The following is a 57,671-nucleotide window of genomic DNA, read 5'->3' as shown; positions in this document are numbered from 1 at the left end:
GGTGCTCTCGGTGATGATCGCCGATCTCAATGGCATTCTGGCCGGGCTGGCGGAATTGGCGCGGCGGCATCGCAGTACGCCGATCGCCGGTCGCACGCTGGCCATGCAGGCGGTGCCGACCACCTTCGGTGCGAAGGTGGCGGTGTGGATGCAGGGCATTCTCGACGCGCGCGAGCGCCTGTGCCAGGTGCGTACCGGGCTGCCGGTGCAATTGGGCGGTGCGGCAGGCACTTTGGCGTCTTATATCGAATGCGCGCGCTGCGGTGAATCGGATCTGTCGGCCGCCACCAGCGGCGAGATCATGGAGCGGTTGAGCGCGGAGTTCGCGGCGGAACTCTCGCTCGCGGTGAGCGCCACCCCGTGGCATACCGTGCGCACCCCGATCGCGGATCTGGCGTCCGCGCTGGCGCTGACCTCCGGGGTGCTCGGCAAGATGGCGGTGGATGTGATCTCCCAGTCCCGCACCGAGATCGCGGAGGTGTTCGAGCCCGCGGCGGAGGGGCGCGGTGAGTCGTCGGCCATGCCACAGAAGCGAAATCCGGTGTTGAGCACCATGATTCGAGCGGCAGCACTACAGGTTCCGGCGCTGGCCTCGACGTTGTTCGGTGCGCTGCTGGCCGAGGATGAGCGCCCGGCCGGTTCCTGGCACGCGGAATGGCAGCCGTTGCGCGAATGCCTGCTGCTGGCGGGCGGCGCGGCGCATACCGCGGTGGAACTGGCCGAGGGGCTGACCGCCGACGCGGATCGGATGACCGCGAATCTGACGCTCACCGAGGGCCAGATCGTCTCCGAGCGGCTCTCGATTCGGCTGGGGCCGCTGCTCGGCAAGCCGGTGGCGAAGAAGACGCTGCAATCGGCGTCGTACGAATCGCAGTCCAGTGCTCGTCCGCTGGCGGAGGTGCTGGCCGAATCCCCGGATATCGCATTGCATTTGAGCGGACCCGAACTCGATGATCTGCTGCGCCCGGAGAACTATCTCGGCGCGGCCCCCGATCTGGTGGATCGGGTGCTGCGCCGACTGTGAGTGCGGACTACCAGTTCTTACGCGGGCGATTGGACGCGGCGCGGCGCTCGGCGTCCTTGATCTTGACGCGTTCGGCTTCGGCCTGCACCGCGACGTAGTTCTTGCGCTCGGCGATGAGCCATTCCGGCGGGTCGGCGACCAGGGCCGCGATCTGCGCGCTGGTCATGGCGTCCTCGACGCCCGCGCGGCCGAGGCCGGAGTTGGAGATGCCGAGTTTGCGGGCCGTCACATCGCGCGGGAACGGGCCGTCCCGGTGCAGGTCCTGCAGCCACTGCGGCGGGTTGGCGCGCAGCTCGTCCAGCTGGGCGCGGGTGAGCGGTGAGTTCCGGAACTCCTCGGGGGTTGCGGGGAGGTAGATGCCGAGTTTGTCGGCCGCGGTCAGCGGCTTCATGGTCTGGGGTTTCTTGTCCGGGCTCACCGGTTCAGGGTATCGGGCGGGGTGCGGGCAACCGGCCGCGCGGTGCGGTTATCCGTATGGCGGTGCAATAACCTGGGTGGAATGAGCCGGTTCGAGTCCATCGATGTCACGCGTCTGCGCTGGTTCGCCGGGGTTGCGCAGGAGTTGCACTTCGCCCGCGCCGCGCAGGCTCTGGGGATTTCCCGGCAGCGGCTGAGTCATACGGTCATCGATCTGGAGGACGAGCTCGGGACGAAGCTGTTCGTGCCGGGGGCATCGCCGACCCAGCTCACGGCCGACGGTGAGGAACTGTTGGCCGCCGCGCTGGAGATTCTCGCGAACGTCGTGGAGCAGGCTCCGGCAACCCCCGATGACGGTGCCGAGCGCCTGCGGGTCGGGTTCGTGCCCGGGGTGACGGTCACCAAATGGGAGCGCATCTGGCGCGAGCGATACCCGGAGATCGCGCTGGAAATGCTGGCCGTGCCCATGCGCGAACAGGAGGCGGCGCTGCGCGAGGGCCGGGTGGATATGGCGTTCGTGCGCCTGCCGATCGATCGCGAGGGGATGAGCGCGATTCCGCTGTATCGCGAGATCGCGGTCGTGGTGGTGCCCAAGGATCATCCGATCTCGGTGTTCGAGCAGGTGAGCACGCTCGAGCTGGCCGATGAGCGGATGCAGGACGCCGCGGATCTGGACGAGGCGGCCATGACCCTGGAGTTGGTGGCGGCGGTCAGCGGTGCGGCGATCGTGCCGCATTCCATCGCGCGCCTGCACGCCCGCAAGGATCTGGTCTATCGGACCGTCACCGATGTGCCGCCGACCGAGATCGCGCTGGCCTGGCCCGCCGAGCGCACCACCGATCTGGTGGAGGAGTTCGTGGGTGTGGTGCGCGGACGTTCGGAGCGCAGCACGCGTTCGCCGTCGGGGCAGGACCGCAAGCAGCAGCCGAAGGCGCAACCGCGCGCGGCGAAGAAGCCGCCCGCGGGCAAGAAGCCGGCCGCTGCGAAACGTGCTGGGGGAGCACAGAAGTCGGGCAAGCGGCGCGGTCGCTGACTGTCCGGGCACTTCGGCTCGCCTCCCGTGGGAGGCGAGCCGTTCTCGTTCTAGGGGGGACCTCGGAGAAATTTCAGGGTTGATTCAGGGTTGCGCTATACGTATACGTCTACTTATAGTGATTTCAGACGCCGAAGCGGCCGTCTGCCGAGCTCGCTCGGCGACCGAAGTTATTGCGGCACAGTGCATCTCATTCCGCGGCAGCGGCTTGTAGATTCATGCCTATATGCGCATTGTCGCACCTTAAATCTGGAGTACGTCATGGACATCGATATGCAGAAGCCCGCGGACGAATCGCAGAGCGCGCTCGTCACCCAGAACTTCCCGGAGGGCATGAGCCGCATCGAACTTCGCGTCGGCCCCGGCGGCGGTCGCACGCAGAGTTTCGTCGGTCGCCTGCTGGCCGAATCGCAGCAGGTCACCAAGGTCGGCACCGAGGTGGTGAAGGTCTACCAGAGCCGTAAGGGCAAGTTCGTGGTGCACCGCCACTACGTCGAGTGGGCGGACTTCCAGCAGGCCACCAAGCAGGCGTATCGCAATGCCAAGGACGATTTCATCGTCGCCCGGAAGAACTCGGATCAGTCCGACTTCACCCCACTCACCAACTGGGCCAAGGAATTTAAGAACTGGCGCGAAATGCTCGGCCTGGGTGAGGATGGCTATGGCGACTTCACCCTGGACATCGTGGAGTCGCTCGAGGAGCTGCGTGATCGCATTCCCGCCAAGGCGTTTCGTATCGCCTCGGATGTAGTGGCGAACCCCGCCTCGCAAGACCTCGATATCTGAATAGCGCGGCCGAACCCCGAAAGGACTTCTCCCGCATGTTCTCCCGACTGGGACGCTTCGTCGTCAAACAGCCGTGGCTGGTGATCGGCGCTTGGCTGATCGCCATTGTCGCCATCGCCGCGACGGCTCCGAAACTCACGGCCACCACCGAACAGGCCGACTTCCTGCCCTCGCATTACGAATCCATCCAGGCGATGGACGTGCAGCAGAAGGCTTTTCCCAATAGTGCCGCCCCGTCCGCGCTCATCGTCTTCGAGCGCGCCGACGGCCAACCCCTGACCGCGACCGATACCGCCACCGTGCAGGCGGCGGCGGCCAAGCTCACCGAGCAGAAGATCAAGGATGTCACCGCGATCGCGGCGATGCCCGCCTCGGAGAACAAGCTGGTCGATGTGGTCGCGGTGCAGATGACCAAGGTCACCAGCCCGAACGACAAGCGGCAGACCGATGCGGTGAAGGAGATCCGAACCGCGTTGCAGGACACGGTTTCCGGGTCCGATCTCAAGGCCGGTGTCACCGGTCAGGCAGCGCAGACCCTGGATCAGCAGGATTCGGGTAACAAGGCGCTGGCCATTATCGGCATCGCCACCATCGTGTTGATTCTGGTGCTGCTGCTGGTGATTTTCCGCAGTCCGGTGATCGCGCTGTTGCCGATCATCGTGATCGGCGCGATCTCGGTGGCCGTCAACGGCCTGATCGCCATGGTGAGCAAGGCCTTCGATCTCAAGGTCGACAATTCTGTGCAGTCACTGCTGGTGGTGGTGTTGTTCGGCGTCGGCACCGACTACATCCTGTTCCTGATGTTCCGCTATCGGGAACGCCTGCGTGCGGGTGAGGATCCCAAGACCGCCATGGTCAGCGCGGTCACCCGGGTCGGTGAGGCGATCAGTTCGGCCGCGGCCGCGGTGATCATCGCCTTCGGCGCGCTGATGCTGTCGACGCTTGGCATGTTCCGTTCGCTCGGCCCGGCGCTGGCGATCGCGGTCGCGGTTGCCCTGCTCGCGGGTTTGACCCTGGTTCCGGCGATCGTTTCGCTGTTGGGCACCAAGGTGTTCTGGCCTTCCAAGGCGTGGAAGCACGAACCGGATGCCGCGCGGTTCGCCGCGGTCGGTTCGTCGCTGGGTAGGCGGCCGGGTCTGTACGCGCTGGTCTCGGGTGGCGTTCTGGTCGCGCTGGGCGTGGTCGCGCTCGGGTTCAATCCGACCTTCGATCTGAGTTCCAGTTCGACCTCGGACACGTCCGAATCCTCGGTCTACAGCAAGGAATTGCTCAAGGGCATGCCCGCGGGCACCACACAGCCGTCGCAGGTGTACCTGAGTACCGAGGGTGCGGCACTGACCACCGATCAGTTGCGTGATTACCGTGCGGCGCTGACCGGTGTCTCGGGTGTGGGCCAGGTGTCCGAGCCGAAGCTGTCGGAGAACAAGGCGATCGCCGAGTATCAGGTGACGCTCAATGACGCTCCGGAATCCGATGCCGCGTTGCAGACGGTGCAGGGTCCGCTGCGCGATATCGCGCATTCGGCGGCTCCGGACGGCACCAAGGCGGTGGTCGGCGGTATGACCTCGATCTTCGTCGACTTCAAGGCCGCGATGAATCGTGACTACTCGGTGGTGTTCCCGGTGGCCGCGGTGCTGATCATGCTGGTGCTGGGTCTGCTGCTGCGGAGTCTGGTGGCGCCCTGGTATCTGATCGCGTCGGTGTTCCTCGGGTTCGCCGCCACGCTCGGCGCCGCGGTGCTGGTTTTCCAGCACTTCCAAGGCAATTCGGGTCTGATCTTCACCTTGCCACTGATCATGTATCTGTTCGTGGTGGCGCTGGGGACCGACTACAACATCCTGATGGTGGCTCGATTGCGGGAGGAGGCCCGCGAGGGTCACGATCCGCACCGGGCCGCGGCGGAGGCGGTCAAGCACACCGGTCCGACGATCGCCGCCGCCGGTCTGATCCTGGCGGGCACCTTCGCCTCGATGATGCTGGCGGGCAATACCGCGCTGTCGCAGATGGGTTTCGCGATCTCGGTGGGTATCGGTATCGCGGCGTTCGTGATGGCGATGTTCTTCACCCCGTCGGTGACCGCGCTGATCGGCAAGCTGGCCTGGTGGCCGGGTCACGGTGGTGACGCCGATCCGCAGGCCGAGTTCGACAACCGCCAGTGGGCGGAGCCGGTACCGGATTCCGCCAAGCGCTAGCCGCGAATCGGGTTCCAGCACAGCCGGGCTCGTCTCCTTCGGGAGGCGGGCCCGGCTCGCTGTACTGCACCTATGTCTATCTGACAGAAACACGTTTCAGTTTTTTCCGGAAAGTGCCAACGCCCGAACTGGACAACCGATATGGTTCGCCGGACCGCACTCGATGCGGCCTGCACCCGAGGAGTTTCCCCATGTCCAAGACCGTGAACAAGCGCATCGCCCAGCGGGCCGGGTTCGGCGTCACCGCACTGGCCGCGGTGGCCTGTTCCGCGGCCCTGACCGCCCCCTACGCCTCGGCCGTCCCCACCGGCCTCTCGGTGAACGCCCGCAATGTCTACGCCGCCTGCACCTACGAGGTCACCGCGACCTACGACCACTGGATCCAGGTCTGGTTCTACGACAACGGCCTGGTCATCGGCGGCAGCCCGATCAGCCCCAGCAATGGCAAGGCCACCATCCAGTGGACCCCCAAGGGCGCCGGCACCCACACCCTGTCCACCCTCCAGGGCTCGGTCTGGGAACTGAAGGTCAACGTCCTGCAGCCCACCCTCACCGGCAGCGCCACCTGCGGCGCCGGCCCCCTGGGCTTCCTGGGCTCCTGATCCCGGTTCGGTGCCGGCCCAACCGCACCGAACCGTCCCGGGTCGGCCGATCGCCTATCCTCTGTTCCCTAGATCGGCCGACCCACCCCTTCATCGAAATGATGAGGGGGTGTTGTCTTTTCAGCGCAGAGTCGTATGCCAGACCAGGGCGGCGGCGAGAGCGCCCGCGCCGTTGACGGACCAGTGCAGGGCGATGGGGGCCAGCAGGCTGCCGCTGCGGCGGCGGAGCCAGGTGAAGACGGCTCCGGCGGCGGCGGTGGCCAGGACGGCGAGGGCTATGCCGATGATCTGGCCGGGGATGCCGTTGCCGAGGAAGCTGGACAGGCCCTTGTTGCCGTTGGTGAGGCCGAGCGATGAGGCCACGTGCCAGAGGCCGAAAAGCATTGAGCCGGCCGCGAATACGCCGCGTGCGCCGTAGGCGCGGTCCAGGGTGCCGTGCAGGACGCCGCGGAAGGCGAGTTCTTCGGGGATGGCGGTTTGCAGCGGGATGACGATCATCGAGGCGATGAGTGCGCCGGAGATGGTGGCGTAGCGGTCCGCCAGGAAGAACGGGCGAGTGATGGGGAGCAGGGCTCCGATGGCCACCGCGAGCAGGACCACGCCGACGGCGGCGACCGCCCAGAGGGTGCCGCTGCGCCATTGGCGCGGGGAGAGGCCGAGTTCGTGCCAGCCCAGGCCGCGGCGGCGGACCATGGCGAGCAGCACAATCGCGGCAATCGGGACCGTGATAATGCTGGCCAGCGCGTTGGTGAAGTGGGCTATCAGGTTCGTGCAGATCAGAACGGCTACGACGACTGCCACGTCTATGTAGGCGTGCAGGCGGTGGCGGAGGGGTGCGGGTGCCGGGGGAAGCACGGCGATCGCACCGTTATCGTTCTGAGACATCCCGGCCAGTGTACGTACGGATTCTTAGAAAGCACCTGAAAAGTAGTTAAAGCTGATCACCGGCAGGCGCGGTCCCGTTGGCCCAGCCTTCGGGGTCCTGCCAAGCCTGCAGCGTGCGGGCGGTTTCGAAGCGGCGCGGCTGCCGGGAAATAGGGTCCGTGAATTCGAGCGCACCGGCGAGTAATTGCAGTGGGCGGGTGAAGTCTTCGACCGGTTTGTCGGTGAGGTCGGGATAGAAGTCATCGCCCAGGATCGGAATGCCGAGCGAGTTCATGTGCAGCCGCAGCTGATGGGTGCGCCCGGTCTTGGGCCGCAGCCGATACCGGCCCAGTCCGTCGCGCTGTTCGAGCAGTTCGATATGGGTTTCGGCATTGGGTTCGCCGGGTTCCTCGAACGCCCGCAGTACCTGGCGTTCCTTGATGATCCGGCTGATGATGGTGCGCGGTAGTTCGAGTTCGGGATCGAAGCGCGCGATGGCCTCGTATTCCTTGTGCACTGTCCGCTTGTGGAACATGGTCTGATACGCCCCGCGCACAGCCGGATTCACGATGAAGAGGATCAGTCCGGCGGTGACCCGATCGAGCCGGTGCGCGGGCACCAGATCGGGCAGGTCGAGTTCGAGCCGCAGCCGCACCAGCGCGGTCTGCAGAATGTGCTGTCCCCGGGGAATGGTCGACAGGAAGTGTGGTTTGTCGATGACGAGGATGTTCTCGTCGCGATGCACGATGCCGATCTGGAACGGCACCTCGATCTCATCGGGCAGATCGCGGTGGAACCACACCGCCCCGCCGGGCACGTACGCGGCGTCGGGCGCGATGGGTCCGTCCAGATCGACGATCCCGCCTTCGCGCAGCAGCGCGTCGATGCGCGCCGGATCGACGCGGGGGAGTCGTTCGACCAGGTGATCGCGAATGGTCGCCCATTCCCCGTCCTCGGGCAGCCGCAGCCGCGCCGGGTCCAACCCGTGCCGCTTGGGTAGCGGCGGCTGCTGCCTGCGTCTCACCGGGTGAACCCTATCTGCCGCGCGGTCGCGGCCCGGAGTCGCAGGTCAGCGTGTGTGGACGGGGTCACCTCCGGTTCAGAAGCCGCGCAACCGGTCCGGGGTGATGCGCACGACCGCGGTGTACTTGTCGTAGAAGGCCTCGGCGGTCATTCCGATATCGACCAGACCCGCGGCGTATTTCTTTGTGTACGAGGCGAGTTCGTCCGCTCCGGGCCGCCGGTCGTCGATGCGCGCGGTACCGGTGAGAATGACGACGTCCCCGCCGTCGGAGGTGCTGTTGAGGTGCAGTGCCACGCGCCCGTTGTGTTCGATATTGCGGATCTTGGCCTGCCCCGGCTCGCTGAAGAGCAGGATTTCGCTGCCGTCCCATTGGAACCAGACGGGATTGGGCTGCGGGGTGCCGGTGCGGCCGACGGTGGTCAGCCAGATGATCGTGTCGTGGCGCAGGCGGTCGGCTACGTGGGTGCCGTGGTCGGTGCTGGTGTCTACGACGGAGGTTGTCATGTTGGCGACAACGCGGGCCCGCGCCGGTCGATTCCGGGAGCACCTGTAATTCACTCAGCGAAGTTAGCCTACCCTATCTTTCTGATGGTTCTTGTGTGAGGATCGGGCCAACCGAACAAGGGTGAGGGGCAACTGATGACGGTGGAGGTCGCGCCGGACAAGGCGGCGCGGGCACTGGAGAAAGCCGAGGCCAAGGCGCGCAAGCAGCGGGAAGCGCAGGCACGCAAGGAGATTCTGGCCCCGGTCGCGGGCACGCTCTCACTGGCGAGCCTGATCGTGGCGGTCGCCTCGGTCTGCGCGGTGGTCCCGTTCCTGCTGATCGTCGAGGCCTGCCGCGAATTGCTGCGCACGCAGGTCGACACCGATCGGGTGTGGCGACTGCTGCTCATCGCGGTGCTGGTGCTGGTGGCGCGCGCGGTATTGCAGGCGGTGGCGCTGACCTGGTCGCATCTGGTGGACGCCGGATATCAGTTGAGCCTGCGCCGCCTGTTGGCGGACAAGCTGACCCGGGTGCCGCTGGGCTGGTTCGGTGATCGCACCTCGGCCGAGGTGAAGAAGTACCTCCAGGACGATGTGGAGGCGCTGCACTATCTGGTCGCGCACGCCCGCCTGGACTTCATCGGCTCGGTGACCATTCCGCTGGTGACGCTGATCTACCTTGCCACCGTGGACATTCGGCTCACCCTGGTGTTGCTGCTGCCGCTGGTGCTCTACGCGCTGTGCATGAAGAAGATGCTCGATGAGCCCGGCCGCGAGCGCATGCTGGTCTACAACGCCGCCGAACAGCGCACCCGGGAGGCGACCGTCGAATTCGTGGACGGTATCCAGGTGGTGCGCGCGTTCGGTCGAACGGGCAAGGCGCACGGCGTTTTCCAGGACGCGGTCGATCATCAGACCGACAGCCTGCGCAAGTTGAAGATGCCGATCGTCTCGGTGCAGTCGCTCTCGGACGCGGTGGTCTCACCGGTGTTCGTCATGCTGCTGGTGGTGCTGGCGGGCCTGACCGGGGTGGGCGCGGGCTGGGTGGAGCCGCTGGATGTACTGCCGTTCTTGATGATCGGGCTCGGCCTGGGCAGTTCGCTCATGGGTCTGGGCTATGGCGCGCAGGCGCTGCGCACCGCGAGTGACGCGGCCCTGCGCCTGCACGAATTGATGCAGACCCCCGAATTGGTTTCCGGTGCGGCAGCTTCCGCCGAACCGGCCGAGGCCCCCGCCGGGCTGGTGCGTTTCGAGGGCGTGAGTTTCGGTTACCGCGACGATCATCAGGTGCTGCGGGGTATCGATCTCGAGCTCGCGCCGGGCACGCTGACCGCGCTGGTCGGCCCGAGCGGTTCGGGCAAGTCGACGCTGGCCAAACTGCTGCCGCGGTTCTACGACGTGCGGGAGGGCCGAATCAGCATCGGCGGCCGCGATATTCGCGAGTTCAGCACCGAGGAGCTGTATCGCACCGTCGGTTTCGTCTTCCAGGATGTGCGCCTGATTCGCGGCAGTATCCGCGACAATCTGTTGCTGGCCCGCCCCGACGCCGATGACGCGGCGCTGGAGCGCGCGGCCCGCGCCGCGCAGATCCACGATCGGATCAGCACGCTGCCGCGCGGCTACGACTCCGAGATCGGCGTCGATGCCACCCTGTCCGGCGGTGAGGCGCAACGCCTTTCGATTGCCCGCGCGCTGCTGGCGGACACCCCGGTGCTGGTGCTGGACGAGGCCACCGCCTTCGCCGATCCGGAATCGGAGGCGGCGGTGCAGGACGCGCTGGCCGCGCTGGTGGCGGGCCGCACCGTACTGGTGATCGCGCATCGCCTGCACACCATCACCGGTGTGGATCGAATCCTGGTGCTGGAGAACGGCGTACTGGTCGAGCAGGGCGATCACGAGAGCCTGCGCGCGGCGAACGGCCTCTATCAGCGGCTGTGGGAGATCAATGAGGCGGCGCTGGACGTGGTGCTGGAGGGAACACGATGATTCGCAATGTTTTCGCATTGGTGCCGCGCGAGTTCGCCTCGCTGACACCGAGATTGCTGGCCGCTATCACCGCGCAGGCGCTGTGCCAGGCGCTCGCGTACGTGCTGCTGGTGCCGGTGCTCGAGGCGCTGTTCGACGGGGATACCGCTAGCGCCTGGCGCTGGACCATCGGTCTGGCCATCGCGGTCGCCGGTGTGATCGGCTTCGGTTTCGTGCAGGCGGTGCTGGGCCTGCGCATCGGCGTCGGTATGCAGCAGGGTTTGCAGACCAGGCTCGGCGATCACCTGAATTCGCTGCCGCTGGGCTGGTTCGAGACCCAGCACGCCGGTTCGCTGTCCCGCCTGGTGGTGGAGAACGTGCGCGAGGTGCAGGGCCTGATCGCGTATCTGCTGGCGAAAATGCTGACCGGCGTGATCGTTCCGCTGGGTGTGGCGATCGGCATGCTGTTCGTGGACTGGCGTGTCTCGCTGGCCATGCTGCTGGCCGCGCCGGTGCTGTATCTGGTGAATCTGTGGGCGAATCGCTCGTACACCGCCTCGGATGAGCAGTTGCACGAGGCGTCCTCGGAGGCGAACGCGCGGGTGCTGGAATTCGCGCAGGCGCAGCCGGTGCTGCGTTCCTTCGGTGCGGTGGGTGCGGGTAACAAGGCGTTGAACGCGGCGCTGGCCCGCCAGCGCAAGGCCGCTTCGGGACTGCTGTTCGCGAGTGTGCCGGGTCTGATCGTGTTCGCGCTGTGCGTGCAGGCGGTGTTCCTGGTGCTGGTGTATCTGGTGGTGGGCCAGGTGACCGGCGGCAGCATTTCCGCGGCGGCCGCCATCGCGCTGATCGCGGTGAGCGCCCGTTTCATCGAACCGCTGAATCAGGCCGCGCAGCTGGGCACCGCCCTGCGTTCGGCTGCCTCGGCGGCCGAGCGGGTGAGTACGCTGCTGGCCGAACCCGCACTGCCGCAGGCGGATTCCGATCCGGAGCCGGGTGCGCCGAGCATCGTGTTCGACAATGTGAGTTTCGGTTACCGCACCGGCGCGCAGGTGCTCTCGGAGGTGTCGTTCACCGTCGAGCCGGGTACCACGACCGCGATCGTCGGCCCCAGCGGCGCGGGCAAGTCCACGGTGCTGCGCCTGGCCGCGCGTTTCCACGATGTGGATTCGGGCCGGGTCCTGTTGAGCGGCAATGACGTTCGCGAGCAGCCGGCGCTGCTGAGCCGCATCTCGCTGGTGTTCCAGAACGTGTATCTGTTCAATCGTTCGGTGCTGGAGAACATTCGGGCCGGACGCCCGGACGCCACCGATGATCAGGTGCGCGCGGCCGCGCGTGCGGCACGGGTGGACGAGATCGCCGAACGCCTGCCCGCGGGCTGGGACAGTCCGGTCGGCGAGGGCGGCGCATCCCTGTCCGGCGGTGAGCGCCAGCGTGTTTCGATCGCGCGCGCCCTGCTGAAGGATGCCCCCGTGGTGCTGCTGGACGAGGCCACCAGCGCCCTGGATCCGCAGAGCGAGGCCGTGGTGGTGCGCGGTGTGCACGAACTCACCAGGGACCGCACGGTCATCGTGGTGGCGCATCGCCTGGCCACCATCGCGCACGCGGATCAGATCCTGTTCATGGAGGCGGGCCGCATTGTCGAGCGCGGTACGCACGCGCAATTGCTGACCCTGGACGGCCGCTACGCCGCCTTCTGGAATGAGCGCACCCGGGCGACCGGCTGGCGTCTGGAAGCGGTTCCGGTCTAGCACCTCTCGCGGCTGCCGGGCCGGGAGACGGGAAAACCCCGGGCATTCCAGCGAATGCCCGGGGTTTTCTCTTGTCGTGTAACCGATTACAGGTTGCAGGACTGTCCGGCGTAGTACGCCACGGAGCACTCCGACTCGCGGGTCAGCTTCCAGGTGCCATCGATTTCGCGCCAGGCCATCTCGATGTTCGGGAAGGTGCCGTAGCCGTCGACGGTGACCTGCAGGTTGGCGGTGACGGTGTCACCGTTCTGGCCGACCGGACCGGCCACGGTCCAGCGCAGGCTCGGGACGGTGTTGATGACGCTGCCGACCTGATCGAGCAGCGGCAGACCGGCGGCGCCGGCCTCGAGCTCGTTGGCGCGGGCATTGCGGTCCGCGCCCGGGTTCAGGGCCAGTCGCAGCTTGGAGTTCAGATCGCCCAGGCCCGGCTGCGCGGTGCGAACCGGGGAGACGATGGGGGCGGCCTGGGCCGGTGCGACAGTCGCCACGTTGAACCCGGCGACGACGGCGGCGGCCGCGAAAACCGCTGCTCCCAGCTTCTTTCGGGTGGTGCTGATCATGTATTCATCCAATCGTTCACTTCGGTGAGCCGCGGGCGGTGCCCAGACGGTACCCAAGCAATATAAGGTAAGCCTATGCAAACATGGGAGGGGACCCGGTTGCTGTGACGCGATCGCCCGTCGTTCGCGAGAGAAAGTGAGTGTGAACCCGGTGAAGACTCTGCTGGTTGTAGGCGCGGGGCCCAAAGCCCTTGCGGTGGCCACGAAATCGCATGTACTGCGCAAACTCGGTCTGCCCGCCCCGCGTGTCGTGGTGGTGGAGCCGCACGCGGTCGGCGGAAACTGGCTGCCCAGCGGTGGCTGGACCGATGGCCGGCACCGGCTCGGCACCAGCCCCGAGAAGGATGTGGGCTTCCCGTACCACACCACCTGGGCGCGCGGTCGCAATCGCGAGATCAACGAGGCCATGCATGATTTCAGCTGGACCGCGTTCCTGGTGGATCAGGGCGGCTACGCCGAATGGATCGATCGCGGGCGGCCCAGTCCGCAGCATCACGTGTGGGCCAAGTACCTGCAGTGGATCGGGCATCGCATCGATCTCGAATTGGTGTCCGGGCGCGTGCATTCCATCGCCCCGGCGGCGGACGGCTGGCTGGTATCGGTCACCGACGCCGACGGCGTGGTCACCCAGCTCGATGCCGATGATCTGATGATCACCGGTCCCGGCCGCAGTACGCGCGCGCTGGCCGATCATCCGAAAGTGTTGAGCATCTCGGATTTCTGGGAGCTGGCCGGGCGGCGCGCGCTGCCGGTGTCCTCGCGGGTGGCGGTGATCGGCGGCGGTGAGACCGCGGGTTCGGCGCTGGACGAGCTGGTCTGCCACGAGATGTTGACGGTCTCGGTCATTTCGCCGATGGCCACGCTCTACACCCGCGGTGAGAGCTACTTCGAGAACGCGCTGTACAGCGATCCGGGCAAGTGGGCCGGGCTGAGTCTGGAGCAGCGCCGCGATGTGATTCGCCGCACCGATCGCGGGGTGTTCTCGGTGCGCGTGCAGGAAAGCCTGTTGGGCGACAACCGGGTTCATCACCTGCAGGGACGGGTGACGCGGGTGCGGGACAGTGGTGAGGGTGTGACGCTGACGCTGCGCAATGCCCCGCGGCCCGATGAGCAGCATGTCTTCGATCTGGTGGTGGACGCGACCGGTGGGCAGCCGCTGTGGTTCCTGGACCTGTTCGACGCCGATGCCAGGGATCTGCTGGAGCTGGCGGTGGGCGGTCCGCTTACCCAGCCCCGGATTGAGGCGGCGATGGGTTACGACCTGGCCGTGGCGAACCTCGGGGCCAAGCTCTACCTGCCGAATATGGCCGCGCTGACGCAGGGTCCGGGCTTCCCGAATCTCAGCTGCCTCGGCGAACTTTCGGATCGCGTGCTGCGTCCGGCGGTCGATGGCCAGGAAGTTGCCGGTCGAGCCGCGGCCGCGAGGGTCACACCCGCACGGGTCGGCCAGTAGGCTAGGCTAGCCTTACTTAAGAGGAGATGAGGTTCGGTTCAATGCGTATCGTGTCGTTCGGCTTCCAGACGTGGGGCCGCAAAACCCTTGCGGCCCTGATCGATTCGGAACACGAGGTGGTGCTCTCGGTTACCCACCCGGCCAGCGAGTCGTCCTACAAGGCGATCTGGAACGATTCGGTCGAGGAGCTGGCCCGCGAACACGGCATCCCGGTGCACCTCACCGAGCGCGCCGACGCGGAGACCATCGATCTGGTCAAGCGCGCCGAACCCGATGTGATCGTGGTGAACAGCTGGTACACCTGGATGCCGCCGGAGCTGTACAAGCTGCCGCCCTACGGCACGCTGAACCTGCATGATTCGCTGCTGCCCAAGTTCACCGGCTTCTCGCCGGTGCTGTGGGCGCTGATCAGCGGCAGTGAGGAATTCGGGCTCACCGTGCACCGCATGGACGAGCAGCTGGACACCGGCGACATCCTGGTCCAGCACCGCCTCGCGATTCCCGAGGGCGCGACCGGCACCGAGTTGGTGCTCGCCGGAATGGAATTGATCCCGGGCGCGGTGCACGAGGCACTCGCCGCGCTCACCAGCGGCAATGCCGACTGGAAGCCGCAGAACAAGGCCGAGCGCACCTATTTCCACAAGCGTTCGGACCGCGACAGCCGCATCGACTTCTCCTGGGACGCGGTCGATCTGGAGCGTTTCGTGCGCGCGCTGTCCGAGCCGTACCCGCGCGCGTTCTCGCACTACCGCGGTGAGCGCGTGGAGATCCTGGCCGCGCACATCTCCGAGGCCCGCTACGGCGGCACCCAGGGCCGGGTCATCGTGCAGGAGGGTGGCGGCGCGGTGGTGTGCGGCCCGAATCCGCAGCGCGGCGGCAATCACGCCGTGGTGATCACCAAGGTGCGCACCGCCGACGGCGTCGAGCGCGAGGGCAGTGAATTCTTCGCGCGCGGTGGCTATCTCACCGATTCGCCCGAATGAGGTCCGGTGTCATGTCGACCGTCGCCGACGGGACCGCGGCGGATATCCGCCGCCCCCTGTCCCCGGGCCAGCGGCGCGCCTGGTTCCTGCAACAGCGCGAACCGGGGAATGCCGACCTCAATGTCGGCATCACCTACCGCCTGACCGGAGACCTGGATCCCGCGCTGCTGCGCGCGGCCGTCGGTGAAGTGCTGGCACGACACGACATCCTGCGCACGGTCTACGGCGTCGGCCCCGACGGCGAGCCCTTCCAGGCCGCCCTGGCCGATGCCGAACTTGCCTGGCAGGAAGACGACCTCTCCGGCCTCTCGCCGCTGAGCCGCACCCGCCGCGCCGAAGTCCTCATCCGCCGCGTCCTGGCCGAACCCTTCACCCCGGCCGAGTCCGCTCCCATCCGCTTCGCCCTGATCCGCACCGGCGCAGCGGAATTCGCCTTCGTCCTGGTCGCCCACGCCCTCTGCTGGGACGACGAATCCTGGACCATCTTCTCCCGCGACCTATCCGCCGCCTACAACGGCGCACTCCCCGCAGGCCCCGCACTGCAATACACAGACCTGGCCGTCGCTGAACCCACGTCATCGCGGCACGCCCCCTCGTCATCCCGGCGCGCTTTTGGCCGGGATCCACACGCCTCAGTACAACCGTCTCCCGCGACGGATCCCGGCCAAAAGCATGCCGGGATGACGAGGGAGGGTTCCGCCCCGGCCGTTTCGGAAGAGGGCGCTGTATCTGCTGTGCATGGGGAGAACACTGCGTCGGCTCTGTCGGGAGCGAGCGCCGTCCCCGCCGGGATCGACTTCTGGCGCGCGGAATTGACTCCGCTGCCTGAGCCTTTGGATCTGCCCGCCCGGACCGCATCGGTGGCGCAGCAGGCTGCCGCCGCTGTGCGTGTTGTGCGTGAGGTGCCCGGCGAATTGCTCTCGGGTGTGGATGAATTCGCGCGGGAGCTGGGCACGTCGGCGGAGCCGGTGTTGCTCGCCGCGTTCGAGTTGCTGGTGCATCGGTACACCGCCGCGCCCGATTTCCTGGTGTCGGTACCGGTCACCACGCGTGCCGGGGAATCGCTGCCGGAGTCGCCGGGTGCGCCCATTGGATACTTCGGCAACACCCTGCTGTTGCGCGCCGCGATCGACGATCGGCGTACGTTCGCGGAATTCGCTGCCGCCGTGCGGGATTCCTGGGATCGAGCCCATGAGCATCGCGCGATCGGGATCGATCAGGTGGTGGCGGCGGTCAATCCGGAGCGCAGCGCCGATCGGGATGGACTCGATCAGCTGGTCCGGCTGGGATTCGGCGTACGCCGGGTATCGGCCGGTCCCGCGTTGACGGATGTCACCTCGGCGCGCCTGGACATCGGCAGCCCGTCCCCGCGAGTTCCGCTGCGGCTCACCGTGGTTCGTGACGAGTTGGGTGCGTACCTGGAAGCCGAGTATCCGGCGGACCGGTTCTCGGGCGATCTGATCGAACAGCTGCTGTCGCACTACGTCCGGCTGCTGGCCGAGGGCACCGTCGCGCCGGAGCGTCGAATCGGTGAGCTCGTGCTGCTCGGTGCCGCCGAACAGGTTCGGCTGCTGGAGCTTTCGCGCGGTGAGCGGGTCTCGAACCCGTCGACCACCATGGTGGCGCTGTTCGAGGAAAGCGTGCTTGCCGAACCGCGTGCGGTGGCGCTGGTCGCCCCCGGCTACACGCTGGGTGAGCGCGCGGTGCCCGATGTCGAGCTCACCTATGGCGAGCTGAACAAACGCGCCAATCGCCTGGCGCACTGGCTGATCGGTCAGGGCCTGGGCTCCGAGGACCTGGTGGCACTGCGCCTGTCGAACTCGGTGGAGTTCGTGGTCGCGGTGCTGGCGGTGCTCAAGTCCGGCGCGGCCTATCTGCCCATCGATCCGGCGTACCCGGATGAGCGCATCGACTATCTGATCGACGACGCCCGCCCGCGCCTGGTGCTGGGCCGGGTCGAGCTGGAGGCCGCCGAATCGGTGGCTTCCGATGCGCCAGCACATGATCCGAGTGACGCGGATCGCCTGCGGCCGCTGCTGCCGGGCAATCTGGCCTATGTCATCTACACCTCGGGTTCCACCGGCCGCCCCAAGGGCGTCCCGGTCCCGCACGCCGCGATCGCCGATCACCTCATCGGCTTCCGGGCGCAGTGGGGGATGACCGCGAACGATCGCCTGCTGCAATCGTCGTCGGTGAGCTTCGACGCCTCACTGCTCGATGTGTTCGTCACCCTGACCCTCGGTGCGCGGCTGATCATTCCGCGCCCCGGCGGGTTCTCCGATCTGGCGTACATCGCCGATCTGGTGACCGGCCACGGGGTGACGGTGCTGCACATGGTGCCGTCGCTGCTGCGCACCTTCCTATCCCTGCCGCAGGTGAGCGATTGGCGCACACTGCGTTTCGTGCCCGTGGGCGGTGAAGCGCTACCCGGTGAGATCGCCGACCGGCTCACCAAATCGCTCGACGCCGAACTGCGCAATCACTACGGCCCGACCGAGGCCGTGGTCAGTGCCACGCATATGCCGGTGGAGGGCCCGCAGGGCAATCGCATCGTGCCGATCGGCCATCCGAACCGCAATGTCGATCTTTACCTGCTCGATGACCACCTGCGCCTGGTGCCCCCGGGCGTGATCGGTGAAATCTATTTGGGTGGACCGCAATTGGCGCGCGGCTACCTGAACCGCACCGCGGCCACGGCGGAGCGCTTCATCGCCGACCCGTACACCCCGGGCGCACGGCTGTACCGCACCGGTGATCTGGCTCGCCGCAATCTCGCGGGCGCGATCGAATTCGCCGGTCGCGCGGACGAACAGGTGAAGGTGCGCGGCTACCGCATCGAACCCGGTGAGGTGCAGGCCGCGCTCACCACGCATCCCGAGATCCGCGATTGCGTGGTCACGGTGGTGGGCAATGCCGTCACCGGCCCCATGCTGGCCGCCTACGTGGTCCCGGAATCGAGTGCGCTGGAACCGGATTCGGTGCGTGCGCACGCGGCGAAAGCGCTGCCGGAGTACATGGTGCCCACCGCGTACGCGCTCATCGACGCCATCCCGCTGACCCAGCACGGCAAACTGGATCGCCGCGCCCTGCCCGAACCGGTCTGTCTGACCACCCGCCCGTACCGGGATCCGGTGACCGCGGCCGAGATTCGGCTGGCCGCGCTGTTCGGTCAGCTGTTCGGCACCGACCGGATCGGCGCGGACGACTCATTCTTCGAACTCGGCGGCCATTCGCTGCTGGCCAATCAGCTGGTGGCGCGGATTCGCGCCGAGTTCGGATTCGAGATCGATGTGCGCGCGGTGTTCGACACCCCGGCGGTACACGGATTGGCCGCGGTGCTGGAGGCGACCGCCCGAGACAAGGAGCAACACGAGTGAACACCCGAGGACTGTGGCGTCGCGCCGGAATAGGCCTGCTGGCACTGGGTTTGGTGGCCGGTGTGGCCGCCTGCGGATCCGATGACGGCGAGTCGGGCGCGGGCTCGGTGACGGTCAAGCACGTGATGGGCGAGACCAAGATCGACGGCACCCCCAAGCGCGTGGTCACCCTCGGCCCGCAGTGGTTCGATGCCGCGCTCGCGCTCGGGGTGACCCCGGTCGGCTATCTGGTGCCCGGGCTGACCGCGACCACCAAGGTGCCGTGGGAGCCCGCGATCCCGGAGTCGGCCAAGCGCATCGAGGCCACCGGCGACTATGTGGAGCAGATCGCCGCGCTGGAGCCGGATCTGATTCTGGCCCCGGCCTTCATGGCCGATCGCACCATGTACGACAAGCTGTCCAAGCTCGCCCCCACCATCGATTCGCTGTCCAGCGCGCAGATCGACTCCTGGCAGGACCAGGTGACCACGCTCGGCAAGGTGCTGCGCAAGGAGACCGAGGCCGCGAAGGTCATCGCCGATGTGGACGGCAAGATCGACGCGGTCGGGGCCAAGCATCCGGGCGTGAAGGGCAAGACCTTCCTGACCTGCATGCTGACCGGTCCTGCGCAGCTGATGGTGCTGGCCGATCCCAAGGACGGCTCCGCCGAACTGTTCACCCGCCTGGGTATGACCATGCCGGAGAACATTGTTCGCGAGGCCCCGTCCGGCGGCCGCCTCGCGCTGTCCCCGGAACGCCTCGGCGATCTGACCTCGGATCTGCTGGTGTGCGGCGCGATGCCCGCGCTGGAGGCCAAGTTCAAGGATCTGCCCGGCTACAACGAGCTGCCCTCGGTCAAGCGCGGCGGTATCGCGTTCGTCGATGTGGTCGCCATCAATGCCATCAATCAGCCGACCGCGCTGTCGGTGCCGTACGTGCTCGAAAAACTGGAGCCCGCGTTCGCGAATATCTCCGGTAGCTAGACCGCCGGTCGCCAGGAAGGACTTCACCCCCATGACGCTCGAAACCCCCGCCGCGCGCACCGATCGCGGCGTCCCGCTGTCCCCGGCCCAGCAGGCGGCCCTGCTGCCGGAGCGGCTGGCCCGCATCACCGCCGCCAATGTGTTCCTGGCACTGGAGATTCCGGCCGCGCTCGCGGACGGCGTCGCGGCGCGCACGGCCGAAGTCCTTGCCGCGCACGAGATCCTGCGCACGGTGTACCCGGATGACCGCCGGGTCCCGTACCAGCGGGTGGAGTCCGCTCCCGCCGGTGCCGCCGACATCATCGAAATCGGCGACGCCGCACTGACTCCCGCCCTGCTGACCGACGCCGGTCACGCCTTCGACCTGGCGACCGAATTCCCCGTCCGCATCCGGGTGTACCGCCTGCCCGAGCGCGCTGTGCTTTCCCTGGCCGCACACCCGGTCGCCGCGGACGATCGCACCCTGGACCTGCTGGCCACCCAGCTCCTGGCGACCGGGGAGATCCCGGCCGCCGCCCAGTACCGCGAATTCACCGCCGATCAGGTGAAAGCCCTGACCGCCAAGGACGATTCGCTCGCCTTCTGGACCGAACGCCTCGCCGACCTCCCCGAGCAGCTCCTGCTGACCGGCAAGCGCCCGGCCCTGCCCCGCAGCGCTCGTGCCGTGGTGGAGATTCCGGCAGCCACGGTCGCGGCGTTCGGTGGTGAGCCGGGCGCGGCATCGCTTGCCGTGTTGACCGCGCTCATCGGTGCGGCGCTGCGTGAACTCGGGGCGAGCACCGGCATTCCGGTCGGCATCGCGTCGGCGGCGCGGTCGGATGCCAGCGCGGACGTGCTCGGCAATTTCGCCAACTATCTCGTGCTGCCGGTGGATTCGCCGCGCGGCGATGCGCCGCGCGAACTGGTGGACGCGGCCTCGCGGCTGCTGGCCGAGGCGTACGCGCATGCCGGGACTCGAATCGAGCGGTTGACGCATCAGCTGCGCGGCCCGGGTGCGGCGGCACAGGGCGGACTGTTCCAGGTGTTGGCCGGAGTGCGCGCGGGTGTGTTCGAGGTTGCCGCCGGTGACGGCGTCGCTCGTGAGATCGCTCGCGCGGTGGCCCGTCCGCACGGTGTGGATTTGATCGTGGACGTGATCGAGACCGCGTCCGGCTGGACCGTGACCGTCGACCTGGCCGAGGAGCTGTCCCGCCGCCATTCGGCCGGTGAGTTCGCTCGTCTGCTGGCGCGTACCGCCGAATCCTGGTCGGCCGCACCCGATACCGCGACGGATGCGGGGGAGGTGCGGCCGAACGCCTGGTTCGTGGCCGAGGACGATTCCCTCGAGCTGGACCCGCTGGCCATCTCCGGCCTGGGCGGCCCGCCGCAGACCGATGCCGAGCGCGCCATCGCGGACGCGCTGCGCGAGATCCTCGAACTCGATGACGAGGACGAGGTCGGTCGCGAGGACAATTTCTTCGCCCTCGGCGGTGACAGTGTGGCCGCGCTGCGCTTCGTCACCGTGCTGGCCGAGCGGGGCCACATTCTCGACGTGCAGAAGGTGTTCGAATTCCCGGCCGTCTACGAGATGGCCGAGAACCTCACCGCCGAAAGCGCTGCGGCGCAACCCGAACCGGTCGCCGAGGTCGCGCCGATGGCCGCCTCCGGTCTCGATGCCGCCGCGCTGAGCGCGCTTGCCGGAAAGCTCGCTGCCCGGTGACCGTGCAGATTCTCGATGTCGTCGCGCTGTCCCCGCTACAGCGCGGCCTGTATTCGGTCAGCGTCGCCTCCGGCGCGGTCGATCCGTACCTGGTCACCTTCGCGGTGCGGATCGAGGGCTTGACCGAACTCTCCGCGCTGCGCACGGCTTTCGATCAATTGCTGGATCGCTACCCGCATCTGGGCGGCGCGGTGCTGACCGACGGGCTGCCGCATCCGGTACTGGTCACCACCGATGCCGGTCGCATCGGCTGGCGCGAGCTGGATCTGCGGTCGGCCGCCGATCCGGAAGCCGCAGCGCAGCAACTGTATTGGGATGAGGGCCGCCGCCGCATCGACCTCGATGCCGGACCACTGTTCCGGGTGGTCGCCGCGCGGGTGGGTGAGCACGACTACGAATTGGTCTGCACCGCACACCACATCATCATCGATGGCTGGTCCATCCCGCTGCTGTTCGCCGACCTGATCGCGCTGCACGGCGGTGCGGGCGCGAGCCTGCCCCCGGCCCCGCCGCTGCGCGAGCACGCCGCCTGGCTGGCGAGCCGCGATACCGCCGCCTCCATCGAGGTGTGGCAGCGCGCCCTGCACGGCCTGGCCCCGATGTCCATGCTCGCGGCCCCTGCTCCGGCCGATATCCCGGTGCTGGGCGAGGCCCGCTTCACCCGCGCGGACACCGACCGGGTCACCGCCTGGGCGCGCGGCAAGGGCCTGACCCTCAACACGGTCCTGCAAATGGCCTGGGCCCGAGTGCTTTCCGGCCTCACCGGCCGCGACGATGTGGTCTTCGGTCAAACCACCTCCGGCCGCGACGCCTCCCTCCCCAATGCCGAACGCCTGGTGGGCGCACTCGTCACCACCATCCCGGTCCGAGTCCGCCTCGACGACCGCGCCCCCGCCGACATCGGTGTGGCACTTCAGCGTGAGGTCGCCCAACTCCGCGCCCACGAATACCTCGGCATCGCCGAAATCACCCGCCACACCGGTGGCAGCCAACTCTTCGACACCCTCCTGGTCTTCGAGAACACCCCGCTGGGCGCGGTGACCGCCGATATGCCCATGGCCCACGGCGCCCGCCTCAAGCCCCGCCGCGTCGATTCCCCCAGCCACTACCCGATCGCGGTGGTCCCGGTGGTCGAGAACGGCGAACTCATCACCCGCGTCGAAATCCGCCCCGACCTGGTCACCCGCTTCCACCCCGACCGCCTCGCCCAGCGCATGCTCGCCGTGGTGGCCCGCCTGGTCGACGCCGATTCCGCCGCCGCCGTGAGCCTGCTCCTCGACGACGAACCCGCCGCCCTCGCCTCCAACCCCGCAGCGCAGCCTTCCCCCAATCTCGGCGCAAACACTTCCCCCGACCTCGCGGCGGATCCTTCCCCCGTCATCCCGGCACGCTTTTGGCCGGGATCCACACCGGAAGTACTCCAACAGGATTCGGAGGATTCCGGCCAAGAGCACGCCGGAATGACGCATGGGGACGCGTTCGAGGCCGTGTCGCCTCATGCGCTGGTTTCCGACGTGCTTCTCGCCGCCGCTGACCGCTCCGCCGATGCGGTTGCCGTGATCGATGCCGACGGCGAGCACTCGTTTGCCGAATTCGGTTCGGCGGTGCGGACTCTCGCGGCCGCGCTGCAGGCGAGCGGTGTGCGCCCCGGTGATTCGGTGGCCGTGGTGCTGCCGCGTGATCGCCGAGTTCTGCACGCGCCCTTCGCCATTGCGCATGCGGGTGGTATCTGTGTGCATGTCGACCCGGGCACTCCGGCCGACCGGCTTGCCTATCTGCTGGAGACCTCCGGCGCTCGCCTCGTGCTCGGTGACGAGGCGCTGGTGGATGTGCTGGTGCAGGTCCGCGCGCAGGATGTGGATTTCGTGCACGGCGTCACGACCGGCACCGGAGAACTGCGTCTTCTCGGTGCGGCGCTGAGCGATTCGCCCGCACCGGCCGAGACCGCGCGCGGCGGGCTGTCCGTCACGAACGCAGCCGTGCCGTTCTATGTCATCTTCACTTCGGGCACGACCGGTCGCCCGAAGGGTGTTGTGGTGCCGCACGGTGCGCTGCTGAGCCACTGGGCCAATCATGAGCGGCGGATCTTCGCGCCCGCAGCCGAACGGCTCGGCAGGCAACTGCGGATCGGGCACGGCTGGTCGACCGGCTTCGATGCCGCGTGGCAGCCGACCGTCGCACTGCTCAGCGGCCACACCGTGGTCATGCTGGGCGAGCAGGCGCGCACGGACGCCGAGCAGATCGCGGCGGCCATCGCCCGGCACGGGATCGATATCTTCGACACTTCGCCGTCGATGTTGCCGCGGCTCATCGCTTTCGGGTTGTTCACCGAGCGGGACGGTGTGGAGCATTGCCCGCTGGCGGTGCTCGCGCTCGGTGGTGAGGCGATCAATCCCGATACCTGGAAGCGGTTGCAGGGCCTACCCGATACCCGGGTCATCAATTTCTACGGTCCGACCGAGGCGACCGTCGAAGCGCTGATGGCCGATGTGCACGACCATATTTCGCCGACCATCGGCCGCACCTTCGACCGGATGACCGCCGAGGTGCTCGATCACCGGCTGCGCCCGGTGCCGCCGGGCGGACTGGGCGAGCTGTATCTGTCCGGCCCCCAGCTGGCGCTGGGCTACCTGGACCGCCCCGCGACCACCTTCGCCGCCTTCGTGGCGGGCCCGAACGGAAAGCGTTATCGCACCGGCGATCTGGTGCGCCGCGCCGATGACGGCACCGTCATCTACGAGGGCCGCGCCGATAAGCAGGTCAAGATCAACGGCTATCGGGTGGAACCCGACGAGGCCGCCGTGGTGCTGCGCGAACTCGCCGGTGTCGAGAACGCGGCCGTGCTGGCGTACACCGATAACGGCCGCACCCGCCTGGGCGCGCTCGTCGTGAGTGCGGTCCCGGTGCCGCAGCTGCGCGCGGGCCTGACACAGCGCCTGCCCCGCTTCCTGGTGCCGACGCGCATCGTCGCGGTCCCCGAGATTCCGTTGAACAGCAACGACAAACTGGATGTGCACGCCGCGACGGCCCTGCTCACCGCGCAGGTGGCCGGGTCCGGCGGCAGCGAGCCCGGCACCGACACCGAGCGCGCGCTGCTCGGCGTCGTCTCGGCGCTGGGCGCGGCGGGCACCGGTCCCGGCATCACCGACAGCCTGGTCGATCTCGGCATCGACAGCATCGGCGTGATCGACCTCGTATCCCGTTTGCGCGGTGCGGGTTTCCGCGTCGCGGCCCGGGATGTGATGGCGGCCGGTGATCTTCGCGAACTGGCGGCCCGGCTGGATGAACTCACCGCGGCGGGGGAGGACCGCGCGGCGGCGGCGGTCACGCCCGCCGGTGCGCTGCTCCCGCTGACCGCGTTGGCGAACGAGATCATCGCCAATGGCGACTACCGCTATCTGGCTCAGTCCCAGGTGATTTCGCTGCCGGACGATGCGACGACGGCCGCGGTCGTCGAACGCCTGTCCGCGCTTGCCACCGCGCACCCCACGCTGCGCTCACGATTGATCACCGCTGCGGACGCACCCGCGCTACTGGTGGAGGAGCTGGCCCCGGCCGAGGTGTGGCTCACCGAGGCCGATGGAACCGGCACGCCCGCAACGTATCTCACCGATACGGTGGCGCGCCTGGATCCGGAGGCGGGCCGCATGCTGGCCGCCACCATCCTGGCCGGTCCGCAACGCCGCCTACTGCTGTCCATTCATCACCTGGCCGTGGACGTGGTGTCCTGGCTGATCCTGGTCGATGATCTGCGCCGCCTCGAACAGGGCGAGCCGCCGTTGAACGAAGAGCCCTACGGCGAAACCGGTTCGGTGACAGTGACTTCCGGCACCGAGATCCTCGGCACCCCGCTGGCGGGTCAACTCACCGATCCGGCGCGCGACCGCGCGGGCAAGGTCACCCAGCGGGTGGTGGAGTTGGGTGCGGACCGCACCGAACGGCTACTGGCGGAGTGCGCCACAGCGGGCGTCCCGCTGGAAGACGCCCTGATCCTGGCCTGCGCCGGCACTTTCCCGGATATCGCAGACGCGGGCGGCCGCATCGCTGTCACCCGCGAATCCCACGGCCGGCCGGACGATGACGATTCCCGCCGCGTCGGCTGGTTCACCGTCGAGGAGACGGTGCTGGTCCCGGTCGCCGCGGCGGACTGGACCCCGGGCGCACCGGTTCCGGATCTGACCGATCGCACCTTCGCCGCCCGCGGCCAGCTGCGCATCAACCACCTGGGCCGCTTCGACGTACTCCAATTCGGTACCGGCCCTTGGTCGCCCGCGCCGCTGGCGGAGTTCACCGGCGAATTCGGCGTGGCCGCGCACCCGGATCTGCCGCTGCGTTTCAGCGTGGACATCACCACCGCCGTGGTGCCCCGCGACGGCCGTCCATCCCTGGTCGCGCAATTCGATGTGAACACCGCAGTGCTCGACGGCCTGGCGGTCGATGCCCGCGCCGAGCGCTGGGCGGATGTGCTGGCGGGCTTCACCGCCGATGAGAGCGCCGATGCATAACTGAACGGTTCCCCGCGGCCGTCGAGGCCTCGGGCGCTACAGATTTCGCAGGAGTTGAGGGGCTCATGCGGAGTCCTGACCTGGGACCCATCGGAATTATCCGATGGGTCCCATCGGCGTATTCGCTTGTCAGAGGCCCGCTATCAGCTATTTAGGTTAGCCAAACCACACCCCTTCACCGCACCTGCGGCCATGGGCTACCATCCCTATGAAGTTAGGCAAGCCTACCTTTGGTGTAGCGCCCGAGGCGGAACATTCGCAGGATGAGGAGTTCGATGCTCGACAAGGCTGGGATTCGCGCAATCGTGGCGGCTGCGCTGGACGTCGCCCCCGAATCGATCGGCGATGACGACGACCTCGTCAGCCTGGGCATGCACTCCATGAAGCTCATGCACCTGTCCGCCAAATGGCGTAAGCAGGGCTATGAGGTGCGCAGCTCCGCGCTCGCCCTGGAACCGACCCTCGGCGCGTGGACGACGCTGCTCGGCGCGAACCAGGTCGCCGCCGAATCCGGCTCGACCGCTGTCGAATCCGCGCCGGCCGCCGCTGCCGCGAATGGTTCCGCCGCTGCCGACGCCCCCGCCCCCGGCAGCGAATTCGCCCTCGCCACCATGCAGCACGCCTATTGGATGGGCCGCCGCCAGGATCAGGCCCTCGGCGGCGTCGCCGCCCACCTGTACGTCGAATTCGACGGCGACGGCCTCGATCCCGAACGCCTGCGCCGCGCCGTGACCCGCCTGGTGCACCGGCACGAACAGCTGCGCGCCCGCTTCACCGACAGCGGCACCCAGCAGACCCTGCCCGAACCGCTGCGTCCGGTCTTCGAAGCCCTCACCCTGAGCGCCGATTCCGAGGCCGATGAGCTGGAACGCCTGCGCCAGGTCAAGAGTCATCAGCGCATGGATGTCGAGGCCGGGCAGGTCATCGATATCGCGCTGTCGCTGCTGTCCGGCGGCGGCCACCGCCTGCACGTGGATGTGGACATGCTCGCCGCCGACGCGCAGAGCTACCGCCGCATCCTGGAGGATCTGGCGACCCTGTACGAAACGGACGCCGACCTCACCGAATCGCTGGACTACACGTTCCGCGCCTACCTGGCCGCGAAAGAGCAGGCCGCCCCGGATAATTCGGCCGATCGCGACTGGTGGGCGAGCCGCCTGGGCGAGCTGCCCGGTATTCCGGCCCTGCCCGTGCTGCCCGAGGCCGAGCGCCGCGACCCGAGCCGCAGTGTGCGCCTGCACCACTGGTTCGATCCCGCCGCCCGGCAGCGCCTGAACAAGAACGCGCACGGCCACGGCGTGACGCCCGCCGTCGCACTGGCCACCGTGTTCTCCGAGGCCATCGCCCGCTGGTCGGCCCGGCAGCGCTTCCTGCTCAATGTGCCGCTGTTCAACCGCGAACCGCTGCACGACGATATCGACCGCGTGGTCGGCGACTTCACCAACTCGGTACTGGTGGACGTGGACGCCACCCGCGCCGAATCCATGGTGGACCGCGCCAAGCGACTACAGCGCGAATTGCACACCTGCGCCGCGCATTCGGAGTACGAAGGCCTGGACGTACTGCGCGATCTGGGCCGCCTGCACGGCTCGCCGGTCACCCCGTCGGTGGTCTTCACCTCCGGCCTGGATCTGGGCGAACTCTTCTCCGACCGCGTGCTGCGCGTCTTCGGCGCACCCGTGTGGATCATCTCCCAGGGCCCGCAGGTCGACCTGGACGCCCAGGTCGTCGAACTCAACGGCGGCCTGCTGGTGAACTGGGACCTGCGCCGCGACGCCCTCCCCGAGGGCGTGGCCGACGCCATGTTCACCGAATTCCGCGCCCTGCTCGACGGATTGGTGGCCGAAGACGCGGACTGGACCGCAGACCTGTCCATCGCCCTGCCGCAGGCCCAGCGCGATATCCGCGACCACGTCAACGCCACCGACCTCGAACTCGGCGGCCCGCGCACCCTGCACGAGGCCTTCTTCGCCCTCGCCGAACGCGATCCCGAGCGCCCCGCCCTGCGCTGGGACGCGGGCATCAGCAGCTACGACGAGCTGGCCGGTCAGGCGCTGGCCGTCGCGCACGCGCTGGCCGCGGCCGGGGTGCGCCCCGGTGACACCGTCGCCGTCATGATTCCCAAGGGGCACAAGCAGATTCCGGCCGTGCTTGGCGTGCTCGCGGCCGGTGCGACGTACCTGCCGATCAGCACCGCGCAGCCGCAGGCGCGGCGCGACCGCATCCTGGCGCGCGGTGGTGCGCGAGTCGTGCTGCTGGACAGCCCGGCCGAACTGCCCGCCGAGGTGAGTCCGCTGCTGCTGGCCGACGCCATCACGGGCCCGCGTGCGGACACCGTGCACGTCGCGGACCCCGATTCGATTGCGTACGTGCTGTTCACGTCCGGTTCGACCGGTGAGCCCAAGGGCGTGGAGGTGAGCCACCGCGCGGCGGCCAACACCATCGACGCCATCATCACCCACTTCGATCTGGGCGCGGACGATCACACCATCGGCCTGTCGGCGCTGGAATTCGACCTGTCGGTGTTCGACATCTTCGCCCCGCTCTCGCTCGGCGGCGCGGTGGTCGCGGTCGAGGCGAGCATCGAACGCGATGCCGAGGCCTGGTCCGCGCTCATCGCGGAAACCGGTGTGACGGTGGTGAATGCCGCGCCCGGCCTGATCACCATGCTGCTCGATACCGCCGCACCCGCGCAGTTGCGCACGGTGCGCGTCGTCATCACCGGCGGTGACCGGGTGAAATCCCAGCAGGGCCACCGCTTCCGGGAGCTGGTGCCGGGCGTGCGCTTCGCGGGCCTGGGCGGCACCACCGAGACCGCCATCCACTCCACCGTCTGCGAGATCACCGATCTCTACCCGGCCGATTGGGCGAACGTGCCGTACGGTACGCCGATGGCGAATGTTCGCTGCCGCGTTGTCAATTCGCGCGGTGAGGACTGTCCCGATCATGTCCCGGGCGAGCTGTGGATCGGCGGTGTCAGCGTGGCCGACGGCTACCGCGGCGATCCGGAGCGCACCGCCGACCGATTCGTCACCGTGGACGGCATCCGCTGGTACCGCACCGGCGATATGGCCCGCTACCTGCCCGACGGCACCCTGGACTTCCTGGGCCGTGCCGATCACCAGGTGAAGATCCGCGGCTTCCGCGTGGAACTCGGCGAGGTCGAATCCGCGCTGGCCGCCCAGCCGGGCATCGGTGAAGCCGTTGCGCTGGTGACGGATTCGGGTCGCCTGGCCGCGATCGCCGCGGTCACCTCGGGCGGCAAGCACGCCGCCCCGGAACACGCCCCCTCGCTCGAGACCGTGACCGCCGGGCTCCGGGACCTGCTGCCCGCGCACATGATTCCGGAAATCCTGGAACTGGTCCCCGCGATCCCGTTGACCGGCAACGGCAAACTGGATCGCGCCGCCATCCGCCGCATGGTGGCCGCCGGTGACGATGCCGTCGCCGACAGCTACCTGGCACCCGAAACCGCGCTCGAGGCGGCCGTCGAATACATCGCCGCCATGGTGCTCGGCATCGAGAAGTTCGGCGTCACCACCGATTTCTTCGATATCGGCGGTAATTCGATTCTCGCCACCACCCTCACCGCGAAACTGCGCGGCCTGCTGGCGGTGGAACGCTTCGGCGTCACCGCGGTGCTCGAGGGCCGCACCGTGCGGGGCATCTGCGCCGCGCTGCTGGCCGCCGAGCCCACCCCGGACCGGCTGGACCAGGTGTCCCGCATTCTGCTCGAGCTCGCCGAGATCCCGAATCCGGAACCGGTCGCCGCGCGCTAATCGGTTACGCGCGCCGGATTCGGTGCGGTGCAGGGATTCTCGAAAGAACAAGGATTGGTTTCACCTGATGAAGTCGCTGGAAGACCTACAGGCAGCAATGGCCGCCCGGCTCGCGAGCGCGGGCCTGGCCGCCGCCCCCGCGGTGCCGGTGCGCCGCGATCCGACGCGCGCTCCGCTGTCCTTCGGGCAGCGCAATGTGTGGGCGCATCAGCAGATCGCGCCCGACAGCGCCGCCTACAACCTCTGTCTGGCACTGACTTTCGACGGTGAGGTGGACGGTCCGGCCCTGCACCGCGCCTTCCTGGCCCTGGTGCGCAGGCACGAGGTGCTGCGCACCACCTATCACAATGACGAGCACGGCGACCCGTACCAGCTCATTCACGACGGCCTGCCGCCCCGGATCACCGAAATCGACCTCACCGCAACCGATCCGGCCGAGGCGGACCGGCGACTGGCCGAACTGACCCGGGCCGCCGCGTACGAGACCTTCGACCTGTCGTCGGAATCCTCACTGCGTGTCACCTTCGCTCGCACCCGCCCCGACCGCCTGGTGGCGCTGCTGGTCATCCAGCACATCGCCTGGGACGGTATGACCCTGCCCGCGCTCTCGCCCGATATCGAGAACTTCTACCGCCAGGCGCGCACCGGCGACATCACGGTGGAACCGCTGCGACTCCAGGTCGCCGACTTCGCCGAATGGGAGCAGGACCGCTACCGCGACGGCGATCACTCCGCCGAAATGGAGTTCTGGGCAAGCCAATTCGACGGCGAGGTGCCCGAACTCCAGCTGCCCTACGACCGCCGCCCGGTCACCGTCACCGAACGCGGTGACCGCTTCGATCGGCTGCTGGGCGCACCGGCCGATGCCAATCTGCGCAGGCTCGCCGCCGATCTGCGCAGCACCCCGTTCTCGGTATTCCTGGCCGCCTACTATCTGGCGCTGCGCCAGACCACCGGACAGCGCGACATCGTGGTCGGCACCACCGTCGCCAATCGCGAGGAATCAGGGCAGGAACTGCTGATCGGCAACCTGTCCAATATGATTCCGCTGCGCTTCACCGGCGCGGGCGCACGCACTTTCGCCGAACTGGTGGATCAGGTGCGCGCCACCACCACCGAGGCCTTCCGGCACAAGCACTTTCCGCAGGAGGGCATCATCCGGGCGGCCAACAGCGCCACCGGGCACATCGGTTCGAAACTGTTCGACACCATGGTGCTGTTCCTGCACCAGAAGATCGACGGTCCGCAGCTGCCGGGCGCGACCACCAGCTGGGAACTGATCGACAACGGCGGCGCGCTGCTGCCGCTGGTGGTCGAGACGTTCATGCATTCGGATCGCACCGACGTCCAGATCACCTACCGCACCGATCTTTTCGACCACGGCACCATCGAGCGCCTGCACGAGTACATCGAACAGGTGCTGGCCGCCGCCACCCCCGGTGCGACCCTGGGCGCGCTGGAGACGCTGTCCGTGTCGGACCGCGCCCGCCTGGACGACTGGTCGCACGGCGACCGCCCCGCCATCACCCCCGAAACCATCGACGCCATGATCCGGACTTCGGCGCAGCAGCATCCGGACCGGGTCGCGGTGATCTTCGAGGACACCGCACTCGACTACGCCGAATTCGATTCCCGCGTCAACGGACTCACCCGCATGCTGCTCGCTCGTGGTGTCCGCAACGGCGACCGCGTCGGCGTCTACGCCGAACGCAGCGAATGGCTCCCGGTCGTCTTCGCCGCCGTCCTGCGCGCGGGCGCGGTCTACGTCCCCGCCGACCCGAGCTACCCCCTGGACCGCATCGAATACATGCTGGGCGATGCGGAGCTGTCCCTGCTGATCAATACGGTAGGCGCTGATTCCCCCCGTCATCCCGGCGTGTATTTGGCCGGGATCCACGGCCTCGAATCATCATCCGCCGGTGGGGATTCCGGCCAAGAGCACGCCGAAATGACGGGCGCGGGGCTGCCGCTCCTGGACTTGGCTGCCCCGGATCTACGCGCCGAGCTGGCCGCCACCGACGGCTCACCGGTCCGTGTAGAGGAACTGGCCCGGCCCATCCACCCGCTGGACGCCGCATACCTGCTGTACACCTCGGGCACCACCGGCCGTCCCAAGGGCGTGGTCATCCATCACCGTGCCATCGCGAACCATGTGCAGTGGATGCGCGACTACCTCGGTTTCGGGCAGGAGCGCATTCTTCAGAAAGCGCCCATCGGCTTCGACGTATCGGTGTTCGAGCTGGTGAATGCGCTCGGCACCGGCTCGGCAACGGTGCTCCCGCATCCGGAATGGTGGCAGGCCGATGTGGAGGCGCTCGCCGGAATCATCGAGCGGCACCGGGTGACTCAGCTGTCCCTGGTGCCCAGCGTGACGCGCGCCTTCCTCGACGCCGGACCGGATCCGAAGCGTCTGGAAACCATGCGTTACGTCTACCTCGGCGGCGAATCCGTGCCGCCCGCCCTGGTGGAAGAGGCCGGCCGGGTCTTCGGCGGCACCGTGCTCGGTCTGTACGGCCCGACCGAGGCCGCCATGGACCTCACCCACGAGGACTTCGCGGACGCGCTGTCCGATACCCGATCGGCCGGCGATGAGATCCGGTCCGCGCTCATCGGGCGGCCCGAATCCAATTCGTCCGTCTACGTGCTGGACGAGCAGCTGCGGCAGGTGCCCCCGGGCGTCACCGGTGAGCTGTACCTGGGCGGCGTCCAGCTGGCCCAGGGCTACCACCGGCGGCCCGGCCTGAGCGCCGCCACCTTCATGGCCTGCCCGTTCGCCAGAGAATCCGGTGCCCGCATGTACCGCACCGGCGATATCGTGCGCTGGAATTCCCGTGGCCGCCTGGAATACCTGGGCCGCGTGGACGATCAGGTCAAGATTCGCGGCCACCGCATCGAACTCGGCGAGATCGGCACCACGCTGCGCCGTATGCCCGGCATCGGCTCGGCCGCCGCCATCGCGCTGCCGCGCGGCAATGATTCGGTGCTGGTCGCCTACTACGTGGCGGAGCCGGATTCGGTGTACGCCACCGATTCCGAAACCGCGGTCGCCGCGACCATTCGCGCCTACCTCTCGGAACGCCTGCCCGAGTACATGATTCCGTCGGCGCTGGTGCGCATGGCCGCGCTCCCGCTCACCGCCAACGGCAAGCTGGACCGGCGCGCCCTGCCCGAACCGGATCTCGGCGGCAGCAGCGGCCACGGTCGCGCGCTCGCCGACGGCCCGGAAACCCTTGTCGCCGAGGCGGTCCGCCAGGTCCTGAACCTCGGCGACGATCTGGCGCTGGCCGCCGATGACGACTTCCTGGCGCTGGGCGGCGATTCCATCACCGCCATCCGCATGGCCTCAGCGCTGAAGAAGCGCGGCCTGGCCATCACCACCAGCGCCCTGTTCGACGCCCGCACCATCGCCGCCATCGCCGCCGCGACCACCCCCATCCTCGACACCGGCGCACCCGCACTCATCGGCGCGGGCGCGGACACCGGCTGGATCCCGCTCAACCCGATCGCCGCCATGCTCGTCGAAAAGGTCGGCGAATACACCGGATACAGCCAGGCCACCGCCGTGGTGACCCCGCCCGGCGCGACCGCCGAACAGCTCACCACCACCGTGGCGGCCCTACTCGACCGCCACCCGCTGCTCCGCGCCCGCCTCGGCGTGGAAACCTCCCCCCGTCATTCCGGCGCGCTTTTGGCCGGAATCCACACGGATGAGGTGGATCCCGGCCAAAAGCATGCCGGGATGACGGAAGGGGCTCTCGCCTATTACGTGCCCGCCGTCGGCGAGGCGTACCCGCCCGTCGAGCTCATCGAGGTCGTAATCGACGGCGACGATTGGGAACTCAGCGCCGGTGAAGTGCTCCAGGCGCATTTGCACGAGGTCGGCGCGGCACTCGATCCGGCCGCCGGTCGAATGGTCGGTGCGGTGTGGGCGCGTACGCCCGACTCCGCCACCGGCCGCCTGCTGCTGGTGATCCACCACCTGGTGGTGGACGGCGTCTCCTGGCGCATCCTGCACGACGATCTGCGCGGGCTGTGGCAGGACGGCGCACTGGAGCCGGAGACCGGCACCTCGGTGCACACCTGGAACAGCAATCTGGCGCACTATGCCCAAAGCGACGCGCTGGCAGCCGAATTGCCGCGCTGGCGGGAGATCGCCGCCGCAGCCGATCCACTGCTCGGCACTCGCCGGGTGGACCCGGCGGTGGACACCGTCGCCACCCTGCACGAGGTCACCGCCGAACTCGACGCCGATGACACTCAGCTGCTGAGCACGCTCGGCGCGCAGGTGTTCGGCTGCGACTTCCTGGACATCCAGGTCGCCGCGCTGGCCGTCGCCGTGCATCGGTTCCGGCGTTCGCACGACAACGACGCCGATACCGTCGCACTCACCATGGAACGGCACGGCCGTGTCGAAAATCTCTTCGCCGGAGCCGATCTCGCGAATGCGGTGGGCTGGTTCACCAGCGCCTACCCGGTCGCGCTGAACGTGCTGCGCGGCGGTGAGGCCGACATCGTGGACGCGGTGAAGGCGGTGAAGGAACAGCTGCTCGCGGTGCCGGACTCCGGCATCGGGTGGGGCCTGCTGCGCTGGCTGAACCCCGCCGCCAAGTCCGAGCTGGAAAGCCATGCGGCCCCGCAGATCAGCTTCAACTACATGGGCCGGTTCACGGTCGCGGACACCGCCGACACCGTTGAACCCTGGGATGCCGCACCGGAATTCGGCTACCTGGGCGGTCACGCCGATCCGGCCATGCCGGTCCCGGCGGTGCTGGACGTCAATACCGTGAGCATCGCCGACGGCGACCGCACCAGCCTGCGCGCCTCCTTCCGCTTCCCGGTCGGGGTGCTCACCGACGCCGATGTGCACGAACTCGCCGACCTGTGGACCGGCGCACTGCACGATCTGTCGAAGACGGTGCGCGACAACCCGGTTCGCCAGCCCACCCCGAGCGATGTGCTGGCGCGCGGCGTCACCCAGCTGGACCTGGATCGCTGGCAGACCCTGTTCGGCGCGTTCGCCGACGTGCATCCGCTCGCGCCCATGCAGGCCGGGCTGTACTTCACCGCGCTCGGCTCCGGCGGCAAGGATTTCTACAATGTGCAGACCATGATCGCCGTGCGCGGCGATCTGGAACTGCCGCGCCTGACCGCCGCGCTGGACACCGTCCTGAACCGCTATCCCAATCTGCGCGTGGCGATTTCGGTCTCGCACGCCGGTCAGCCGTACGCACTGGTCAACGAGCATATGGACTTCCCGGTGCGCGAGGTCGACTTCGCGCCGCTGACCGACTCCGAACAGCGCCTGCGTGATTTCCTGCTCGCCGATCAGGGCGAACAGTTCGACCTCTCGCGCGGCCCGCTCACCCGCGCCACCGTCGTGCACCTGCCCGATGCCGTGCACATGCTGGTACTCACCTCGCATCACCTGCTCACCGACGGCTGGTCCGGTCAGCTGCTGCCGCAGGAGATCTTTGCCGCCTACCTCAGCGACGGCACCGCCGCACCGCTCGGCAACCCGGACACCTTCGCCGAATTCCTGGCCCTGACCCAGGATCGGGAGGAGGCCACCGAGGCCGCCTGGTCCGGCTACCTGGACGGCGTGCAGCCCTGTCTGGTCGCGCCCAACCGCGTGCCCGAGGGCGGCGGCGTGCCCACCGGCCGCTCCGCCGAGATCGACGCACAGGTCGTGGATCGCCTCACCGAGCTGGCCACCGAACTCGGCACCACCTTCAGCGTCATCTGCCAGCTCGCCTGGGCCAATGTGCTGCGCTACGTAACCGGTTCGGAGACAGCGGTATTCGGCGAGGTCGTCTCAGGTCGCCCCGCCGATCTGGACGAGGTCGACAATGCGGTCGGCTGCTTCGCCAACACCATTCCGGTCGCGGTCGGCCTGCGCGGTGATTCCAGCTGGCGTGAACAGCTGGCCGAAATCCAGCGCCGCCGAGTCGAACTCATGGAATTCCACCAGTACCGCCTCACCTCGGCCATCCGGGCCACCGGTGTGCGCAAACTGTTCGACTCCATGTTCGTCTTCCAGTCCTACCCGCCCGGCCGGGCCGAACTGGAAAGCCTACTGGCACAGGCGAACCTGGAACTGGTGACCTTCGAGGGCGGCGGCGCGACCGATAACGCCCTGCTGGTCATGATCTTCCCGGCCAATGAACTGTTGCCCGGCGACGGCGTGCGGGCGGTGGTCTTCTACGCGGAGGACTCCTTCGACGACACCGAGGCCGAGATCATCGAGGCCGCCTTCCACGACACCCTGCGCGCCATCGCCGCCGCCCCGGACACCCGGATCGACGATGCCGCGGTCATCGGCGACGAAGACCACGGCCTGCTGGTGATGCGCCGGATGTGGCAGTGAGCGCCGGAATTCCGAGCGCGGAGAAACAGGAGCAAGGACTATGAGCAACACCCTCGGCTGGATCCGCAAATTCCATCGCCCGCGCACGGCGGGCAGCGCGCCGCTGGTCATCTGCCCGCACGCGGGCGGCGGCGCGTCCACCTACCGCCCGTTCTCCAAGGCGCTGAGCGAACACTTCGACGTCTCGATCTTCCAGTACCCGGGCCGCCAGGACCGGGCCCGCGAGGCCGCGCTGACCAGCGTCCCCGATATCGCCGCGGGCGCGTTCGCCGAATTCGTGCGCTCGCCCAGCAATAACGGGGAGCCGATCACCGTCTTCGGGCACAGCATGGGTTCGGTCGTCGCCTTCGAATTCGCCAAACTGGCCGAGAGCGAGGGCATTCCGGTGCGCCTGCTCGCCGTATCCGGCGCGGTCGCGCCGTATCGGGTCGTCGATATGCCCAACCATCCCACCGGGGATGAGGAACTGCTCGACCACGTCGGCGGACTCCAGGGCACCGGTGCGGACGTGCTGGGCAACCGCGACCTCATGCGCATGGCACTGCCCGCCCTCAAGGCCGATTACGCCGCCTTCGACGCCTACGTCTGCGCCCAGGACGTCCAGTTGGACACCCCGCTGCACGTGATGGGCGGCAGCGAGGACGAATTCGTCTCCATCGGTGACCTGTACGGCTGGCAGTCGCACACCCCGCACGAACTCCAGGTGAGCATGTTCGACGGCGGGCACTTCTACCTGCACGACCATGTCACCGCCATCGCGGAAACCCTCGCGGCGGAACCGATCCGGACGGCGGTAGCCCGATGAGCAACGACCCGAACGCATCGCCCGGCGGCACCGTGCCAGGCGGTGCCGACGATCCGATCGTCATCACCGGTATGGCGGTGGAAGCGCCCGGCGGTATCGAGACGCTGGCCCAGTACTGGACCGCGCTCGCCGAATCACGCGACCTCATCGGACCTTTCCCGCGTGATCGCGGCTGGCCGCTGGAGAAGTTGTTCGCGCTGGCCGAGATCGAAGGCTGGGGCGAAGTCCGCGACGCGGGCGGATTCCTGGACACCGCAGCGGATTTCGACCCCATGTTCTTCGGCATCACCCCGCGCGAAGCGGTCGCCATGGACCCGCAGCAGCGGGTGGCGCTGCGGGTGGCGTGGCGCGCGCTGGAGAACGCGGGCATCAACCCCGCCGCACTGGGCGACGGCGACGACATCGGTTGCTACATGGGCGCTTCCAATACCGAATACGGCCCGCACGGCGCGGAGGTCAACGACTTCACCGGCTATCGCGCGGGCGGAGCCGCCATGGGCGCGGTCGCCGGGCGCATCTCCAATGTGCTCGGCCTGGGCGGACCATCCGTGGTCGTGGATGTGGCCTGCGCGTCCTCGCTGGCCGCTGTGCATTTGGCCGCCAACGCCATTCGCAATGGTGAATGCGAATGGGCGCTGGCGGGCGCGGCCTGCATCATGGGCTCGCCCGGCGCGTTCTTCGAATTCTCCAAGAACAACGCGCTCGCCGCCGACGGCCAGTGCAAGCCGTACTCCGACAACGCCCTCGGCACACTCTGGGGCGAAGGCGTCGGAGTCGTTGTGCTGGAACGCGAATCGCGAGCACGTGAACTCGGGCACCGCGTCTACGGCCGCCTGCTCGGCTCCCGCATCAACCACAACGGCAAGGGCGCGCCCATCGCGGTGCCCAGCTCCGCCGCACAGGAACGCCTCGTCCGCGCGACCGTGACGGCCGCCGGAATCGACCCCGGCCTGATCGACATGATCGAAGGCCACGGCACCGGCACCGCCGTCGGCGATCCGCTGGAATTGACCGCGCTGCAAGAGGTTTACGGCGTACCCCGGCCCGACGGCAGCAGCCCGCTGCTCGGCTCGGTGAAATCCAACCTCGGCCACGCCCAGGCCGCTGCGGGCCTGCTCGGCCTGATCAAGGTGCTGCTCAGCGGTCTGCACGGCCAGATCGCCCCCACCCGGCACGCCGACAGCCCCAACTCCCGCTTCGACTGGGAGGCCGGAAACCTGCGCCTGGCAGCGAAACTCACCGAGTGGGAACCGCGCGACGGCGTTCGCTACGGCGCGGTGTCGTCGTTCGGCGTCAGCGGCACCAACGCACACGCCGTGCTCGCCATGCCCGTCCTGGAAGAGGAGACCCATGCCTGACTACCGCCTTCCGGACGGCAGCACCCCCGTCCTGCTGTCCGCCGAGACCGCCGACGCGCTCGGTCGTGAGGCCGCCGCCTTGGTCGCCTACCTGGAGGAACGACCGTCGGTCACCCCGGACGCGGTGGCGGACATGCTCTTTCGCACCCGCGCGGCGCGACGCCACCGTGCGCTCATCGCCGTCACCGACCGCGAGAAGCTGATCGAGGCACTGCACGCGATCGTCGCCGGGAAGCCGCATCCGGCCGTGATGGCCGGTAACCGGGCCGCGAGCGCACGCCGCATCGCCTACGTCTTTCCCGGTCAGGGCAGCCAGCGACCGGGTATGGGCGTGCTCTACTACGCGCATTCACCGGTCTTCCGCGCCACCGTCGACGAATGCGACGCGATCTTCCAAGCGCAGCACGGCATTTCGCCGCTGACCTATCTGCTGGACGAGACCGGCGCGGACTACGGCGTCGAAATGGTCCAGCCCGCGCTGTTCATGCAGATGCTCGGCCTGGCCGCCATCTGGCGCGCCGCCGGGGTGGAACCGCATGTGACGGTCGGCCACAGTCAGGGCGAGATCGCCGCCGCCGTGGTGTCGGGCATCATCTCCCTCGCCGACGGCATTCGCGTGGTCACCCTGCGCGCCGACCTGGTCGGATCGCTGGAACGCGAACACGAGTGGAACGGCCAGTGGGCCATGGCCGTGGTCGGGGTCAACCGCGACGAATGCGAGGCGCTGCTGGCCCGCAATTCCGGCTGGGCCGAACTCGCCGTGGTCAACTCCGCCAATGTGCTCGCCATCTCCGGTGAGCGCCCCGCCGTCTCGGCGCTGGTCGCCACCCTCACCGCACAGGGCAAGTTCGCCAAGGAAATTCGCGTCGAATACCCGGCGCACACCTCCTTCGTCAGCAAGTTCCGCGAGGACCTCGAGAGCACACTGCGCGACACCCTGGACTCACCGGTCTTCGCGCCGACCGAGATCCCCTGCCTCGGTGCGACACTCGGCGAAGCGGTCACCCCCGATCTGCCCGCCGCCGAATACTGGTACTGGAACCTGCGCAACCGGGTCCGCTTCGACCTCGCCATCGCCGCGGCCGCAGACCAGGGCATCGACATCTTCCTGGAGATCGCCGACCACCCGGCCCTCATGCTCGCCATGCAGGACACCCTCTCCGGCGCGAGCAAGGACCGCGACTTCCGCACCATCGGCACCTCCCGCCGCACCGCCGTCGACCTCGCCGAGTTCACCAAGAACCTGGCCCAGGTCGCCGTGCTGGACACCGGCTTCGCGTGGGACACCCTGCGCGACAGCGCAACCGACGTACGCCGTCTGCCCCTGCTGGACTTCCCCAACACCCAGACCACCCCGAAGCAGCTCTGGGCTCCGTTCGACTACCGCCCCGAAGCGCCGCAGGACGGCACCGGATCGGCATCGACGGGCGCACGCACTGTCGAAAACGCTTCCGGTGCAGCAAGTTCCGGAGCTGCCGCCATCGGTGACGCCGAATCCGCTGCCGCACAGTCGAGTTCCATCGCCGAGGGCACCGTCGCCCCGCAGCGCCTCGCCGAGCGCTGGGTCCGCCTGGACCGCCGCAAGATGATCCCGCCCCGCACCCTGATCGTGGTCGACCACACCGGCCGCGCCGCCGACCTCGCCGCCGCGATCGAGCAGGGCGCATCCCGCCACGGCGCGAAAGTGGTCGGAACGGTCACAGGCGGCAGCGGATCGTCATCCCGTCATCCCGGCGCGCTTTTGGCCGGGATCCACACCGGCAGTGCGCCAGCTGAAACGGTGGATTCCGGCCAAAAGCATGCCGGAATGACGGGGGAGGAGACGGCGGGGCCGAGCTACGATACGGCCGTCATCCTGCTGGCGCCCTCGGTGGGCACCGAAATTGTGTCGGCGGTACGTGAATCCGCTGATTTCGTGGGTGATCGGAGCTGGCTGCCCGATCTCACCGGTGTCCGGGATGTGTGGCTGGTGACCTCCGGTGGTGAGCAGGTGCTCGAGGGTGAGACGCCCGCCATCGCACACGCCGCCGCACAGGCCGGATTCCGCTGCCTGGCGGCGGAGTACCCGGGCGTCGGCTTCCGGCATCTGGATCTGGCTGCCGGACAGGAGATTCCGGACGCGGCCAAGGCCGTGCTCGGTGCGATCCACACCTCGGGTGAGCCGGAACTGGCCGCGCGCGGTGGCGCCTGGTACGCCAAGCGGCTGGTCGTGGATGACGCCCCCGGCGATTGCGCGCTCACCCCGGCCGATCTGGCCGAGGTCGTGATCATCGGCGGGACGGGCAAACTCGGCCTCGACTGCGCCGCCGACTTCGCCCGCGCCGGTGCCCGCCGCATCACGCTGATCAGCCGTTCCGGCGGTTCCGCCGAGACCGCCAAGCGGGTCGCGGAATTGAGCGCGCACGGCACGGTCATCAAGATCCGCACCTGCGATGTGACCGATGACGAGGCCGTGCGCTCACTCGGCGACGATTTCGTGGTCACCCCGGTCACGCTGCTGGTGCACGCGGCCGTCGACTACAACGCCGCAGCCGCCGAAGTGAGCCCCGAAACCGTGCTCGCCGCAGCGGAATCCAAGGTCGTCGCACTGGACCGGCTGATTCGCGACCTGCCGCTCGCCCCGGACGCGCGCGTGGTGCTGTGCTCCTCGCTCTCGGCCACCATCGGCGGGCGCGGCCACGCGGTCTACGCCGCCGTGAACCGCATGCTGGACGCGGCCGCCACCGGCTACCGCCGCGACGGCATCGGCGTCACCTCCGTGCAGTGGGGACTGTGGCGGGCCGTCGGAGCCGACAATGCCGACGCGGTCGCCCGCATCAGCGGTACCGGCCTGCTGCCCATGGATCCGGCGACCGCCATCGCCGCCGGTTTCGCGGCCGCGGGCAACAGCATCGTGGTGGCGGCCGAATGGTCCAAGCTGCGCGCGATTTTCGCGCTCTTCGGCCAGGAGCCGCTGTTCGCGGAAATCCCGGACGAGCCCGCACCGGTCGTGCGGCAGCCCGTCGCCCCGGCGGCAGTCGCAACCCCGGTCGCAGCCCCCGTGGAGATCACCACCGCGCCGGCCGCACCCATCGTCCAGGACATCGCCGGACAGGTCCGCGACGCCCTGCGCTTCGTCATGGGCATGGACAACACCGAACCCATCGACGGCTCCATGCCGCTGGTGGCGCTCGGCCTGGATTCCCTTCAGGCCCTGGACCTGCGCAAGCGCATCGAAGCCGAACTTCAGCGCGATCTGCCGGTCACCGCCATCCTCGGCGGTGCGTCCCTGGACGAAGTGGTGTCACTGCTCGACTAGTCAGCACGTCCGAAATAGCAACGCAGCAGGGGGAATAGCGTCATGACCAGGATGGAGAATACGGTGCCGGAACCCGAGGACGCGATCATCGTCGAGTCCGTGGAGAAATCCTTCGGCGAGGTGAAAGCGTTGCGCGGCATCAGCTTCACCGCGCCCGCGGGCAGTGTGCTGGGGGTGCTCGGCCCCAATGGCGCGGGCAAGACGACCACGGTGTCGGTGCTCTCCACCCTGGTGCGCCCCGACGCCGGACGGGCGGTGGTCGCCGGATACGACGTGGTGCGCCAGCCCACCGAGGTGCGCTCCTCGATCATGCTGACCGGACAGTACGCCGCACTCGACGAAATGCTCACCGGCCGTGAGAATCTGGTGCTCTTCGCGCGCCTGCTCGGCCTGCGCCGCAAACAGGCCCGGGTGCGCGCGGACGAACTGCTGGAACAGTTCGCGCTCACCGAGGCAGGGGACCGGCGGGTGGGCCAGTACTCCGGCGGTATGCGCCGTCGCATCGATATCGCGTGCGGTCTGGTGCGCCCGCCGCGCGTGGTCTTCCTGGACGAACCCACCACCGGCCTGGACCCGGTGAGCCGCCAGAGCCTGTGGGCGCTGGTGCGCGAACTCAAGGCACAGGGTGTCACGGTGCTGCTCACCACGCAGTACCTGGAGGAGGCGGATGCCCTGAGCGACAACATCATTGTGGTGGACAAGGGCACCGTCATCGCCGAGGGCACCGCCGATCAGCTCAAGGCGCGTTCGGGTTCGAGCTACTGCGAGGTCGTCCCGGTCGACGCCGCCGACGTCCCGCGCCTGGTCACCGTGCTGTCCGGACTGGGTGAGGTCACGGTGGCCGATTCCGCCGACCGGGTCTCGCTGCCCGCGCCCGACGGTGCCGCCACCCTCACCGAGGCACTGGCCCGAATCACCGGCGGCGGTATCGAATTGATCGATATCGCGCTGCGCCGCCCCTCCCTCGACGAGGTCTTCATCGAACTCACCAAGCCGAGCGCGGCACAGGTGAGCGCATGAATCAGGTTCCCATCGTGCGGGTTCCGGCCGGATTGCAGTGGTCGGCCCTGAGCGAGCGCGGTATTCGCGCCGCCCTCCGCGAAGGCGATGTGATGCTGGCGCTGTTCGCGCCGGTGGCCATCTACATCTGCTTCTATATCCCGCTGCGTAAATCCATGTCCGCCACCGGTATCGACTTCGCGCAGTACCTGCTGCCGCTGGTCGCGGTGTACGCCATGTTCTTCACCGCCATGTTCGCCGCCGATCGCGCCGGACGCGAGGTAGCGGGCGGTATGGCCACCCGATTGCGGTCACTGCCGGTGCGCCCGTGGGTGCCGGTGGCCGCGCGCATGTCCGCGAACCTGCTGCGCGGTTGCGCCGCGCTGACCAGTGCGCTGGTGGTGGGCATCGCCTTCGGCTTCCGATTCCACGATCCGGCAACGGCTCTGGTGTTCATCGCGGTGACCCTGGCCTTCGGAGCGGCGGTGGTGATCGCCGCCGACGCGCTCGGCACCGCCACCCGCAATCCCGAACTCGGCGGCACCGTACTGTTCGTACCCCAGCTGCTGCTGATCATGACCTCCACCGGATTCGTTCCGGCCGAGGGCTTTCCGGGCTGGATCCAGGGCTGGGCCCGCAATCAGCCGGTCTCGCAGGTGACTTCGGCCCTGCGCGGTCTGGCCGAGGGTCGCTACCCCTCGGAACTCGGTGTGGCCGCGCTGTGGATCGCGGGCCTGCTCATCGTGGGCGCGTTCCTCGCGACCCGCGCGGAAGGACGGCGCGCATGACCACCACCGAACCCACCGTGGCACAGCCGAATCCGATCGGCTCCGGTTCACTGCCCAGCCAATTGCTCATCGAGACCGGCCGCCTGCTGCGCCGCTGGTCCCGCCAGCAGGAGGTGATGACCAGCACCCTGGTGCTGCCGGTCCTGCTGCTGCTCATGTTCGACCTGGTGCTGGACCGCTCCCTGGGCCTGTCCTCGGACGCCGACCCCATCTACGGTTTCGTCCCCATGATCGCCATCGCCGGAGCCATGTACGGCGCGATGGGCACCGGCCTGTCCCTGTACGGCGAACGCCAGAGCGGCCTGCTGCGCCGCTTCTGGGTACTGCCGATCCACCGCTCGGCGGGCATGCTCGGCCGCCTGCTCGCCGAATGCGTGCGCGCCGCCGCGGTCGCCCTCGTGGTGGTGCTGATCGGCATGGCGCTGGGCCTGCGCTTCCAGCAGGGCTGGCCCGGCTTTCTCGGCGCGCTGGCGGTCCCGGTGCTGGTCATCGCCGGATTCACCCCGGTGGTGATCCTGGTGGGCGTCAGCCGAATTGGTGACAAGGTGGTGCAGCTCGCCGCCATCATCGTGCTGATCGGCATGTTCTTCAACTCCGGTTTCGTCCCGCTGGACAACTACCCGGAGCTGATTCAGCCGATCGTCCGCGCCCAGCCCATGAGCTGCGCCATCGAAGCCATGCGCGGTTTCATCCTGGGCGGCCCGGTCGCCACCCCGATGCTCCAGACGGCGGCGTGGTCGCTGGGCCTGGCCGCCGTCTTCGGCGTCCTGGCCGTGCGCGGCTACCGCGCCGCCGCCGAAAGCTGAACTCCTCAGTGCGTGATCAGCCGCCAATCCTCCGGAAGATTGGCGGCTGTCACCTTGTCACCCTCCACCGCCAGATCGATCACCGCACCGCCCAACCGCAGATCGGTGAGCTCGACCCGCCCCCAGCGCGCGGGCAGATGCGGCAGCACCGTGAGCGTGCGCCGGGGGATATCGGGATCCAGCCCCAGGAACGACCGGACCAGCAGCAGCGGTGCCGCACTGGCCCACGCCTGCGGTGAACACGATGTCGGATAGGGGACCGGCGCGGCGAACTTGGCGCGTGGGAATCCACAGAACAATTCCGGCAGTCGCCCGCCGAAAGCACCCGCGGCATCGAGCAATCCCTCGGCCAGCCGGGTCGCCAACTCGACGGCTCCCGGAATGTGCCGGTAGCGCAGCAGCCCGGCCACCCCGATCGCGGTGTCGTGCGGCCACACCGAACCATTGTGGTAGCTCATCGGATTGAACGCGCCCATCCTGGAAGACAGTGTGCGCAAACCGAATCCGGTATCCATATCCTCGGCCGCCAGCCGTTCGATCACCACCGCCGCCTGCTCGTCCGAGACGATGCCGGACCACAGGCAATGCCCGATATTGCTGGTGAGCGCATCGAGCTTGCGCTTGTTGCCGTCCAAAGCGATGGCGAACCAGCCCTTTTCGGGCAGCCAGAAGGCCTCCGCGAACTTGGTGCGCAATTCGGCGGCGCGATCGCGCAGATGCACCGCGGTCATCCCGTCGCCGAACTCGTCCGCCAGTTCCGCCCGCGCCAGCAGCGCCGCGTACACGTAGCCCTGCACCTCGCACAGCGCGATCGGCGGCTCCGGAATATGCCCGATCGCGTCATTGATGCCGTCGAAACTGTCCTTCCAGCCCTGATTGATCAGCCCGCGATCGGTGGCGCGGCGATACTCCACGAACCCGTCGCCATCGCGATCCCCGTAATCGGCGATCCACGCCAGCGCCGCGTCCGCCGCGGGCAGCAGCGCCCGCACCGCCTCGGCATCCGCGCCCCAGCGCCGCGCCTGCGCCAGCAGCATGACGAAAAGTGGTGTGGCGTCGATGGTTCCGTAATACGTCTCCCCGCCGAGCACCGCACCGCTGGCCGGGCCGCGCCGCATCTCGTGCATGATGCGGCCCGGCTCCTCCTCGGTCATCGGATCCACCCGCTGCCCCTGCATCTCGGCCAGCTGCTGCATGGTGCCGACCGCCAGGCCGACATCCAGCGGCAGCGCCATCCACGCGGTGAGCAGCGAATCGCGGCCGAACAGCGTCATGAACCAGGGCGCACCGGCCGCCACGAACGGGCGGCCGCCACGACTCTCATCGTGAATCTGCAAGGCCCCCAGATCACTTTCGGTGCGGGTCAGCACCAGTGCCAGCTGTGGATCACCGGCGGTGATATTGGTGGCGGTATCGCGCCAGGCCGCGATCTTGCGGCTCGGCTCACTGAATTCGTAATGCTCGCCCGGCCGCAGCGGAGACCGCACGGGCTGACTGCCCATGGTGGGCTGGGCCAGCACCTCGGTCTGCCAGCTGCCCCCGGCGGGCACCACGGCCCGCCAGGACAGCGAACCGGGCAGAACGGCGGGCGGTTCCGAGGACGACACCGTCAACCCCCGGGACCGATCCGCCCGATCATTGAGCAGCAGTTCCTGATCCGAGACCAGGATCTCCGCCCGCGCACTGGCCGTGCGCCCCTCCTTGACCGCGAACAGATCCACGAAATCCGCGTCGATCAGCAATTGCAGATCCACGGCCGTGGTCTCGCGGCCCATGTTCTCCACCGTGATGGTCTCGCGCAGCCCGTCGGCGACGAGCCGTTCGCGCACGATGAGAACCGTGCTGTCCGCCACCCCGGCGCGGGGCGTGCGGCGCAGGATGAACCGGGCGGTGAAGGCCTCCGGCGTCAGCACCGACAGCGCCTCCGGCCGTTGCCCGTCCACCCGTAATTCCCAGCGGGACAGCACCCGCGCATCCCGGAAGAACAGCCCGTACGGTGTCCCCGGTTCGACATCGCCGATCCGATCCGACAAACAGAACGTACTACCCTCCACCAGAGTCACCGCCCCTCCGCTGCTACCCAGGGCCGACGGTTCACCGGCGTTCAATGCGACCGGAACCTCTTCGCTCACTCGGAATCTCCCGTTCGATGGTGTCGACGCCGAGCCCCGCGCCCGAACTCGCGCCGATACCGGCGATCCGCGGCGGCAATGGCGCGGACTGGAACGAGGTAGTCGCGGACCGGGCGTACCTGGCAGCCGTACGGCGCGGCCGATGCGCGCGCACCACACGGCTGTAGATCTCCGCATAACCGCGGCCGAGAGTGTCCGCGCCGAAATGCTCGACCACATGCGCGCGCATGGCGTGCGGATCGTAGGTCTGCACTTCCTTGACGGCCGTGGCCAATTCGGCCGGATCATCGCAAATGCGACCGGTGACACCGTCCACGATCACCTCGGCCACCGCGCCGCCGCGCAACGCCACCACGGGCGTGCCGCACACCATCGCCTCGATCATCACCATGCCGAACGGTTCCTCCCACCGCACCGGGAACAGCAAACAGCGTGCCCGGGACAGCAATTCGCGTTTGGCCGCCGCATCGGCCATACCGAACATCCGATCGCGTTCGGTGAGCAATGGCCGTACCGCACTCTCGAAATACCGCAGCTCGGGCGGTTCGGCGCACTTGCCCGCGAGGATCAGCGGGATATCCGCGGCATGCGCGGCCTCCAGTGCCAGATGCGGCGCTTTGTCCGCGGTGAACCGGCCCAGGAAAAGAGCGTAGTCGTCCTTCTCCGCGCGGAAGGGCCAATCGTCGACACGGAGCGCATTGTGCACGCGGCCAACCCAATTCAGATCCGGGGCGAGCGCGCGCTGGCGATCACTGATCGCCACCAGATGCGCTTCCGCGCCGAGTTCGCTGTAGTACAGGTACGGATCGTCCTCGACCGGGCCGTGCACGGTCACCACCGTCGGCAGGCCCAGTTCGCGATACATCGGCATATTCAGCGGTCCGGCGAAGGTGTGATCGTGCACCAGATCGAATCGATCGAGTTCGGACAGTCGCTCCAGCGCGCGCCGGACCTTCAAGGCGTGCAACACCTCCGGAAACGGATCGCCCAGCCGGTCCGACTGGACCTCATCCCAGAGCGGGACCAACCGACCGGTCGTACCGTTCGTGCCCGCGCCGAACAGCGTGACCCGATGACCCAGCGCCACCAGGGCATCCACCAGATCGGCCACCACGGCCTCCACGCCGCCGTACGCCTTGGGCGGGATATCGAAATACGGGGGCACCACCATCGCGATGTGGAGCCGATCGCGGTCGAGGGATGCGAATTCGAATGCGGCGCTCATGGCCACTCCTTCCGGAACACAACCGCCTCGCCCGGTGCTGCGGGCGGAGGCCTTGACGGCTGACTCCGGAGGAAGATCGAAAGCGACTGTGCCGCAGTGAACTACCCGGCTCACCTGCGCGCGGCGATGCGCGAATGAGCTCGGTGGATGGTTCGACAGCACGCTCGGAGGTATGAACGCCTGATGATCGTCGCGCCGGCCGATGCCTGGCGGCTCGCTGACCGGATCACAGGCATCCCGGGCGCCTCCTCGCGCCTGGCAGCCATTGGGTGGTTTCCACAATATCGCCGCGAATCACATTCGCAGTGCAGATCGAAATTGTTCCGGTGTTCATTGCCAGAAAGTTCAGGCCGCGAAACCGACTTCGCCGTCCGCGGTCGTAGCGGTGCGCTCGACCACCGTGGAAGCGATTGCCGCATCGATCGTTTCGGCCACCTCGACGGCCTCGGCCGCGTCGAAAATCAGCCAGCCATCAGCGGTCCAGTGCCCATGCGCACCGGTGCGCGCAAGGTTGCCGCGCACCGCGAACGGATCCGCGACGAAGCCCTCCGCCGCGACCGCCAGCGCCGCGCCACCCAGGTACACCGCACCGGTCACACCCGGCGCGACCAGCCGCAACGACTCGTCCAGCACCAGCAGACGCGCACCGGGAATCGGGCGCACTCGCCCCGAACCATCGAGCGGACCACGCGCCGCGACACCCGCGTACGCGGCCGCGCTATAGGCGAATCCGGCCACCGAACCGGGGGAGATGGACCGCAACAGCCCGGAAAGCACCGCCGGACAGGCGGTTCCGGTGACATCCCAGCGCCGCACCGACGGCAGCGCCGGAGCCGGGCGATCAGCCAGCCCGGACAGGATTTCGGCCGGGGCCACCACGTGGGTGGCCGCACAGGTCGAGATGAGTTCGGCCAGCGCGGTCGGATCGGTGCGCTGCGCCTCGGTGGCCAGCACCAGGGTCGCACCGTCGGCCAGTGCCGCCAGCAATTCCACGGCTGCGTCCGCACAATCCCAGCGGGTCGCGAACAAACGCACATCGGCCGAACCGAAGGCCCGGTCCACCCGGCACTCGCGATGATCGGCGACCACCGCGCGGCGATCATCCGCGGCCGCGGCCAGCGCGTCCGGGGTCAGTGCGATGCCGGATCCGAAGCTGACGGCGGAGTCGTTCTCGGTGGCGTCGGCGATATCGCACAGCACCCGGGCCAGACCATCCAGACTGGGACCGGCGGTGCCGATAACGCCGCCGTCGAGCCGCGCGAACAATTCGGCATAGGTGAGGATGTGGCCGCCATGGCGGACAGCGGTACGCAGAATCGGCACGCGACGCCCGCAGCCGATCAGCGATTCCACCGACGGGACGTCGTACAGTTCGACTCCGTTGGCCCACTCGTCCACGAGACGATGCCGCTCGACCGCGGAAAGACTCTCCGGCAACCAACGCTCCATCGCTCACACCCCCGAACAATTACTTATGCAACCCTAACCTAATCGATCGAGGACACAATAGGCAGCCCCATCGGGGATCGAACCGGCAACAGCTTGCGAAGAAGGGGCGGAAATGAGGTCGGTCCGCAGGTCGAACGCCCGAAAGCGGGCACTATTCGCCGCCTTCGCAATCCTGCTCACCCTCATCGCCGCCGCATGTGAGAAACATGACGAACCGACCGGTCCCCCCGAACCGCCCGCTGTCCCGGTGACCATCACCCACGCCTACGGCACAACCACCCTCGTCGGTACACCCGAACGCGTTGTCGCCCTTGGCAATCAGTGGCTCGATACCGCGCAGGCCCTCGGCGTCATCCCGATCGCCTACCTCAACGACCTGGCCACCCCTGCCGTCCCACCGTGGGAACCGGCCGCACTGCCATCGGCGAAGGCGCTCGACACCACCAAACCCCTGGTCGACCAGCTGACTCCACTGCACCCCGACCTGATTCTGGCGGACCCGTTCATCGCCGACGCCGCCACCTACGCCGATCTCGCCAAGATCGCCCCCACCCTCCCCGCCCTCGCGGCCGCGCCCACAACCCCCTGGCCCGATCTGACCCGAGCCCTCGGTAAAGCCCTGCGCAAGTCCATCCCCGCCGAAAACCTGATCGCCGACCTGACCTCCCGCACGACCGCCCTCACCACCGCCCACCCCACCCTGAAATCCAAAACCTTCACCACCACCTGGCTCTCGGCCCCCACCCAACTCCTGGCCCTCACCGCCCCCGACGACCCCGCCAACACCCTCCTATCCCAACTCGGCCTCACCATCCCCGCCCCCCTCATCGCCCAGGGCCGCCCCACCGGCCGCCTACCCCTACCCCCCGACCACCTATCCGACCTGACCTCCGACCTCCTGATAGCCGCCTACTCACCCGGAATGGCCGAAACCTACAGGGCCCTACCGGGATTCCCCGACCTCCCCGCCGTCAAGAAAAACGCCACCCTCTTCCTCACCACCGAGGAACTCGCCGCCCTCCAATATCCGACCGCCCTCTCCCTGCCCCATCTACTCACCAAACTCGAGCCCGCCCTCGCCAACGCCGCCCGGTAGCCTGTCGGACCCGGCTGGGAGGATCGGGGGATGCGGGTGAGTGGTGAGGATGTGCGGGCGGTGGCGCTTTCGCTGGGGGAGGTGCGGGAGTTGTTCGAGTGGGATATGCCCACGTTTCGGGTGGCGAAGAAGTTGTTTCTGACGTTGCCGGAGGGGGAGACGTCGATGGCGGTGCGGTGCCCGATCGCCGAGCGCAACGAGTTGGTGCTGGCCGAGCCGGAGAAGTTCTGGGTGGCTCCGCACGAGGCGAGCGGGGCCTGGGTGCGGGTGCGGCTGGCGGCGCTGGAGGATCGCGAGGAGTTGGCGGCGATCGTGCAGGACTCGTGGCGGCAGGCCGCACCACCGAAACTGGTGCAGGAGCTGGACGCCGCCGAACCCGTGTGAGTCCGGCGGCGGGTCGCGTCAGAAGGTGATGCGCTGGTCCTCGGGCAGGAACAGTTTGTCGGCGGGCTGAACGCCGAAGGCGGCGTAGAACTCCGGCAGATTTCGGACCACCTGGTTGCACCGGAACTCGTCGGGGGAGTGGGTGTCGGTGAGCAGTTCGGCGGCGAGCTCCTTGGTCATCTTGATGCGCCAGCCGCGCGCCCACGACAGAAACAGCGTGTGATAGTCGGGATTGTCGTTGCCCGCACGCTTTTCGGCGATCCGATAGGCCGCCAGCGCGATCTGCAGACCGCGCAGATCGGCGAGATTCTCGCCGAGGGTCAGGCGACCGTCGACATGCTGATCCGGATTCAGACCCTCGGGCACCAGCGGATCGAACTGTGCCACAAGCTTATCCGCGGTCGCGTCGAACGCGCGGCGATCCTCGGCGGTCCACCAATCGTGCAGATTGCCGTCGCCGTCGTACTTCGAGCCCTGATCGTCGAAACCGTGGCCGATCTCGTGGCCGATGGTCGCGCCCACCGCGCCGAAATTGACCGCCAGCTGCGCGTCCTTGTCGAAGTACGGTGCCTGCAAATACGCTGCGGGAAAGACGATTTCGTTCAACGGCGGCGAATAGTAGGCGTTCACCGTCTGCGGGCTCATGTTCCACTCGGTCCGGTCGACCGGCGTCCCGAGCCGTGCCAGATCCCGCTTGGACTCGAAAGTTCCGATATTGCGCAGGGATTGGATGAGCTTGCCGCGCACGATCTCCACCTTGGAGTAGTCCACCCAGTTGTCCGGATAACCGAGCTTGACCCGCATCTTGTCCAGCTTGGCCAGCGCCGCGTCCCGGGTGGGCTGGGTCATCCACTTATTGGTGCGGAAGTTCTCCCGATAGGCGGACATGAGATCGTCCACCATCCGCTTGACCTCATCCTTGGCCTCCGGCGGAAAGTACTGCGTCACATACAGTTTGCCGAGCTGCTCGGACAGCGACGAATTGACCATGTCCACGCCGTACTTCCAGCGCTCCGCCCGCTCCTTCTGCCCGCGCAGAATCGTGCCGAAGAAGCGGAAGTACGCGTCATTGAACGCCAACGGCAGATACCGCGAATACCCGCGAATAACGCTGAGCTTCAAGTAATCCCGCCACACCGCGATATCGGTATCGGCCCAGATCTGCCCCGCCGTGGTGATGAACGACGGCTGCCCCACCACCACCTCGGAGAACAACTCCTTCGGCCGGTCGGTATTGCCCGCCAGCCAAGGCTCCCAATCGAATCCGCGCCCCAGCTCGGTCAGCTGCTGCCAGCTCATCTTGTTGTAGGTGGCATTGGCGTCGCGCCCGCGCACACTGTCCCAGTGCGCCGCCGCGATCCGCGTCTCCAGATCGAACATGCGCTGCGCCACCCCGGCCGGATCCGGGTAATTCGCCGCCTTGGCGATGTCCTCGAGGTAGGTGCGATACCCCGCCCGAATCTCGGCGTACTGCGGTTTGCGGTACTGCTCCTCGTCGAGCCCGATCCCGGACTGCACCACGATCGGCACATAGCTGTCCGACTTCTTGCGATCGACGCTGACGCCCAATCCGATCAGCCCGCCGATCGGCAACTCCGCCATGACCTTGGCCAGATCCGGTTTGGTCACGGCCTTGTCGACCTTGTCGAACAAATCCTGCAATGGCGAGAGCCCCAGCTTCTCGACCGTATCCCAGTCCACCCGGGCGTCGTAGAGATCGCGAATCTGCTGTGCCTCGGACCCCGGCTTCGGATCCTTGATGCCATCGATGATGGCGCGCAGGCGGTCCTGCGTCCGCTCCCCGGCCTCACTGCCCGCGCCGAACGCGGTCTTGTCCGGCGGCAACTGATACTCCCGCAGCCACTTGCCGTTGACATACCGATACAGATCATCCTGCGGCCGCACGGCCTCGTCCACACCCGCCAGATCCACCCCCGACAACTGCTTCGGCGCATCATCTTTCGCACACGACGCCAGAACGCCGGCGGCCGGAACCAGCCCGAGTGCGATCAGAAATGCGCGGCGATCGAGGCGCACCGGACCCGACGAAGTCACGAAGAACCCTCCCGGTGCGGTACGCCGCACCCCTGCTAGTAGCCAATGGTGCGCCCGAGGCTACCGGGGTTCGCCCGCCCGCGTAGGTCGGTCGCGGGCGGGCGCCCAACTCAGAGGCTGACGCGCTGATCCGGCGGCAGGTACTCCTTATCGCCGTCCTTCACCTGATACGTCTCGTAGAAATCGGCCAGATTCCGCACTACCTGATTGCAGCGGAACTCCGCCGGGGAGTGCGGATCATTGGCGATCTGATCCTCCAGCGACTCCTGCGTCATCTTGGTGCGCCAGGTCCGCCCCCACGATTCGAACATCGGCTTCAAATCGGGATTCGTATTGCCGCCGCGCTTTTCGAGCATCCGATACGCGGACAGCGAGATCTCCAGCCCGCGCAGATCCGCCAGATTCTCACCGACCGTGAGGTCCCCGTTCACATGCTGATCGGCGGGCAACCCGGTCGGAACCAGCGCGTTGTACTGATCGATCAGCATCTTGGTCTTGGCCTCGAACGCGGTCCGATCCCCGGGCGTCCACCAGTCGTGCAGATTCCCGTCCGCGTCGTACTTGGAGCCCTGATCGTCGAACCCGTGCCCGATCTCATGCCCGATCACCGCGCCGCCCGCACCGTAATTCACCGCGGGCTGCGCGTCCTTGTCGAAGAACGGCGGTTGCAGGAACGCGGCCGGGAACACGATCTCGTTCGCGCTCGGGTTGTAGTAGGCGTTCACCGTCTGCGGCGGCATACCCCATTCGGTCTTGTCGACCGGCGTGCCGAGCCGGTTGAACATTCGCTTCGCTTCGAATTCGCCTATGGCACGGATGGATTCGATCAGCTTGCCGCGCGTGACCGTGACCGATGAATAGTCTTCCCACTTGGCTGGGTACCCGATCTTGGCGTCGATCTTCTCCAGTTTTGCGATGGCGGCGGTTCGGGTATCGGGCGACATCCAGCTGGAATTGGTGAAATTCTCCTTGTACGCGGCCCGCAGATCCGCCACCATGGCGTCCGCCCGCGTCTTGGCCTCGGCCGGAAAGTGCTTGTCCACGTACAGCTTTCCGAGCGCGTCACCCAGATTGGAGTTGATCGTCGCCACCGCGGACTTCCAGCGCTCGGGCCGCTGCTTCACCCCCGCCATCACGGTGAAATTGAAATCGAAGTTGGCGTCGTTGATGGCCTTGGGCAGATACGGCGCGAACCCGCGCACCAGCGCGAGCTTCAAGTAGTCCCGCCACTGCGCGATATCGACCTGCTGCCATAGGTCCCCGGCGGCGGTCATGAACGAGGGCTGCCCGACATTCACCTTGTCGAACAGGTTCTTGGGCCGGTCGGTATTGCCCGCCAGCCACGGATCCCAATCGAAACCCGGTGCGAGCGTGATCAATTCGGCCCAACTACGCGGGTTGTAGCCGGCATCGGTATCGCGCAATTGCACATTGGTCCACTGCGCGGCCGCGATCCGCGCTTCCAGATCCACCACCCGTCCGGCCAGCGCCACCGGATCGGCGAAGCCCGCGCCACCGGCGATCTGCGCCATGAAAGTCCGGTAGGCGGTGAGCTTGTCGCCGTTCTCGGGCTTGAGGTAGTACTGCTGATCCAAACCGGTCCCGGACTGCTGCACCTGCGCCAGATAGGCATTGGAATTCTTCGGATCGGCCCCGACCATCAGCCCGATCAATCCGACCCCGGGCAGCGCGCCCATCACCTTGGCCAGATCGGGTTTGGTCTGCGCCCCGTCGACCTTGGCGAACAAGTCCTGTAGCGGCTGCATGCCGAGCGTCTCGATATCGTTCAGATCCAGCCGCGCGTCATACAGATCCCGGATCTTCTGCTCATCGGTCCCGGATTTCGGATCGTGAATCGCGGTGATGATGTCCTTCAACTGCTCCTCGACCCGGTCCTGCACCTCGTCGAAGGTGCCGAACGAGGTCTTGTCCGGCGGCAGCTGATACTCGTCGAGCCATTTGCCGTTGACGAACCGGTACAGATCGTCCTGCGGCCGGATCGCCGGATTCGACCCGGACATATCCGGTCCGATCAGCTGGGCTGCGGTCTTGGCGGGCTCCGAACTGGAACATCCCGGCAACAGCGCGGCGGCAGGCAACACCCCCAGCGCGATCAGGAACTTCCGGCGATCAACAGCGAAGGGGCGCGCAGAGGTCAACGCGAATCTCCTCATATCGGATAATCGGGTATTGCTCGGTCGGCCCGACGCTAATAGTCGAGGCTGAGCAACAGCTGAATCCACGCCCGGTGTCGCCTGCGATTACCGCCGAACCGACCCCGATTTCGGGATGACCTGCGGCTTGGCTACACTTGTCCGGTTGCCTGCGGGAGCTATGCCCGCACTTCGGCCGCGAACCCACAGCGGTTCGGTCTTCCCAGATCGGTGAAAACCGCTGGCAGGCGCGCGTGCGAAGGGCAACTGACCATGCCCGTCGGGTCGGCAATCCGGCGTGCATTTCGTCCAGGTCTAGGAGGAGCTGAAGTGATTCAGCAGGAGTCGCGACTGCGCGTCGCCGACAACACGGGTGCCAAGGAAATCCTTTGCATCCGCGTGCTCGGTGGTTCGTCGCGTCGCTATGCCGGTATCGGCGACATCATCGTCGCCACCGTGAAAGATGCCATCCCCGGTGGCAACGTCAAGAAGGGCGAGGTCGTCAAGGCCGTCGTCGTTCGCACCGTCAAGGAGCGCCGTCGCGCCGACGGTTCCTACATCAAGTTCGATGAGAACGCGGCTGTGCTGATCAAGGCGGACAACGATCCGCGTGGCACCCGCATCTTCGGCCCGGTCGGCCGCGAGCTGCGCGAGAAGCGCTTCATGAAGATCGTTTCGCTGGCTCCGGAGGTGCTCTGACCATGAAGGTGCACAAGGGCGACACCGTGATCGTCGTTTCCGGTAAGGACAAGGGCGCCAAGGGCAAGGTCATCCAGGCCTACCCGGCGACCGGCAAGGTCCTCGTCGAGGGCGTGAACCGGATCAAGAAGCACGTCGCGAATTCCGCGAACCAGCGTGGCGCCAGCTCGGGCGGCATCGTCACCCAGGAAGCGCCGATCCAGGCCTCCAACGTGATGGTTGTCGATTCCGACGGCAAGCCGACCCGCGTGGGCTACCGCACGGATGAGAACGGCAAGCGCGTTCGCATCTCCCGTCGCAACGGGAAGGACATCTGAGATGACTTCGACCGATAACAAGGTGCAGCCGCGCCTCAAGGCGCGCTACCGCGCCGAGATCAAGGACGCGCTGAACAGCGAGTTCAACTACGACAACGTGATGCAGATCCCGGGTGTCGTGAAGGTTGTCGTGAACATGGGTGTCGGCGACGCCGCCCGTGACGCGAAGCTGATCAACGGTGCGGTCGCCGACCTCACCCTGATCACCGGCCAGAAGCCCGAGATCCGCAAGGCCACCAAGTCCATCGCGCAGTTCAAGCTGCGTGAGGGCATGCCAATCGGCGCGAAGGTCACCCTTCGTGGCGACCGCATGTGGGAGTTCCTGGATCGCCTGATCTCCATCGCGCTGCCCCGTATCCGCGACTTCCGCGGCCTGTCGCCGAAGCAGTTCGACGGCAACGGCAACTACACCTTCGGCCTCTCGGAGCAGTCGATGTTCCACGAGATCGACGTGGACCGCATCGATCGCCCCCGTGGTATGGACATCACCGTGGTGACCACCGCGACCAACAACGAAGAAGGCCGTGCCCTGCTCAAGCACCTCGGCTTCCCGTTCAAGGAGAACTGATCCATGGCTAAGAAGGCTCTGATCAACAAGGCCAACGCCAAGCCGAAGTTCGCGGTGCGCGCCTACACCCGCTGCCAGCGCTGCGGCCGCCCCCACGCGGTCTACCGCAAGTTCGGCCTCTGCCGCGTGTGCCTGCGCGAAATGGCCCACCGCGGCGAACTCCCGGGCGTCCACAAGTCGTCCTGGTGAGCTAGCTCCCCCGTGAGCTGACAGCTACACAGAAGGCCCCCACCGAGACTTTGTCCCGGTGGGGGCCTTCGGCGTGTCCGCGGTATATCTTGTATATTCCATACAGATACTCCGTATATACGAGGGGTTGGTCCCGTGTCCAAACTGCTGATCGATGTCGATGACGAGGCTCTTGCCGAAGCGCAACGCCTGCTCGGTACGACGACCAAGAAGGACACTGTGAACGCGGCCCTCATCGAGGTGGCAACGCGAATCAAACGCGCCAAGGCCCTGGCCGAACTAGCTGAGATGGGGGAGCGGGGTGACTTCGACATCCTGCTCGAGAAGGGCAACTACCGCCCATGATCGAGTACCTGATCGACACTTCCGCCCTGGCGCGACTGTTCGCCAATCCGTCCATCCGCAAGGCCTGGCAGGAGCCCATCACAGCGGGCGTCGTAGCTGTCTGTGATGTCGTAGAACTCGAATTCCTCTTCAGCGCAACATCATTGGCCGACCGCCTGCGCAAGCGAGAGCTCCTCGGTGAACTGTTCGGCTGGGCGGTAATTCCAGACGGCGCGTGGCTCGGCGCCCATCGGATTCAGCAGTCCCTCACCGAGAGCGGACAACACCGCAGCGCAGGCGTTGTCGACCTCCTGGTAGCGGTGACCGCGTCCGCGAACAATCTGACGATCCTCCACTACGACCACGATTTCGAAGCCGTCGCAAAGGTGACCGGCCAACCCATTCAATGGATCTCGACACCCGGCTCCGTGTCATAGGGCCGACCGCGACTGGGTCACAGGTGCGGCTGACCTCCTCTTTGCCCCGCCATATTCCTGTCGGTGTGCCTGGCTACGATCGGTTGGCCGAGCCGGGGAGCTCGGTGGCTCATCGAAGGGAATCATTATGTGGGGCAATAGAATTCGTGCATCAATTGTAGTTGGCGCGGCAGTTGTGGCCGGGGGTTTCGCCCTGCCCGCAGTCGCCGATGCGGGCTATCCGCAGGGCGGCACTTTCGCCTGTGATCGCGTCGATGCCAAGGGCTCGCACCAGCTGAATGGCTACGGGTGCATCGCGTCTCCCGGCTTCCCCTCTCAGGGGCCGGTCGACAAGTTCTATGTTCAGCTGAAGCAGGACCGGAATGTTGTCTGGTACTGCGTGGCGGGGATCGCCACCATCGGTATGCGCGCGCCCGGTGACCTGGTGGCCGACGGCTGCACTGCCCGATAGCCGAGTTCGCTAAGGTTGACGCCGAAAAGATACCTATTGGTTTGTTCGGCTATGCCGAGTCGGGGGTTCGAGAACAGATGACAACGACCATGCCCATTGCCCGTGCGTTCGCGGTCACGGCGTCCATTGCGGGATTCCTCAGCGCGGCTGCGGGTTCGGGACACGCGGCTCCCGAAAACGGGAAGCAGTACCTCAGCATGGGCGTCATGAACGGCGGCTGTGTCCGGTCGGTCGGCGTTGTCGATGCCGTGGGATTCGTTCAGGTCGGGGCGCAGCCGCGGTCGTCGGTGGATACGGATCTGCGGGTCGATGTGGGCT

The 57,671-nt window shown here is 67.6% G+C and carries 41 protein-coding genes (2 of these 41 cut by a window edge); 31 read left to right on the top strand and 10 right to left on the bottom strand.

The window, feature by feature from the left end; genetic code table 11:
• Positions 1–1,024 carry the 3' end of an FAD/NAD(P)-binding protein gene (locus tag ACFVUS_RS17195; RefSeq protein WP_387766715.1) on the top strand. It extends 2,303 nt beyond the left edge of the window, so the window shows 1,024 of its 3,327 coding nt (coding positions 2,304–3,327); its start codon lies beyond the left edge, outside the window; the stop codon is at positions 1,022–1,024.
• 7 nt (positions 1,025–1,031) lie between these two features.
• Here ACFVUS_RS17195 and ACFVUS_RS17190 read toward each other — a convergent pair whose 3' ends face one another.
• Entirely contained in the window at positions 1,032–1,442 is a 411-nt protein-coding gene (locus tag ACFVUS_RS17190; RefSeq protein ID WP_387766712.1) for a DUF5997 family protein, read from the bottom strand.
• A gap of 81 nt (positions 1,443–1,523) precedes the next feature.
• On the opposite strand from ACFVUS_RS17190, the gene ACFVUS_RS17185 reads away from it, so the two are divergent.
• The 4 genes from ACFVUS_RS17185 (at position 1,524) to ACFVUS_RS17170 (ending at position 6,054) form a co-directional block, all read left to right on the top strand.
• Entirely contained in the window at positions 1,524–2,474 is a 951-nt protein-coding gene (locus tag ACFVUS_RS17185; protein WP_387766708.1) for a LysR family transcriptional regulator, read from the top strand.
• Positions 2,475–2,735: 261 nt separating this feature from the next.
• Entirely contained in the window at positions 2,736–3,260 is a 525-nt protein-coding gene (locus ACFVUS_RS17180) for an EXLDI protein (protein WP_387766705.1), read from the top strand.
• A 35-nt stretch (positions 3,261–3,295) separates the two neighbouring features.
• On the top strand, positions 3,296–5,452 hold the full coding sequence (locus ACFVUS_RS17175) for an MMPL family transporter (protein ID WP_387766702.1): 2,157 nt from the start codon (positions 3,296–3,298) through the stop codon (positions 5,450–5,452).
• A 191-nt stretch (positions 5,453–5,643) separates the two neighbouring features.
• Entirely contained in the window at positions 5,644–6,054 is a 411-nt protein-coding gene (locus ACFVUS_RS17170) for a hypothetical protein (protein WP_387766699.1), read from the top strand.
• A gap of 120 nt (positions 6,055–6,174) precedes the next feature.
• On the opposite strand, the gene ACFVUS_RS17165 is transcribed toward ACFVUS_RS17170, so the two are convergent.
• From ACFVUS_RS17165 to ACFVUS_RS17155, 3 genes are all read right to left on the bottom strand, one after another.
• Positions 6,175–6,939, bottom strand: a complete 765-nt coding sequence (locus tag ACFVUS_RS17165; RefSeq protein ID WP_387766696.1) for a CPBP family intramembrane glutamic endopeptidase — start codon at positions 6,937–6,939, stop codon at positions 6,175–6,177.
• Between the two features lie 46 nt (positions 6,940–6,985).
• The gene (locus tag ACFVUS_RS17160) at positions 6,986–7,942 is read right to left on the bottom strand and encodes an RluA family pseudouridine synthase (protein WP_387766693.1); all 957 of its coding nucleotides are present in this window, start codon (positions 7,940–7,942) and stop codon (positions 6,986–6,988) included.
• 75 nt (positions 7,943–8,017) lie between these two features.
• Positions 8,018–8,446, bottom strand: a complete 429-nt coding sequence (locus ACFVUS_RS17155) for a TIGR03667 family PPOX class F420-dependent oxidoreductase (protein WP_387766690.1) — start codon at positions 8,444–8,446, stop codon at positions 8,018–8,020.
• Positions 8,447–8,581: 135 nt separating this feature from the next.
• Between ACFVUS_RS17155 and ACFVUS_RS17150 the strand changes: the two genes are divergently transcribed.
• Together ACFVUS_RS17150 and ACFVUS_RS17145 are read left to right on the top strand one after the other, a co-directional pair.
• Positions 8,582–10,411, top strand: a complete 1,830-nt coding sequence (locus ACFVUS_RS17150) for an ABC transporter ATP-binding protein (protein WP_387766687.1) — start codon at positions 8,582–8,584, stop codon at positions 10,409–10,411.
• A complete protein-coding gene (locus ACFVUS_RS17145; protein ID WP_387766684.1) occupies positions 10,408–12,138 on the top strand; it encodes an ABC transporter ATP-binding protein in 1,731 nt (576 codons plus the stop codon). The genes ACFVUS_RS17150 and ACFVUS_RS17145 overlap by 4 nt, the downstream gene beginning before the upstream one ends.
• Before the next feature lie 86 nt (positions 12,139–12,224).
• Here the strand turns inward: ACFVUS_RS17145 and ACFVUS_RS17140 are convergent, their stop codons facing one another.
• Positions 12,225–12,698 (bottom strand): hypothetical protein, encoded by a 474-nt coding sequence (locus tag ACFVUS_RS17140; RefSeq protein WP_387766681.1) that lies wholly within the window; start codon positions 12,696–12,698, stop codon positions 12,225–12,227.
• A 151-nt stretch (positions 12,699–12,849) separates the two neighbouring features.
• On the opposite strand from ACFVUS_RS17140, the gene ACFVUS_RS17135 reads away from it, so the two are divergent.
• The 14 genes from ACFVUS_RS17135 (at position 12,850) to ACFVUS_RS17070 (ending at position 43,874) form a co-directional block, all read left to right on the top strand.
• Positions 12,850–14,151 (top strand): SidA/IucD/PvdA family monooxygenase, encoded by a 1,302-nt coding sequence (locus ACFVUS_RS17135; protein WP_387766678.1) that lies wholly within the window; start codon positions 12,850–12,852, stop codon positions 14,149–14,151.
• A 41-nt stretch (positions 14,152–14,192) separates the two neighbouring features.
• Positions 14,193–15,134: a methionyl-tRNA formyltransferase gene (locus tag ACFVUS_RS17130; protein ID WP_387766675.1), complete on the top strand. Its 942-nt coding sequence runs from the start codon at positions 14,193–14,195 to the stop codon at positions 15,132–15,134.
• Between the two features lie 11 nt (positions 15,135–15,145).
• Positions 15,146–18,511 carry an amino acid adenylation domain-containing protein gene (locus ACFVUS_RS17125; RefSeq protein WP_387766672.1) on the top strand — a complete coding sequence of 1,122 codons (3,366 nt, stop codon included), beginning with the start codon at positions 15,146–15,148 and terminating at the stop codon, positions 18,509–18,511.
• Positions 18,508–19,473 carry an ABC transporter substrate-binding protein gene (locus ACFVUS_RS17120; RefSeq protein WP_387766669.1) on the top strand — a complete coding sequence of 322 codons (966 nt, stop codon included), beginning with the start codon at positions 18,508–18,510 and terminating at the stop codon, positions 19,471–19,473. Before ACFVUS_RS17125 ends, ACFVUS_RS17120 begins: the two co-directional genes overlap by 4 nt.
• A gap of 31 nt (positions 19,474–19,504) precedes the next feature.
• Positions 19,505–21,172: a condensation domain-containing protein gene (locus ACFVUS_RS17115; protein WP_387766666.1), complete on the top strand. Its 1,668-nt coding sequence runs from the start codon at positions 19,505–19,507 to the stop codon at positions 21,170–21,172.
• Positions 21,169–25,677 (top strand): AMP-binding protein, encoded by a 4,509-nt coding sequence (locus ACFVUS_RS17110; protein ID WP_387766663.1) that lies wholly within the window; start codon positions 21,169–21,171, stop codon positions 25,675–25,677. The genes ACFVUS_RS17115 and ACFVUS_RS17110 overlap by 4 nt, the downstream gene beginning before the upstream one ends.
• Before the next feature lie 275 nt (positions 25,678–25,952).
• Positions 25,953–29,456 (top strand): amino acid adenylation domain-containing protein, encoded by a 3,504-nt coding sequence (locus tag ACFVUS_RS17105; RefSeq protein WP_387766660.1) that lies wholly within the window; start codon positions 25,953–25,955, stop codon positions 29,454–29,456.
• A gap of 67 nt (positions 29,457–29,523) precedes the next feature.
• Entirely contained in the window at positions 29,524–35,820 is a 6,297-nt protein-coding gene (locus tag ACFVUS_RS17100) for an amino acid adenylation domain-containing protein (protein WP_387766657.1), read from the top strand.
• 40 nt (positions 35,821–35,860) lie between these two features.
• A complete protein-coding gene (locus ACFVUS_RS17095) occupies positions 35,861–36,625 on the top strand; it encodes a thioesterase II family protein (protein ID WP_387766654.1) in 765 nt (254 codons plus the stop codon).
• Positions 36,622–37,983, top strand: coding sequence for a polyketide synthase (locus ACFVUS_RS17090; RefSeq protein ID WP_387766651.1), 1,362 nt, complete (start codon positions 36,622–36,624; stop codon positions 37,981–37,983). The genes ACFVUS_RS17095 and ACFVUS_RS17090 overlap by 4 nt, the downstream gene beginning before the upstream one ends.
• On the top strand, positions 37,976–41,281 hold the full coding sequence (gene nbtC, locus ACFVUS_RS17085) for a nocobactin polyketide synthase NbtC (protein ID WP_387766648.1): 3,306 nt from the start codon (positions 37,976–37,978) through the stop codon (positions 41,279–41,281). Before ACFVUS_RS17090 ends, nbtC begins: the two co-directional genes overlap by 8 nt.
• A 63-nt stretch (positions 41,282–41,344) precedes the next feature.
• The gene (locus ACFVUS_RS17080) at positions 41,345–42,301 is read left to right on the top strand and encodes an ATP-binding cassette domain-containing protein (RefSeq protein ID WP_387769918.1); all 957 of its coding nucleotides are present in this window, start codon (positions 41,345–41,347) and stop codon (positions 42,299–42,301) included.
• Positions 42,298–43,068 carry an ABC transporter permease gene (locus ACFVUS_RS17075; RefSeq protein WP_376062096.1) on the top strand — a complete coding sequence of 257 codons (771 nt, stop codon included), beginning with the start codon at positions 42,298–42,300 and terminating at the stop codon, positions 43,066–43,068. Before ACFVUS_RS17080 ends, ACFVUS_RS17075 begins: the two co-directional genes overlap by 4 nt.
• Positions 43,065–43,874, top strand: a complete 810-nt coding sequence (locus tag ACFVUS_RS17070; protein ID WP_387766643.1) for an ABC transporter permease — start codon at positions 43,065–43,067, stop codon at positions 43,872–43,874. The genes ACFVUS_RS17075 and ACFVUS_RS17070 overlap by 4 nt, the downstream gene beginning before the upstream one ends.
• A gap of 5 nt (positions 43,875–43,879) precedes the next feature.
• Here ACFVUS_RS17070 and ACFVUS_RS17065 read toward each other — a convergent pair whose 3' ends face one another.
• The 3 genes from ACFVUS_RS17065 to ACFVUS_RS17055 all read right to left on the bottom strand — a co-directional run bounded on the left by ACFVUS_RS17065 (position 43,880) and on the right by ACFVUS_RS17055 (position 48,680).
• Entirely contained in the window at positions 43,880–46,006 is a 2,127-nt protein-coding gene (locus ACFVUS_RS17065) for a glycogen debranching N-terminal domain-containing protein (protein WP_387766640.1), read from the bottom strand.
• Positions 45,969–47,231: a glycosyltransferase family 4 protein gene (locus tag ACFVUS_RS17060; protein WP_387766637.1), complete on the bottom strand. Its 1,263-nt coding sequence runs from the start codon at positions 47,229–47,231 to the stop codon at positions 45,969–45,971. The genes ACFVUS_RS17065 and ACFVUS_RS17060 overlap by 38 nt, the downstream gene beginning before the upstream one ends.
• Before the next feature lie 345 nt (positions 47,232–47,576).
• Entirely contained in the window at positions 47,577–48,680 is a 1,104-nt protein-coding gene (locus tag ACFVUS_RS17055; protein WP_387766634.1) for an AMP-binding protein, read from the bottom strand.
• Positions 48,681–48,792: 112 nt separating this feature from the next.
• On the opposite strand from ACFVUS_RS17055, the gene ACFVUS_RS17050 reads away from it, so the two are divergent.
• Together ACFVUS_RS17050 and ACFVUS_RS17045 are read left to right on the top strand one after the other, a co-directional pair.
• On the top strand, positions 48,793–49,776 hold the full coding sequence (locus tag ACFVUS_RS17050; protein WP_387766631.1) for an ABC transporter substrate-binding protein: 984 nt from the start codon (positions 48,793–48,795) through the stop codon (positions 49,774–49,776).
• A gap of 30 nt (positions 49,777–49,806) precedes the next feature.
• Positions 49,807–50,160: an MmcQ/YjbR family DNA-binding protein gene (locus ACFVUS_RS17045; protein WP_387766628.1), complete on the top strand. Its 354-nt coding sequence runs from the start codon at positions 49,807–49,809 to the stop codon at positions 50,158–50,160.
• Between the two features lie 18 nt (positions 50,161–50,178).
• Here ACFVUS_RS17045 and ACFVUS_RS17040 read toward each other — a convergent pair whose 3' ends face one another.
• Positions 50,179–52,215 carry a M13 family metallopeptidase gene (locus tag ACFVUS_RS17040; protein WP_387766625.1) on the bottom strand — a complete coding sequence of 679 codons (2,037 nt, stop codon included), beginning with the start codon at positions 52,213–52,215 and terminating at the stop codon, positions 50,179–50,181.
• Between the two features lie 110 nt (positions 52,216–52,325).
• Complete coding sequence (locus ACFVUS_RS17035; RefSeq protein WP_387766622.1) at positions 52,326–54,374, bottom strand: M13 family metallopeptidase; 2,049 nt, start codon at positions 54,372–54,374, stop codon at positions 52,326–52,328.
• A 324-nt stretch (positions 54,375–54,698) separates the two neighbouring features.
• On the opposite strand from ACFVUS_RS17035, the gene rplN reads away from it, so the two are divergent.
• From rplN to ACFVUS_RS16995, 8 genes are all read left to right on the top strand, one after another.
• Positions 54,699–55,067 carry a 50S ribosomal protein L14 gene (gene rplN / locus ACFVUS_RS17030; RefSeq protein WP_379353923.1) on the top strand — a complete coding sequence of 123 codons (369 nt, stop codon included), beginning with the start codon at positions 54,699–54,701 and terminating at the stop codon, positions 55,065–55,067.
• Between the two features lie 2 nt (positions 55,068–55,069).
• Positions 55,070–55,384 carry a 50S ribosomal protein L24 gene (gene rplX, locus ACFVUS_RS17025; protein WP_067574588.1) on the top strand — a complete coding sequence of 105 codons (315 nt, stop codon included), beginning with the start codon at positions 55,070–55,072 and terminating at the stop codon, positions 55,382–55,384.
• Position 55,385: 1 nt separating this feature from the next.
• A complete protein-coding gene (rplE, locus tag ACFVUS_RS17020) occupies positions 55,386–55,952 on the top strand; it encodes a 50S ribosomal protein L5 (protein ID WP_387766617.1) in 567 nt (188 codons plus the stop codon).
• 3 nt (positions 55,953–55,955) lie between these two features.
• Positions 55,956–56,141: a type Z 30S ribosomal protein S14 gene (locus ACFVUS_RS17015; RefSeq protein ID WP_029923637.1), complete on the top strand. Its 186-nt coding sequence runs from the start codon at positions 55,956–55,958 to the stop codon at positions 56,139–56,141.
• Between the two features lie 135 nt (positions 56,142–56,276).
• A complete protein-coding gene (locus tag ACFVUS_RS17010; RefSeq protein WP_387766614.1) occupies positions 56,277–56,486 on the top strand; it encodes a type II toxin-antitoxin system VapB family antitoxin in 210 nt (69 codons plus the stop codon).
• Positions 56,483–56,902, top strand: a complete 420-nt coding sequence (locus tag ACFVUS_RS17005; protein ID WP_387766611.1) for a PIN domain nuclease — start codon at positions 56,483–56,485, stop codon at positions 56,900–56,902. Before ACFVUS_RS17010 ends, ACFVUS_RS17005 begins: the two co-directional genes overlap by 4 nt.
• A 175-nt stretch (positions 56,903–57,077) precedes the next feature.
• A complete protein-coding gene (locus ACFVUS_RS17000) occupies positions 57,078–57,353 on the top strand; it encodes a hypothetical protein (protein ID WP_387766608.1) in 276 nt (91 codons plus the stop codon).
• A gap of 77 nt (positions 57,354–57,430) precedes the next feature.
• Positions 57,431–57,671, top strand: partial view of a hypothetical protein gene (locus ACFVUS_RS16995; RefSeq protein WP_387766605.1) — the 5' portion only. 200 nt of this gene lie beyond the right edge of the window; 241 of the gene's 441 nt are visible here — the first part of the coding sequence; the start codon lies at positions 57,431–57,433; its stop codon lies beyond the right edge, outside the window.

It is taken from the genome of Nocardia sp. NPDC058058, assembly GCF_042885355.1.
Taxonomy (GTDB): domain Bacteria; phylum Actinomycetota; class Actinomycetes; order Mycobacteriales; family Mycobacteriaceae; genus Nocardia.
The sequence above is the reverse complement of the archived record's forward strand: the minus strand, read 5'-3'. Positions and strand labels throughout refer to the sequence as shown.

What these genes read in the sequence shown, in the direction of transcription:
- ACFVUS_RS17185 (WP_387766708.1), top strand. Translation starts at nt 1,524, where the DNA reads ATGAGCCGGTTCGAGTCCATCGATGTCACGCGTCTGCGCTGGTTCGCC.
- ACFVUS_RS17180 (WP_387766705.1), top strand. Translation starts at nt 2,736, where the DNA reads ATGGACATCGATATGCAGAAGCCCGCGGACGAATCGCAGAGCGCGCTC.
- ACFVUS_RS17175 (WP_387766702.1), top strand. Translation starts at nt 3,296, where the DNA reads ATGTTCTCCCGACTGGGACGCTTCGTCGTCAAACAGCCGTGGCTGGTG.
- ACFVUS_RS17170 (WP_387766699.1), top strand. Translation starts at nt 5,644, where the DNA reads ATGTCCAAGACCGTGAACAAGCGCATCGCCCAGCGGGCCGGGTTCGGC.
- ACFVUS_RS17165 (WP_387766696.1), bottom strand. Translation starts at nt 6,939, where the DNA reads ATGTCTCAGAACGATAACGGTGCGATCGCCGTGCTTCCCCCGGCACCC.
- ACFVUS_RS17155 (WP_387766690.1), bottom strand. Translation starts at nt 8,446, where the DNA reads ATGACAACCTCCGTCGTAGACACCAGCACCGACCACGGCACCCACGTA.
- ACFVUS_RS17150 (WP_387766687.1), top strand. Translation starts at nt 8,582, where the DNA reads ATGACGGTGGAGGTCGCGCCGGACAAGGCGGCGCGGGCACTGGAGAAA.
- ACFVUS_RS17145 (WP_387766684.1), top strand. Translation starts at nt 10,408, where the DNA reads ATGATTCGCAATGTTTTCGCATTGGTGCCGCGCGAGTTCGCCTCGCTG.
- ACFVUS_RS17140 (WP_387766681.1), bottom strand. Translation starts at nt 12,698, where the DNA reads ATGATCAGCACCACCCGAAAGAAGCTGGGAGCAGCGGTTTTCGCGGCC.
- ACFVUS_RS17130 (WP_387766675.1), top strand. Translation starts at nt 14,193, where the DNA reads ATGCGTATCGTGTCGTTCGGCTTCCAGACGTGGGGCCGCAAAACCCTT.
- ACFVUS_RS17125 (WP_387766672.1), top strand. Translation starts at nt 15,146, where the DNA reads ATGTCGACCGTCGCCGACGGGACCGCGGCGGATATCCGCCGCCCCCTG.
- ACFVUS_RS17115 (WP_387766666.1), top strand. Translation starts at nt 19,505, where the DNA reads ATGACGCTCGAAACCCCCGCCGCGCGCACCGATCGCGGCGTCCCGCTG.
- ACFVUS_RS17105 (WP_387766660.1), top strand. Translation starts at nt 25,953, where the DNA reads ATGCTCGACAAGGCTGGGATTCGCGCAATCGTGGCGGCTGCGCTGGAC.
- ACFVUS_RS17100 (WP_387766657.1), top strand. Translation starts at nt 29,524, where the DNA reads ATGAAGTCGCTGGAAGACCTACAGGCAGCAATGGCCGCCCGGCTCGCG.
- ACFVUS_RS17095 (WP_387766654.1), top strand. Translation starts at nt 35,861, where the DNA reads ATGAGCAACACCCTCGGCTGGATCCGCAAATTCCATCGCCCGCGCACG.
- ACFVUS_RS17090 (WP_387766651.1), top strand. Translation starts at nt 36,622, where the DNA reads ATGAGCAACGACCCGAACGCATCGCCCGGCGGCACCGTGCCAGGCGGT.
- nbtC (WP_387766648.1), top strand. Translation starts at nt 37,976, where the DNA reads ATGCCTGACTACCGCCTTCCGGACGGCAGCACCCCCGTCCTGCTGTCC.
- ACFVUS_RS17075 (WP_376062096.1), top strand. Translation starts at nt 42,298, where the DNA reads ATGAATCAGGTTCCCATCGTGCGGGTTCCGGCCGGATTGCAGTGGTCG.
- ACFVUS_RS17070 (WP_387766643.1), top strand. Translation starts at nt 43,065, where the DNA reads ATGACCACCACCGAACCCACCGTGGCACAGCCGAATCCGATCGGCTCC.
- ACFVUS_RS17060 (WP_387766637.1), bottom strand. Translation starts at nt 47,231, where the DNA reads ATGAGCGCCGCATTCGAATTCGCATCCCTCGACCGCGATCGGCTCCAC.
- ACFVUS_RS17055 (WP_387766634.1), bottom strand. Translation starts at nt 48,680, where the DNA reads ATGGAGCGTTGGTTGCCGGAGAGTCTTTCCGCGGTCGAGCGGCATCGT.
- ACFVUS_RS17050 (WP_387766631.1), top strand. Translation starts at nt 48,793, where the DNA reads ATGAGGTCGGTCCGCAGGTCGAACGCCCGAAAGCGGGCACTATTCGCC.
- ACFVUS_RS17045 (WP_387766628.1), top strand. Translation starts at nt 49,807, where the DNA reads ATGCGGGTGAGTGGTGAGGATGTGCGGGCGGTGGCGCTTTCGCTGGGG.
- rplX (WP_067574588.1), top strand. Translation starts at nt 55,070, where the DNA reads ATGAAGGTGCACAAGGGCGACACCGTGATCGTCGTTTCCGGTAAGGAC.
- rplE (WP_387766617.1), top strand. Translation starts at nt 55,386, where the DNA reads ATGACTTCGACCGATAACAAGGTGCAGCCGCGCCTCAAGGCGCGCTAC.
- ACFVUS_RS17015 (WP_029923637.1), top strand. Translation starts at nt 55,956, where the DNA reads ATGGCTAAGAAGGCTCTGATCAACAAGGCCAACGCCAAGCCGAAGTTC.
- ACFVUS_RS17005 (WP_387766611.1), top strand. Translation starts at nt 56,483, where the DNA reads ATGATCGAGTACCTGATCGACACTTCCGCCCTGGCGCGACTGTTCGCC.